The 57,076-nt window shown below is 74.0% G+C and carries 51 protein-coding genes and 1 pseudogene (1 of these 52 running past the window's edge); 24 read left to right on the forward strand and 28 right to left on the reverse strand.

The genetic code is table 11. From position 1 onward, the window contains the following. Nucleotides 1-7 precede the first annotated feature (7 nt). The 3 genes from ABZS80_RS01150 (at nt 8) to ABZS80_RS01160 (ending at nt 2,107) form a co-directional block, all read left to right on the forward strand. Entirely contained in the window at nt 8-850 is an 843-nt protein-coding gene (locus tag ABZS80_RS01150; RefSeq protein WP_355053851.1) for a Bax inhibitor-1/YccA family protein, read from the forward strand. Nucleotides 851-976: 126 nt separating this feature from the next. Continuing rightward, complete coding sequence (locus tag ABZS80_RS01155; protein WP_355053852.1) at nt 977-1,735, forward strand: Bax inhibitor-1/YccA family protein; 759 nt, start codon at nt 977-979, stop codon at nt 1,733-1,735. A 51-nt stretch (nt 1,736-1,786) separates the two neighbouring features. Further along, entirely contained in the window at nt 1,787-2,107 is a 321-nt protein-coding gene (locus ABZS80_RS01160) for a hypothetical protein (protein WP_355053853.1), read from the forward strand. 7 nt (nt 2,108-2,114) lie between these two features. Here the strand turns inward: ABZS80_RS01160 and ABZS80_RS01165 are convergent, their stop codons facing one another. The 4 genes from ABZS80_RS01165 to ABZS80_RS01180 form a co-directional block, all read right to left on the reverse strand. Next, entirely contained in the window at nt 2,115-3,578 is a 1,464-nt protein-coding gene (locus ABZS80_RS01165) for a CYTH and CHAD domain-containing protein (RefSeq protein ID WP_355053854.1), read from the reverse strand. Between the two features lie 40 nt (nt 3,579-3,618). Next, nucleotides 3,619-4,881: an acetyl-CoA C-acetyltransferase gene (locus ABZS80_RS01170; protein ID WP_355053855.1), complete on the reverse strand. Its 1,263-nt coding sequence runs from the start codon at nt 4,879-4,881 to the stop codon at nt 3,619-3,621. Nucleotides 4,882-4,954: 73 nt separating this feature from the next. Next, on the reverse strand, nt 4,955-5,755 hold the full coding sequence (locus tag ABZS80_RS01175) for an SGNH/GDSL hydrolase family protein (protein ID WP_151461271.1): 801 nt from the start codon (nt 5,753-5,755) through the stop codon (nt 4,955-4,957). Between the two features lie 111 nt (nt 5,756-5,866). Beyond that, nucleotides 5,867-6,913, reverse strand: coding sequence for an SGNH/GDSL hydrolase family protein (locus tag ABZS80_RS01180; RefSeq protein WP_355053856.1), 1,047 nt, complete (start codon nt 6,911-6,913; stop codon nt 5,867-5,869). A 141-nt stretch (nt 6,914-7,054) separates the two neighbouring features. Here ABZS80_RS01180 and ABZS80_RS01185 point away from each other — a divergent pair, with 141 nt between their 5' ends. Both ABZS80_RS01185 and ABZS80_RS01190 read left to right on the forward strand, forming a co-directional pair. Then, complete coding sequence (locus ABZS80_RS01185; RefSeq protein ID WP_355053857.1) at nt 7,055-7,411, forward strand: YkvA family protein; 357 nt, start codon at nt 7,055-7,057, stop codon at nt 7,409-7,411. Nucleotides 7,412-7,487: 76 nt separating this feature from the next. Next, on the forward strand, nt 7,488-8,858 hold the full coding sequence (locus ABZS80_RS01190) for a cystathionine beta-synthase (RefSeq protein WP_151461273.1): 1,371 nt from the start codon (nt 7,488-7,490) through the stop codon (nt 8,856-8,858). A 49-nt stretch (nt 8,859-8,907) separates the two neighbouring features. Here the strand turns inward: ABZS80_RS01190 and ABZS80_RS01195 are convergent, their stop codons facing one another. The 7 genes and pseudogenes from ABZS80_RS01195 to ABZS80_RS01225 form a co-directional block, all read right to left on the reverse strand. Further along, on the reverse strand, nt 8,908-9,036 hold the full coding sequence (locus tag ABZS80_RS01195; RefSeq protein WP_355053858.1) for a hypothetical protein: 129 nt from the start codon (nt 9,034-9,036) through the stop codon (nt 8,908-8,910). Between the two features lie 82 nt (nt 9,037-9,118). Further along, complete coding sequence (locus ABZS80_RS01200) at nt 9,119-9,628, reverse strand: GNAT family N-acetyltransferase (protein WP_355053859.1); 510 nt, start codon at nt 9,626-9,628, stop codon at nt 9,119-9,121. Then, nucleotides 9,625-10,551: a ribonuclease Z gene (locus tag ABZS80_RS01205; protein ID WP_355053860.1), complete on the reverse strand. Its 927-nt coding sequence runs from the start codon at nt 10,549-10,551 to the stop codon at nt 9,625-9,627. The genes ABZS80_RS01200 and ABZS80_RS01205 overlap by 4 nt, the downstream gene beginning before the upstream one ends. Nucleotides 10,552-11,144: 593 nt before the next feature. Continuing rightward, nucleotides 11,145-12,320 carry an osmoprotectant NAGGN system M42 family peptidase gene (locus tag ABZS80_RS01210; RefSeq protein WP_355053861.1) on the reverse strand — a complete coding sequence of 392 codons (1,176 nt, stop codon included), beginning with the start codon at nt 12,318-12,320 and terminating at the stop codon, nt 11,145-11,147. Beyond that, nucleotides 12,317-14,143, reverse strand: coding sequence for an N-acetylglutaminylglutamine synthetase (gene ngg / locus ABZS80_RS01215; RefSeq protein ID WP_355053862.1), 1,827 nt, complete (start codon nt 14,141-14,143; stop codon nt 12,317-12,319). The genes ABZS80_RS01210 and ngg overlap by 4 nt, the downstream gene beginning before the upstream one ends. Before the next feature lie 2 nt (nt 14,144-14,145). After that, complete coding sequence (locus tag ABZS80_RS01220; RefSeq protein WP_355053863.1) at nt 14,146-15,930, reverse strand: N-acetylglutaminylglutamine amidotransferase; 1,785 nt, start codon at nt 15,928-15,930, stop codon at nt 14,146-14,148. A gap of 204 nt (nt 15,931-16,134) precedes the next feature. Continuing rightward, nucleotides 16,135-16,215: pseudogene (locus ABZS80_RS01225) on the reverse strand (peptide-methionine (S)-S-oxide reductase); the annotation flags it as partial. A 31-nt stretch (nt 16,216-16,246) separates the two neighbouring features. Between ABZS80_RS01225 and ABZS80_RS01230 the strand changes: the two are divergent. After that, nucleotides 16,247-17,887 carry a recombinase family protein gene (locus ABZS80_RS01230; protein WP_355053864.1) on the forward strand — a complete coding sequence of 547 codons (1,641 nt, stop codon included), beginning with the start codon at nt 16,247-16,249 and terminating at the stop codon, nt 17,885-17,887. Between the two features lie 832 nt (nt 17,888-18,719). Here ABZS80_RS01230 and ABZS80_RS01235 read toward each other — a convergent pair. The 7 genes from ABZS80_RS01235 to ABZS80_RS01265 all read right to left on the reverse strand — a co-directional run bounded on the left by ABZS80_RS01235 (nt 18,720) and on the right by ABZS80_RS01265 (nt 22,799). Beyond that, on the reverse strand, nt 18,720-19,289 hold the full coding sequence (locus tag ABZS80_RS01235; protein WP_355053865.1) for a TIGR03086 family metal-binding protein: 570 nt from the start codon (nt 19,287-19,289) through the stop codon (nt 18,720-18,722). Next, complete coding sequence (locus ABZS80_RS01240; protein ID WP_355053866.1) at nt 19,276-19,758, reverse strand: SRPBCC family protein; 483 nt, start codon at nt 19,756-19,758, stop codon at nt 19,276-19,278. Before ABZS80_RS01240 ends, ABZS80_RS01235 begins: the two co-directional genes overlap by 14 nt. Then, nucleotides 19,755-20,117 (reverse strand): metalloregulator ArsR/SmtB family transcription factor, encoded by a 363-nt coding sequence (locus ABZS80_RS01245; protein WP_355054185.1) that lies wholly within the window; start codon nt 20,115-20,117, stop codon nt 19,755-19,757. The genes ABZS80_RS01240 and ABZS80_RS01245 overlap by 4 nt, the downstream gene beginning before the upstream one ends. 825 nt (nt 20,118-20,942) lie before the next feature. Then, nucleotides 20,943-21,605: a peptide-methionine (S)-S-oxide reductase MsrA gene (gene msrA / locus ABZS80_RS01250; protein WP_355053867.1), complete on the reverse strand. Its 663-nt coding sequence runs from the start codon at nt 21,603-21,605 to the stop codon at nt 20,943-20,945. 73 nt (nt 21,606-21,678) lie between these two features. Further along, on the reverse strand, nt 21,679-22,092 hold the full coding sequence (locus ABZS80_RS01255; protein WP_355053868.1) for an HIT family protein: 414 nt from the start codon (nt 22,090-22,092) through the stop codon (nt 21,679-21,681). A gap of 78 nt (nt 22,093-22,170) precedes the next feature. Then, nucleotides 22,171-22,470: a nucleotidyl transferase AbiEii/AbiGii toxin family protein gene (locus tag ABZS80_RS01260; RefSeq protein WP_355053869.1), complete on the reverse strand. Its 300-nt coding sequence runs from the start codon at nt 22,468-22,470 to the stop codon at nt 22,171-22,173. A gap of 2 nt (nt 22,471-22,472) precedes the next feature. Further along, nucleotides 22,473-22,799 (reverse strand): hypothetical protein, encoded by a 327-nt coding sequence (locus ABZS80_RS01265; protein WP_355053870.1) that lies wholly within the window; start codon nt 22,797-22,799, stop codon nt 22,473-22,475. A gap of 92 nt (nt 22,800-22,891) precedes the next feature. Here ABZS80_RS01265 and ABZS80_RS01270 point away from each other — a divergent pair, with 92 nt between their 5' ends. Genes ABZS80_RS01270 through ilvA form a run of 4 tightly spaced genes read left to right on the forward strand, consistent with a single transcriptional unit; the run spans nt 22,892 to nt 27,668 of the window. Continuing rightward, nucleotides 22,892-24,034 carry a cystathionine gamma-synthase gene (locus ABZS80_RS01270; RefSeq protein WP_355053871.1) on the forward strand — a complete coding sequence of 381 codons (1,143 nt, stop codon included), beginning with the start codon at nt 22,892-22,894 and terminating at the stop codon, nt 24,032-24,034. Nucleotides 24,035-24,050: 16 nt separating this feature from the next. After that, nucleotides 24,051-25,463, forward strand: a complete 1,413-nt coding sequence (locus ABZS80_RS01275; RefSeq protein WP_355053872.1) for an amidase family protein — start codon at nt 24,051-24,053, stop codon at nt 25,461-25,463. Nucleotides 25,464-25,515: 52 nt separating this feature from the next. Then, nucleotides 25,516-26,451 (forward strand): DUF4328 domain-containing protein, encoded by a 936-nt coding sequence (locus ABZS80_RS01280; protein ID WP_355053873.1) that lies wholly within the window; start codon nt 25,516-25,518, stop codon nt 26,449-26,451. Further along, nucleotides 26,448-27,668 carry a threonine ammonia-lyase gene (ilvA, locus tag ABZS80_RS01285; protein WP_151461285.1) on the forward strand — a complete coding sequence of 407 codons (1,221 nt, stop codon included), beginning with the start codon at nt 26,448-26,450 and terminating at the stop codon, nt 27,666-27,668. Before ABZS80_RS01280 ends, ilvA begins: the two co-directional genes overlap by 4 nt. A 130-nt stretch (nt 27,669-27,798) precedes the next feature. Here the strand turns inward: ilvA and greA are convergent, their stop codons facing one another. Together greA and ABZS80_RS01295 are read right to left on the reverse strand one after the other, a co-directional pair. Next, nucleotides 27,799-28,299, reverse strand: a complete 501-nt coding sequence (greA, locus tag ABZS80_RS01290; protein WP_154230043.1) for a transcription elongation factor GreA — start codon at nt 28,297-28,299, stop codon at nt 27,799-27,801. A 147-nt stretch (nt 28,300-28,446) separates the two neighbouring features. Further along, nucleotides 28,447-28,881, reverse strand: coding sequence for a DUF4307 domain-containing protein (locus ABZS80_RS01295; protein WP_355053874.1), 435 nt, complete (start codon nt 28,879-28,881; stop codon nt 28,447-28,449). A 213-nt stretch (nt 28,882-29,094) separates the two neighbouring features. Here ABZS80_RS01295 and mca point away from each other — a divergent pair, with 213 nt between their 5' ends. From mca to ABZS80_RS01310, 3 genes are all read left to right on the forward strand, one after another. Next, nucleotides 29,095-29,976 (forward strand): mycothiol conjugate amidase Mca, encoded by an 882-nt coding sequence (mca, locus tag ABZS80_RS01300; RefSeq protein ID WP_355053875.1) that lies wholly within the window; start codon nt 29,095-29,097, stop codon nt 29,974-29,976. Nucleotides 29,977-30,024: 48 nt separating this feature from the next. Then, a complete protein-coding gene (locus ABZS80_RS01305) occupies nt 30,025-30,318 on the forward strand; it encodes a hypothetical protein (protein WP_355053876.1) in 294 nt (97 codons plus the stop codon). Between the two features lie 216 nt (nt 30,319-30,534). Beyond that, a complete protein-coding gene (locus tag ABZS80_RS01310; protein WP_355054186.1) occupies nt 30,535-33,030 on the forward strand; it encodes a bifunctional diguanylate cyclase/phosphodiesterase in 2,496 nt (831 codons plus the stop codon). A 57-nt stretch (nt 33,031-33,087) separates the two neighbouring features. On the opposite strand, the gene ABZS80_RS01315 is transcribed toward ABZS80_RS01310, so the two are convergent. Beyond that, entirely contained in the window at nt 33,088-34,119 is a 1,032-nt protein-coding gene (locus ABZS80_RS01315) for a phosphatidylinositol-specific phospholipase C domain-containing protein (protein ID WP_355053877.1), read from the reverse strand. 351 nt (nt 34,120-34,470) lie between these two features. Here ABZS80_RS01315 and ABZS80_RS01320 point away from each other — a divergent pair, with 351 nt between their 5' ends. Together ABZS80_RS01320 and ABZS80_RS01325 are read left to right on the forward strand one after the other, a co-directional pair. After that, a complete protein-coding gene (locus tag ABZS80_RS01320) occupies nt 34,471-35,343 on the forward strand; it encodes a hypothetical protein (RefSeq protein ID WP_355053878.1) in 873 nt (290 codons plus the stop codon). A gap of 85 nt (nt 35,344-35,428) precedes the next feature. Further along, a complete protein-coding gene (locus ABZS80_RS01325) occupies nt 35,429-37,465 on the forward strand; it encodes a thioredoxin domain-containing protein (protein WP_355053879.1) in 2,037 nt (678 codons plus the stop codon). Here ABZS80_RS01325 and ABZS80_RS01330 read toward each other — a convergent pair. Further along, the gene (locus tag ABZS80_RS01330) at nt 37,458-38,018 is read right to left on the reverse strand and encodes a helix-turn-helix transcriptional regulator (RefSeq protein ID WP_355053880.1); all 561 of its coding nucleotides are present in this window, start codon (nt 38,016-38,018) and stop codon (nt 37,458-37,460) included. The two genes, ABZS80_RS01325 and ABZS80_RS01330, sit on opposite strands and share 8 nt — an antisense overlap. 102 nt (nt 38,019-38,120) lie before the next feature. On the opposite strand from ABZS80_RS01330, the gene ABZS80_RS01335 reads away from it, so the two are divergent. Then, entirely contained in the window at nt 38,121-38,597 is a 477-nt protein-coding gene (locus ABZS80_RS01335; RefSeq protein ID WP_355053881.1) for a hypothetical protein, read from the forward strand. Between the two features lie 33 nt (nt 38,598-38,630). Here the strand turns inward: ABZS80_RS01335 and ABZS80_RS01340 are convergent, their stop codons facing one another. After that, a complete protein-coding gene (locus ABZS80_RS01340) occupies nt 38,631-39,281 on the reverse strand; it encodes a pyridoxal 5'-phosphate synthase (RefSeq protein ID WP_355053882.1) in 651 nt (216 codons plus the stop codon). Nucleotides 39,282-39,383: 102 nt separating this feature from the next. On the opposite strand from ABZS80_RS01340, the gene ABZS80_RS01345 reads away from it, so the two are divergent. Beyond that, nucleotides 39,384-40,544, forward strand: coding sequence for a 5-(carboxyamino)imidazole ribonucleotide synthase (locus tag ABZS80_RS01345; protein WP_355053883.1), 1,161 nt, complete (start codon nt 39,384-39,386; stop codon nt 40,542-40,544). A 52-nt stretch (nt 40,545-40,596) separates the two neighbouring features. Next, nucleotides 40,597-41,088, forward strand: coding sequence for a 5-(carboxyamino)imidazole ribonucleotide mutase (purE, locus tag ABZS80_RS01350; protein ID WP_355053884.1), 492 nt, complete (start codon nt 40,597-40,599; stop codon nt 41,086-41,088). A 73-nt stretch (nt 41,089-41,161) separates the two neighbouring features. Here the strand turns inward: purE and ABZS80_RS01355 are convergent, their stop codons facing one another. Both ABZS80_RS01355 and ABZS80_RS01360 read right to left on the reverse strand, forming a co-directional pair. After that, complete coding sequence (locus ABZS80_RS01355; RefSeq protein WP_355053885.1) at nt 41,162-46,072, reverse strand: permease; 4,911 nt, start codon at nt 46,070-46,072, stop codon at nt 41,162-41,164. A 161-nt stretch (nt 46,073-46,233) separates the two neighbouring features. Next, nucleotides 46,234-47,661 carry a UDP-glucose/GDP-mannose dehydrogenase family protein gene (locus ABZS80_RS01360; protein ID WP_355053886.1) on the reverse strand — a complete coding sequence of 476 codons (1,428 nt, stop codon included), beginning with the start codon at nt 47,659-47,661 and terminating at the stop codon, nt 46,234-46,236. A gap of 251 nt (nt 47,662-47,912) precedes the next feature. Here ABZS80_RS01360 and ABZS80_RS01365 point away from each other — a divergent pair, with 251 nt between their 5' ends. Then, nucleotides 47,913-49,076: an acyl-CoA dehydrogenase family protein gene (locus tag ABZS80_RS01365; protein WP_151465745.1), complete on the forward strand. Its 1,164-nt coding sequence runs from the start codon at nt 47,913-47,915 to the stop codon at nt 49,074-49,076. A 55-nt stretch (nt 49,077-49,131) separates the two neighbouring features. Here the strand turns inward: ABZS80_RS01365 and ABZS80_RS01370 are convergent, their stop codons facing one another. Continuing rightward, a complete protein-coding gene (locus ABZS80_RS01370; protein WP_355053887.1) occupies nt 49,132-49,800 on the reverse strand; it encodes a hypothetical protein in 669 nt (222 codons plus the stop codon). A gap of 23 nt (nt 49,801-49,823) precedes the next feature. Here ABZS80_RS01370 and ABZS80_RS01375 point away from each other — a divergent pair, with 23 nt between their 5' ends. Both ABZS80_RS01375 and ABZS80_RS01380 read left to right on the forward strand, forming a co-directional pair. Beyond that, entirely contained in the window at nt 49,824-50,339 is a 516-nt protein-coding gene (locus ABZS80_RS01375) for an acyl-CoA thioesterase (protein WP_355053888.1), read from the forward strand. Nucleotides 50,340-50,492: 153 nt separating this feature from the next. Next, nucleotides 50,493-52,481, forward strand: coding sequence for an acetoacetate--CoA ligase (locus ABZS80_RS01380; protein WP_355053889.1), 1,989 nt, complete (start codon nt 50,493-50,495; stop codon nt 52,479-52,481). A 6-nt stretch (nt 52,482-52,487) separates the two neighbouring features. On the opposite strand, the gene ABZS80_RS01385 is transcribed toward ABZS80_RS01380, so the two are convergent. Further along, a complete protein-coding gene (locus ABZS80_RS01385; RefSeq protein WP_355053890.1) occupies nt 52,488-53,177 on the reverse strand; it encodes a TIGR03089 family protein in 690 nt (229 codons plus the stop codon). A gap of 151 nt (nt 53,178-53,328) precedes the next feature. On the opposite strand from ABZS80_RS01385, the gene ABZS80_RS01390 reads away from it, so the two are divergent. Both ABZS80_RS01390 and ABZS80_RS01395 read left to right on the forward strand, forming a co-directional pair. Continuing rightward, nucleotides 53,329-54,474, forward strand: a complete 1,146-nt coding sequence (locus tag ABZS80_RS01390) for a glycosyltransferase family 1 protein (protein ID WP_355053891.1) — start codon at nt 53,329-53,331, stop codon at nt 54,472-54,474. Between the two features lie 63 nt (nt 54,475-54,537). Next, entirely contained in the window at nt 54,538-55,629 is a 1,092-nt protein-coding gene (locus ABZS80_RS01395; RefSeq protein ID WP_355053892.1) for a sugar phosphate nucleotidyltransferase, read from the forward strand. Nucleotides 55,630-55,641: 12 nt separating this feature from the next. Here ABZS80_RS01395 and ABZS80_RS01400 read toward each other — a convergent pair whose 3' ends face one another. Then, nucleotides 55,642-56,214: an NUDIX domain-containing protein gene (locus ABZS80_RS01400; protein WP_355053893.1), complete on the reverse strand. Its 573-nt coding sequence runs from the start codon at nt 56,212-56,214 to the stop codon at nt 55,642-55,644. 39 nt (nt 56,215-56,253) lie between these two features. Between ABZS80_RS01400 and ABZS80_RS01405 the strand changes: the two genes are divergently transcribed. After that, nucleotides 56,254-57,076: the 5' portion of a hypothetical protein gene (locus ABZS80_RS01405; RefSeq protein ID WP_355053894.1), read on the forward strand. It continues 239 nt past the right edge of the window; only the first 823 of its 1,062 coding nucleotides appear in the window; its start codon is at nt 56,254-56,256; its stop codon lies beyond the right edge, outside the window.

Here is a 57,076-nt window from a genome sequence, read left to right on the forward strand (position 1 = left end):
GAGAGAAGTGAAGACCTCGAACCCGGTGCTCGCCCGGCTCGGCCAGGCGGCTGAGCGGGAGCGGGCGGCCGGGTACGCCCAGCCCGGGCCGTACGGTCAGCCCGGATACCCCCAGCAGTACCCGCAGTACCCGCCGCAGCAGCCGTACCCGAGCGGTCACGGCTACCCGGCGGCCCCGCCCACCGTGACCCCGATGACCCTCGACGACGTGGTCGTCAAGACGGTGCTGATGCTCGGCATCCTCGGCGCCTCGGCCGCCGCGGCCTGGGTGCTCGTGCCGGACGCCCTGACCGGCGTCGCCTGGATCGGCGCCGCGGTGGTCGGCCTCGTCCTCGGCCTGGTCATCTCGTTCTCGCGGATGGCCAACCCGGCGCTCGTGGTGGCGTACTCGATCGTCGAGGGCGTCTTCGTCGGCATGGTCAGCAAGACGTTCGACAGGCTCTACGACGGCATCGTGCTCCAGGCCGTGGTCGCCACCTTCGGCGTCTTCTTCCTGATGGCGATGATCTACAAGGCGCGGATCATCCGGGCCACCCCGAAGTTCGCCCGGATCATGGTGGCGATCATCGCGGGTCTCTTCGGCGTCATGCTGATCAACCTGGTGCTGGCGCTCTTCGGCGTCAACACCCACCTCCGCGACGGCAGCCCGCTGGCCATCGGGTTCAGCCTGGTCTGCATCGTGGTCGCCTCGCTGAGCTTCGTGCTCAACTTCGCGGAGATCGAGGAGGGCGTGCGGATGGGTCTTCCGCAGCGCTACTCCTGGACGGCCGCGTTCGGCATCGTGGTCGGCCTGGTCTGGCTCTACCTGGAGATCCTCCGGCTGCTCAGCTACTTCCAGGGCGACGACTGACCAACCCGCCCGACCTGCGACGCCCGCCTGCCGCGCCCGCGGCGGCGGGCGTCGTCGTTTGCCCGCCGCCGCCGGGCGGCCCGGGGCAGAGTGGGAGCCGGGGTACGTCGGCGCGAGGAGGTCGCGGTGCGCAGTGCCAACCCGGTTCTCGACCGGCTGGACGACGTGGGCCGGACCGAGCGGCAGGTGCTCGGCGCGGGGGCCGCCGACGCGATGACGGTGGCCGACGTGGTCAGCCGGACGGTCGGGCTGCTGCTGCTCACCGGCGTCACCGCGGCGGTGGCCTGGGCGCTCGTGCCGCCGGCCGGGTGGATCTCCGCGGCGCTGGCCGGCAGCGCCCTGGCCAGCCTGGCGCTCGTGCTGGTCATCACGCTGAAACAGGTCACCAACCCGCCGCTGATCGCCGGGTACGCGGTGCTCCAGGGACTGCTGCTCGGCGTGGCCAGCCGGGCCTTCGAACTCGTCTACCCGGGCATCGTGGCGCAGGCGGTGGTCGGCACCTTCGGGGTCTTCCTCGGCATGGCGCTGCTCTACCGGGCCCGGCTCATCCGGGCCACCCCGCGGCTGGCCCGCCTGGTCGTGGGCACGCTCATCGGCATCGTGGCGATCGGCCTGGTCAACCTGGTCACCTACCTGTTCACCGGCAAGCAGGGCGTCGAGGTCTACAGCCTCTCCGCGCGGGTCGGCTGGCTGCCATACCTCTTCTCGGTGGTCGCGATCATCGCCGGGGCCCTCAGCTTCGTGCTCGACTTCGACCTGGTCGAGCGGTCCGCCCGCAACGGCCTGCCCCGCCGGTACGCCTGGTTCTGCGCCTTCGGCCTGCTGGTCGGGCTGATCTTCCTGTACTGGCAGATCCTGCGCCTGCTCAGCTACGTCCGCCGCTGACCGTACGACAACGCGGGTCGGCGACCTGGAGCCGTCGTAGACTCGGCCGCGATGAGCGCAGCGGAACTGGACCGGGTGGTGGCGCTGCTGGTCCGACAGGTCGGGCACTGGGAGCAGCCGCGCTGGTCGGCGGCGGCCGAGGGCGGCAACGTGTCCCGCGCCGACCTGGTGCACAAGCTGGTCCAGGAGATCGCCAACCTGGCGGCCGACGCCGAGGGGGAGCCGCGCCGCGAGGTGCCCCGGCTCGCCAGCGACCTGGCCCTGCCCGATCAGCTCCGGGTGGTCGCCGCCGACCTGCTGGCGGCCGGCGCGCCGGAGCCCGTGCTGGCCGGGGCGGCCACCGCGGTCGCCCGGACCCGTTCCGCGCTCTGACCGCCGGTCAGCCCGTCAGCCAGCGCCGCGCCTTCCGGCGGCGGGCCCGGTCGCGCGCCCTCGCGAGCGCCCGCCCGGCCCGGTCGGCCAGCGCGGCCTGCCGGGCGTGCAGCAGGCCGTAGGTGAAGGTGTTCTCGCCGTCGGCGTACGCCCGCAGCGCCTGCTCGCGCAGCACCTCGCGGGTCACCACCGAGTCCTGGTGCGCGCCGAGCGCGTCCTGGAGGTCCTTGAACCGGTCCACCAGCTTCGCGCCGGGCCGGCGTACCTCGACGGCGTACCTGGCCCGCTTACCCGCCTTGCGGGCCTCGTGCAGGGCGGCGTCGTCCCCGCCCGCGAGCGCCTCGTCCAGCCGGTCGTCGAAGCGGCTCACCGCCCGGCGCACCCGCCGGGTCACCCAGCGGCGCCGTACGCCGCCCGCGGTCGGCCCCTCCACCAGCGCGTCCAGGCGGCGCAGCAGGTCGGTGTAGCGGTCGGAGCCGAGCGCGGCGCGCAGCCCGTCGAGGGCGGTGGCCAGGTCGGCGGCGAACCGCTCGGCGAACCGGGCCGGCACCGGGCCGAGCACCAGTTCCGCGGGTTCGGCGTGGACGGCGTCGGCGAGCCGGGCGGCCATCACCTGGACGTCCCGGACCGGCCCGAGCTGCGCGCCCAGCCAGCGCAGCTCCGCCCGCACCTGCTCGCTCTCCGCCCGGTCCCACAGCCCCCGGAAGGTCCGCAGCGTGGAGCGGAGCCGGCGGACGGCCACCCGCATGTCGTGCACGGCGTCCTCGTCACCGCCGAGCGCGCCCGCGTGGTGGCCGACCAGCGTGTCGCGCTGGGCGGTGAGGTAGTCGACCACGGGCGCGGCCGCCGGGCCGGCGGGCCCCGGCCCGATGGCGGCCAGCCGGCCGCCCAGCGCGCGGTGCGACTTCGAGACCGGCACCGTCCGGGCGCCCGCCGCGCGCAGCCGCTCGTCCACCGCGTCGAGCAGCGACTCGTCGCCCTCGACCAGCTCGACCTCCAGCTCGTGCCACGCCTGCCGCTCGCCGCTCACCAGGTCCTCGGCGTGGACGTCGTCCTCGGCCACCTCGGCCAGCGGGCGGCCCGCGGCGTCGAGCAGGCGGCGTTCCCGGCGGTGCGTGACGACCCGCGCGGCCGGGGCGACCGGCCGGCCTCGGGACGCGCCGCGGAAGAGCGCCACCAGCTCGGGCGGCGGCTCGGCGTCCTCCGGCCCGGCCGGGAACTGGTGCTCGGTGCGCGCGCCGCCGACCGCCCCCACCTTGAGGTGCCAGCCCGCGTCGTGCCCGCCGGTCCGCCGCCGCAGCGCGTAGCCGCTGCGGGCCAGCCGGAGGTCGGCGGTGTCCCAGTAGACCGCGTCCAGGTCGAGGGCGGTGGCGTCGGACGTCGTCGCGACGCCACCGCACCCGGTCAGGTCGGGCAGCCGGAATCCCTCGTCGCCGGAGTACTTGCGTTCGCGTTCCACGACGGTCGCCATGGCGCCTCCCGTACCCGGCCCCGGCTGCGGGGAACCGGCCTCAGTTCAGGCGTTCGAGCACCATGGCCATGCCCTGGCCACCGCCGACGCACATGGTCTCCAGACCGATGGTCCGGTCGTGCCACTCCAGCGCGTTGAGCAGGGTGCCGGTGATCCGGGCGCCGGTCATGCCGAACGGGTGGCCGACGGCGATCGCCCCGCCCATCACGTTCAGCTTCTCCTCGGGGATGCCGAGCTGCCGGTACGACGGGATCACCTGGGCGGCGAACGCCTCGTTGATCTCGACCAGGTCGACGTCGTCGATGGTCATGCCGGCCCGCTTCAGCGCCTGCTTGGACGCCTCGACCGGGCCCAGGCCCATGATCTCCGGCGAGAGCGCGGTGACGCCGGTGGAGACGATCCGGGCCAGCGGGGTGAGCCCCAGCTCCTGAGCCCGCTGCGCGCTCATGATCACCACGGCGGCCGCGCCGTCGTTGAGCGGGCAGCAGTTGCCGGCGGTGATCCGGCCGTCCGGGCGGAAGACCGGCTTCAGGCCGGCCACGGACTCCAGGGTCACCCCGGGCCGCGGGCCGTCGTCGGTGCTCACCACCGTGCCGTCCGGCGTGGTGACCGGGGTGATCTCGCGGGCCCAGAACCCGTCCGTGATCGCCTTCTCGGCGAGGTTCTGGCTGCGGACGCCGAACGCGTCCATGTCCTCGCGGGTGACGTCGTGGACCTGGGCGAGGTTCTCCGCGGTCTGCCCCATGGTCAGGTAGATGTCGGGGAGCTGGCCGGCCTCACGCGGGTCGGTCCACACCTCGGCGCCGCCCTTGGCCCGGGCCGCCGAGCGCTCACGCGCCGCCGCGAAGCGCGGGTTCTCCCAGCCGCCGCCGACCAGCGCCTGCGCCTCCGGCGGGAGGGCGTCCGAGTTGCCCCGCGCATACCGGGAGACGGTCTCGACGCCGGCGGAGATGAAGACGTCGCCCTCGCCCGCCCGGATCGCGTGCATGGCCATCCGGGTGGTCTGCAGCGAGGAGGCGCAGTAGCGGGTCAGCGTGGCACCGGGCAGGCCGTCCAGGCCCAGCAGGGTGGCGACCACCCGGGCCATGTTGAAGCCCTGCTCGCCGCCGGGCAGGCCGCAGCCCAGGTAGAGGTCGTCGATGGTGGTGGGATCGAGCGCCGGGACCTTGTCGAGGGCGGCCTGGACGATCGTGGCGGCGAGGTCGTCCGGGCGGACCTCCCGCAGGGAACCCTTGAACGCGCGGCCGATGGGGGACCGGGCGGTGGCGACGATGACGGCGTCGCGGGGCGACTCAATCGGCATGAACCAACGTTAACCCGCCGGTAACTTGTGGCGGAAGCCGCGCGGCGGGCGGGAAATGTCACCCCGCCGGGGCTCAGTGGTGGTGCCGGTAGGCGACCGCGGCGGCCGCCTCGACCGCCGGGAGCAGGGCGTGCGCCCAGACCCGGTAGCCGTCGGCGGAGGGGTGGAAGCCGTCGTGGCACAGGGTGCCCGCGTCCGCCCGGAACACCGGGCCGGTCTCGGTGCCCAGGTCGACGACGCTGCCCCCGGCGTCGAGCACGGCGGTCGTCTGGGCGCGGGCCATCCGCCGCCCCGCCCAGCCGAGCACCTGCCGCAGCGGGGACGCGACGGCGCGGACCGCGCCGAGGTCGGGGCAGGTGCCCACGACCACCTCGACGTGCGCCTCGCGCAGCCGGCGCACCGCCGAGCCGAGGTAGGCCGCCGCGTCGGCCGGGCGGGCCAGCCCGGTGGTGTCGTTCGCCCCGATGAGGATCACCGCCACGTCGGGCCGCTCGCCGAGCAGCGCCCGGGCCACCTGGGTGGCCAGGTCGGTGGAGCGGGAGCCGGACACCCCGACGCTGGACAGGTGTACCCGCCGGCCGCCGGGTGCCTCGCTCAGCAGCTGGGCGAGCCGGCCGCCGATGGTCTCCTCGAAGCGTTCGACGCCGACGCCGAGCGCCGACGAGTCGCCGAGCAGCACCAGCCGCAGCGGCGGGGCGTCCGCCCGGCCGACCGTGGCGCGCAGCGCGAGGCCCAGCTCGGGCTGGGCGTATTCCCGGCTCCGGGCGGCGATGGCCTGGCCGGCGAGGACCACGGCCCCGCCCACCGTGCCGGCGAGCAGGGAGAGCGCGGCGGCCCGACCAAGCCGGACCACAACCTCGTTACGCTCGGTCACGACGACACCTCCCCAGCTCGGATGACCCGCGGGCGGGTCTGCTCGTGGCGAACGGCGTCGACATGAGCATGGCACACGTTGTGCCTGCTGATGATGCCTCCGCCGGCCCGCTCATGCCAGCCCCTCCACCTGCGCCGGGTCGGCGGCGGCACCCGGCTGCGGCACCGCGCCGACGCCGAAGAACGCCCGCCGCCGGAGCTGCGCCCAGCGCCCGCCGGGCCCGCGCTCGCGGCCCCGGACCTGGGCGCCGCTGACCTCGGTGCCGGCGTGCCGGGCCGCCTCCTGGGCCGCCTCCGGCAGCGACCGCACGGCTTCCGCGCCGGCGAGCGGAGGCCGGCGTTCCTGGCCGGCGCCCAACGCCGAGAGCACGGTCGGCAGCAGCGCCGCCGCGGCGACCGCGTACCCCTCCGCGGACGGGTGGAACCGGTCCCAGGCGAACATCCGGGTCGGCTCGGCGGCGAACCGCGGGCCGAGCAGGTCGCCGAGGGAGACCGTCCAGCCGCCCGCCTCGACCACCGCCATCGTCTGGGCGGCCGCGAGCTGGCGACTCCAGCGCCGGGCCAGCCAGCGCAGCGGCGGCTGGATCGGCCGGATCGCACCCAGGTCGGGGCAGGTGCCGACGACCACCTCGCAGCCGGCCGCGCGCAGCGTGCGGACCGCGTCGACCAGGTAGCGCACGGCCACCGAGAGCGGGGTGCGGTTGGTGACGTCGTTGCCGCCGACCAGGATGACCGCGATGTCCGGTTCGACCTCCAGCGCCGATTCGACCTGCGGCCGCAGCCCGGTCGACAGGGCGCCCACCACGGCGAACCGGTGCACCCGGACCGGACGGTGGAGCCGGCGGGAGAGCCCGGTGGCGAGCAGCGAGCCCGGGGTCTCGCGGCGGCGGTGCACACCGTAGCCGGCGGCCGAGGAGTCACCCAGGATCACCATGGTGACCGGCGGGCCGGGGAGCTTCGCGCCGTAGACGCCGTCGCAGCGCGGCGGGGGGGCCTCGGCCATGGGGATGGTGCGCCGGGCCTGGCGGGCCTGACCGAGCAGCACCCCGCCCGTGACGACGGTGGCCGCCACCGTGGCGCCCGTGCCGATCGCCGTCACGCGGGCGATCCGCCGGGCGCGCTGCCAGCCGCCATGCGCGACGGAACCAGCGTCCCCCATGCACCGACATTATCGCGCCGCCACGACACCCGCTCTCCCCGTGATCGTCACGGCTGGGACGGGACCGTTCCGGGTACCGGTAGGGGCGGGGGCGGGCTTGCGCCGGGACCGCACCCTGGTCGGACGGAGAGGGGCGAGGACATGGGGAAGACGTTGAAACGGAGCGCGGCCTTCACCGCGCTGGCCCGGGCGCTGGCCTCCGGAGCCCGGGGTGGCCCGTCGCTGGGCGCCCGGCTGGCGGCGATGCCCCGGATGATCCGGGCCACCGCCCGCGGCGAGTACGACGGCGGCCTGCGGCTGGCCCTGATGGCCGGGGCCACGGCGTACATCGTGTCGCCGATCGATTTGCTGCCGGAGATCCCGCTGGCGATCTTCGGCCTGGCCGACGACGCCGTGATGGTCACCTGGCTGGCCGGCAGCGTGCTCGCCGAGACCGAGCGCTTCCTGGAGTGGGAGGCACGTCGCAGGTCCGTCATCCCGGGGCATGTGGTGCCCTGACGGCACGTACCCTGGGCGACGAACTGACGACTTTCCGGCCGCCCCACGACGGCGGCGCAACGAAGGGCACAACGAGGTGCAGTACTACGACAACGTGGTCGAGCTGATCGGCAACACCCCGCTGGTACGCCTGCGCAACGTCACCGAGGGCATCCAGGCGACCGTGCTGGCGAAGGTGGAATACGTCAACCCGGGCGGTTCGGTCAAGGACCGGATCGCGCTGCGGATGGTCGAGGACGCCGAGAAGGCCGGCCTGCTCCAGCCGGGCGGCACGATCGTCGAGCCGACCAGCGGCAACACCGGCGTCGGGCTGGCCCTCGTCGCCCAGCTCAAGGGCTACAAGTGCGTCTTCGTCTGCCCCGACAAGGTCAGCCAGGACAAGCAGGACGTGCTGCGGGCGTACGGCGCCGAGGTCGTGGTCTGCCCGACCGCCGTGGCCCCGGAGGACCCGCGCTCCTACTACAACGTTTCCGACCGGCTGGCCCGGGAGATCCCCGGCGCGTGGAAGCCCAACCAGTACAGCAACCCGGCCAACCCGCGCTCGCACTACGAGACCACCGGGCCGGAGATCTGGCAGCAGACCGAGGGGCGGCTCACCCACTTCGTGGCGGGCGTCGGCACCGGCGGCACCATCTCCGGCATCGGCCGCTACCTGAAGGAGGCGTCCGAGGGGCGGGTCCGGGTGGTCGGCGCGGACCCGGAGGGTTCGGTCTACTCCGGCGGCACCGGCCGGCCCTACCTGGTCGAGGGCGTCGGCGAGGACTTCTGGCCGGAGACCTACGACCGGGGCGTGGCCGACGAGATCGTCGAGGTGTCGGACAAGCAGTCCTTCGAGATGACCCGGCGGCTGGCCCGCGAGGAGGGCCTGCTGGTCGGCGGCTCCTGCGGCATGGCCGTGGTGGCGGCCCTGGAGGTGGCCCGCAAGGCCGGCCCGGACGACGTGGTCGTGGTGCTGCTGCCGGACAGCGGCAAGGGCTACCTGTCCAAGATCTTCAACGACACCTGGATGGCCCGCTACGGCTTCCTCGACAACTCGGGCACCGAGCCGACCGTGGCCGACGCGCTCGCCGGCAAGCCGGGCGGCCTGCCCGAGCTGGTGCACGTCCACCCGACCGAGACGGTCCGCGACGCGATCGACTACATGCGGGAATACGGCGTCTCCCAGCTCCCGGTGCTCAAGGCCGAGCCGCCCGTGGTGACCGGCGAGGTGGCCGGCTCGATCGCCGAGAAGGACCTGCTCGACGCGCTCTTCACCGGCCAGGCCCACCTGCACGACACGATCGAGCGGCACATGGCCGACCCGCTGCCCATGATCGGTGGCGGCCAGCCGGTGAGCGAGGCCGTCGGGCTGCTGGAGAAGGCCGACGCCGCCCTGGTGCTGGTCGACGGCAAGCCCAAGGGTGTGCTGACCCGGCAGGACCTGCTCGCCCACCTCGGCGCCCGCTGACCGACCGGACACGAGGGCCGCACCCCGGCGGGGTGCGGCCCTCGTCGCGTCAGTGGCCCAGCTCGGTGGGCACGGCGATGACGTCGACGAAGGCCCCGCGACGCAGCACGGTGACCGGCAGGCGGGCGCCGATCGCCGGGCCGAGCATCAGTCGTTGCAGGCCCTGGCCGTCCTGCACGGGCCGGCCGCCGGCCGCCGGCCGCCACGATCACGTCACCGAGGTAGAGCCCCGCCGTTCCGGCCGGGCTGCCCGGCACCGCTCAGAGCGAACGGGCGTAGCGGAGCTGGGGGACCAGGACGGTGCCGATGACGTCGTCGCGCTGCTCGCCGGTGGCCGTCCAGCCGCCCCGCTCGTAGAAGCGGCGGGCGGTCGCGTTGTCCCGGAGCACCCAGAGCACCGCACGGGACCACCCCCGGGCCCGCATGGCGTCCAGGGCGTCCACCATGAGCGCCCGCCCGGTGCCCCGGCCCCGCTCGGCCGGCTCCAGGTGGATGGCGTTGAGCAGGCCGGTGGCCGGGTCGCCCTCGTCGTCCGGCCCCAGATAGCTGAAGCCGGCGATCCGGCCGTCCCGCTCGGCCACGGTCATCCTGTGGTCCGCGCCCTCCCAGGTCATCCGCTCGGTCCAGTACCGGCCCATCGCCTCCGGGGTCGGATCCGCCAGCGCCTCCGCGGGCAGGAACGACGAGTACGTCGCGACCCGGGACCGCTGGTGCAGGGCGCCGACAGCCATGAGGTCGGCGGCGGTGGCGGGGCGCAGGGAGACCGTCACCCGGCCGAGGCTACCCGGCGGGGCGGCACCTGAATCGTCATCAGGTCCTCGGCGATCACCAGCTCCCCGGCGAACGCGGAGGCCTCGTCGGCGAAGCGGCGCGGGTCCGCGTACCGCTGGGAGAAGTGGGTGAGCACGAGCGTGCGTACCCCCGACTCGGCCGCCACCCGCGCGGCCTGGCCGGCGGTGAGGTGGCCGACCTCGGCGGCGAGGGCGGCCTCCGACTCCAGGAAGGTCGACTCGATGACCAGCAGGTCGGCGTGCTCGGCCAGGGCCCACACGCCGTCGCAGAGCCCCGTGTCCATGACGAAGGCGAACCGCTGCCCCGGTCGGGTCACGCTCACCTCGTCCCGGGTGACGCGGCGCCCGTCCAGGTCCAGGTGGCCGTCGCGGAGGAGGTGCCCGACCGCCGGGCCGGCGATGCCGTACGCGGACAGCTTCTCCGGCAGGACCCGGCAGCCGTCGGGCTCGACGAGCCGGTAACCGTACGTCTCGATGGGGTGTCGCAGCCGGCGGGCCTCCAGCGTGCCGATGCCCAGCGTGATCCGCTGCCCGTCCGCCTCGATCGGCTCGACGGCCAGCTCGGCGGTCTCGTAGAAGCTCGACGCGTGCCGCAGCCGGGCGAAGTACTCGGCGCCCCCGGCGGGGAAGTGCACGGCCACCGGGTGCGGGACCCGGTCCAGCGAGAGCCGCTGGATCATGCCGGGCAGGCCCAGGCAGTGGTCGCCGTGGAAGTGGGTGACGCAGATCCGGGTCAGGTCGGTGGCGGAGATCCCGCTGTGCAGCATCTGCCGCTGGCTGCCCTCGCCCGGGTCGAAGAGGAGCACCTCGTCGTCCCAGCGCAGCAGGTAGCCGTTGTGGTTGCGCTGCCGGGTGGGCGCCTGGCTGGCCGTACCGAGGATCACCAGCTCGCGCATCGACACGCTGACTCTCCGGATATGAAGCGACCCCCGGGGCTTCCGCGCTCGCGCGCGGGCCGGCTGGACTGGGCCGGCACCCCGGGGGTCGGGTGGCTGTCGTGGTTTCGCCGCACCGCTGCCACACGGTCTCGACGATGGTGCCTGGTGCCCGCCTCGCGGCGGACGGGATTTCACTGTCGAGGACAGCGGCTAGCGGACAGCCACCTCACGAGTCCGATTGCTATACAAGTCTGGACCACCTCCTTTCCCGTGTACCGCCACGCTATCGACTTCCCGTCGGGCTCGGCAACGGATTTGGATCACAGGCCGGACCGGGAATCGTCGGCGGGGGTGTGGTAGCCCGACCCACTTTCCCGCCATCCGCCGGTCGGTCTGTTCCACCCAGGTGCCGGAAGGCGCTCTGCTGCTCGCCGCCTTTCGAGCTGATGTCTCAGGCGACTCAGGGGCGGGGCCTACCGCCGCGGCCGGCCGGGGAACGGACGGTCATCGGTGCCCGGCGGGTCCGGGGCAGGGCCGTGGTGTGCGGCGGACCGACGAGTCGTTCGTGACATCAGCTCGAAAGGCGGCGACGACCTGTCCCCGCCCGCCGCCGCACGTCACTCCACGCCGATCGGGCCCTCGCGGGGGCCCTCCTCGGAGGCGGGCTGGACGGCCAGCGACGGGAAGTCGGCCAGGTCGCCCTCGGGTTCGGCGTCCCACTCGGGGAAGACCAGCGGCTTCTGCAGGTAGAGGCAGAGCAGTTGGGCCAGGTGCCGCAGCCCGTCCAGGTGGGTGCGCTCGTGCCCGTGGGTGGCGTCCACGCCGAAGCCGAGCAGCGCCACCCGGGCGTGCGCGCCCGCCTCGACCGCCGCCGCCACGTCCGAGCGGTAGTAGTCGAAGACGTCCCGGACCAGGTCGACGCCGTGCTCACGGGCGATGGCGGCGAGGTGCCGGGTGAGGTGGTAGTCGAACGGGCCCACCCCGTCGCCCATGGCCAGGGTGGCGGCGTCCTCCCGGGACTGCTGGCCGGGCGCGACCACCGCGGCGTCCACCGAGACGATCTCCGCGACGTCGGGGTCGAGGCCGTGGCTTGCCCCGTGCCCGATCTCCTCGGTGACCGTGACCAGCAGGTGCGCGGTGACCGCCGGGGTGACGCCCGCGTCGACCAGCGCCTTGAACGCGGTCAGCACGGCGGCCACCCCGGCCTTGTCGTCCAGGTGCCGGGACTTGACGTACCCGCTCGGGGTGATCGTCGGGTTGGCGAGCAGCGCGACGAAGTCCCCGGCGTCGACGCCGAGCGCCCGGAGCCCGGCCTCGTCGGTGACCGGCTCGTCGACCCGGACCTCGACCAGCTCCCAGCCGACGCCCTGGAGGTCGACGCCCTCGTTGTAGCGGTGGCCGCTGGCCTTCAGCGGCAGCACCTGGCCGGTGATCACCCGGTCCAGGTCGTCGGTGAAGATCCGCACGTGGGCGCCCTCGGCGAAGCGGGCGCTGTGCGTGCCGATCGGGTTCACCTCCAGCCGGCCGTTCTCCTTCAGCCGCTTCACCATGCCGCCGATGGTGTCGGTGTGCACCACGATCGCCCGGTCGGCGCCGGTCGACCGGGGCCCGGGCAGGGACGCGCTGAGCGCCCCGCGCCGGGTCAGCGTCGAGGGGATGCCGAGGGCGGAGAGCCGCTCGCCCACGTACTGCTGCACGTGGTCGGTACGCCCCGACGGGCTGGGGATCTCCAGCAGCTCGACGAGCACCTGGCGCAGGTAGTCGAGGTCGAGTTCCAGCGGCTTCGGGCTCACGCGGCCCCTCCCGTGCCGGCCGGCGACCAGAGGCGCCGCGGCGCCCGGGTGCCGGGGAAGAGCAGGTCGACGAAGCGTTCGGCGGTCGGCTGCGGCTCGTGGTTGGCCAGGCCGGGCCGCTCGTTCGCCTCGATGAACACGTGCTCCGGCCGGTCGGCGGCGGGGACCAGCAGGTCCAGCCCGGTGACCGGGATGTCCAGCGCCCGGCTGGCCGTCACGCACGCCTCGGCGATGGCCGGGTGCAGCTCGGCGGTCACGTCGTGGATGGTGCCGCCGGTGTGCAGGTTCGCGGTCCGGCGGACCGCCAGCACCTGCCCCTCGGGGAGCACGTCGTGCATCCGGTGACCGGCCTCGGCCACCACCTCGCGGGTCATGTCGTCGATCGGGATCCGGGACTCGCCGCCGGTGGCGGCCGCGCGGCGGCGGCTCTGCCGCTCGATCAGCTCGGTGACGTCGTGCACCCCGTCCCCGGTGATCTGCGCGGGCCGGCGGACCGCCGCGGCCACCACCTCGTGGTCGATGACGATCACCCGCAGGTCCTCGCCCGCCCGCAGTTCCTCGATCAGCACGTCCGGGCAGAACCGGCGGGCCAGGTCGACGGCGGAATTCAGCGCCTCCGGCGTGCGGACCCCGACCGTGATCCCGTTGCCCTGCTCGCCCCGGGCCGGCTTCACCACCACGGGGCCGACGTCGGCCAGGAACGCCAGGTCGTCGGCGTCGCCGGTGGCCGTCCGGCCGCGCGGCACCGACAGGCCCGCCTCGGTGAGGATGCGGCGGGTGACCCGCTTGTCGTCGCAGCGGCTCATCGCCACGGCCGAGGTCAGCTCGGAGAGCGACTCCCGGGTGTGGACCGTCCGGCCGCCGATGCTCAGCCGCAGCTCGCCCCAGCGCGGATCGGTCACCTCCACCCGGATGCCGCGCCGCATCGCCTCGTCCGCGACGATCTTCGCGTACGGGTTGAGCTCGTCGTAGCCGGCCGGCATGGCGGGCAGGAACAGCCGCTCGTTGATCGGGTTCTTCCGCTTCACGCACAGCGTCCCGGTGCGGTGGAAGCCGAGGCGCTCGTAGAGCCGGATCGCCCCCGAATTCTCGGCCAGCACCGACAGGTCCACGTACGCCCGGCCCCGCGCGTCGAGCCGGTCGGCCAGCGCGGTGAGCAGCGCCTGCCCGGTGCCGGGCGGGGCCGTGTTGAAGTCCACGGTCAGGCACCAGAGGCTGGCGCCGTTCTCCGGGTCGCCGAAGACCGCGACGTGGTCCACGCCCGTGATGGTGCCGACCACCTCGCCGGTGGCGTCCTCGGCGACCAGGTGCAGGAACCGGTCGGTGCCGGCGTTGTCGACCAGCACCTCCACCGGCGCCGTGACCATGCCGTTGCGGGCGTAGATCCGGTTCACCGCGTCCGCGTCGTCGGCGTCGCGCAGCGGCCGGACGGCCAGCCCGGGAATGTCGCCGCTCTCGGTGGCGGCCGGCCGCCGCTCGCCCAGCGGCAGCCGGTAGGTCAGCGACGGGTCGATGAACAGCTCGTCGGGGAGGCGGGAGACCAGCACGTGCGGGTCGCGCAGGTAGATGCAGATGTCGCGGGCGCCGACGGCCTCGGAGCGCAGCACGTCGGCGACCTCGACCTGCTCGGCGAAGGTCTGCCCGAAGACCAGCCGGCCCCAGCCGCAGTCGAGCACCACGCCGGACCCGTCGCCGGGCTCCCGGCGCGGCTCCGGGGTGCCGGGCGCCACCGGGTCGCCGCCCGGGCCGACCCGCTCCCGGCGCCGGCCCAGCATCCGCTCCCGGTCGGTCCGCGCGGTCCCGGTCGCGAGGGTGTCGGTCACGGTCAGTCGATTCCGTGGCTCTGGAGCCACATCTCGAGAAGTCCCAGCTGCCACAGCTTGTTTCCGTTCAACGGGGTCAGTTCGGCGTTCGGGTCGGCGAGCAGCGCGTCGACGTAGTCGGCGCGGAACAGGTCGCGGCGGCGTGCCTCGGGCGCGGTGAGCGCGTCGCGTACCCGGTCGAGGAGCTTGTCCTCCAGGTGGGTGAGGCCCGGGACCGGGAAGTAGCCCTTCGGCCGGTCGATGACCTCGTGCGGCAGGACCCGCCGGCCGATCTCCTTGAGCACGCCCTTGCCGCCCTGGGCCAACTTCAGCTCCGGCGGGCAGCTCGCGGCCAGCTCGACGAACTCGTGGTCGAGGAATGGCACGCGGGCCTCCAGCCCGTGCGCCATGGTCATGTTGTCGACCCGCTTGACCGGGTCGTCGGTGAGCATGACCTGGGTGTCGATGCGCAGGCCGGCGTCCACGGCGGTCTGCGCCCCGGGCCGGCCGAGGTGCGCGGCCACGAACTCCCGCGCCGGGTCGCCGTCGGCCAGCCACGCCGGGTTGAGCACCCGGGCCAGGCCGGCCGCGTCGCGGTCGAAGAACGCCTTCGCGTACGTCTCCAGCGCCCGCTCCCGGTCGACGCCGGCGAGCGGCGGGTACCAGTGGTAGCCGCCCAGGATCTCGTCCGCGCCCTGACCCGACTGGACCACCTTGACGTGCCGGGCGACCTCCTGGCTGAGCAGCCAGAACGCGACGCAGTCGTGGCTGACCATCGGTTCGCTCATGGCCGCGACGGCGGCCTCCAGCGGCGGCAGCAGGTCGCCGGTGGGCACCCGGATCTGGTGGTGGTCGGTGCCGAAGGTCTTCGCGACCAGGTCGGAGTAGACGAACTCGTCGCCCTCCCGGCCGCCCACCGCGTCGAAGCCGATGGAGAAGGTGGACAACCCCGACTGCCCCTCGCCGGCCAGCAGCGCGACCACCAGGCTGGAGTCGAGCCCGCCGGAGAGCAGCACGCCCACCGGCACGTCGGCCACCATCCGGCGGCGTACCGCGGTGGTCAGCGACTCCAGCAGCGCGTCCTGCCAGTCCCGCTCGGACCAGCCGGCCCGCTCGCTCGCACGGGTGAAGGCCGGGTCCCAGTAGACCCGGTCGTGGGCGGTGCCGTCCGGCTCGTACACCCGGATCGTCGCCGGGGGGAGCTTGGCGACGCCGCGCAGGATGGTCCGCGGCGGCGGCACGATGCTGTGGAAGCTCAGGTAGTGGGCGAGCGCCACCGGGTCGATGCCGGTGTCGACGCCGCCGCCGGCCAGCAGGGCCGGCAGGGTCGAGGCGAAGCGCACCACGCCGGGGCTCTCGGCCAGGTAGAGCGGTTTGATGCCGAGCCGGTCCCGGGCCAGCACGAGGCGGCCGGTGTCGCGCTCGCTGATCGCCACCGCGAACATGCCGACGAGGTGGTCGACGAAGTCCAGCCCCCACTCGGCGTACGCCTTGACGACGACCTCGCTGTCGCCGGCCGAGAAGAAGCGGTGCCCCCGGGCCTGCAACTCCTCGCGCAGCTCACGGTAGTTGTAGATGCAGCCGTTGAAGACGCCGGTGAGCCCGGCGGCGGGGTCAACGAGGGGCTGACCGCTGGCGGCCGAGAGGTCGATGATCTTCAGGCGGCGGTGGCCGAGGGCCACCGGCCCCTGGGACCAGACCCCGCTGTCGTCCGGGCCCCGGTCGCTCATGGTGGCCGCCATCCGCTCCACCGCCGCGACGTCGGCCCGCGATCCGTCCCGTCGGAACTCTCCTGCCAGTCCGCACATGCCCGGCAATGCTGCCAGACGCTGTTGCAGTTCGCCTGTTGAGCTGATGTCGGGGGAGTTACGTCTTTGCTAGGATGCGCGCCCACGTCGAGCCGACGGCTGGCCTGCGCGAAGATCCGGTGGTCGGGCGGGCCGGGTGCCCGAATCGGACCGGGCCCGCGGTGTGACAAACACCGCAGGCCCGGGAAACGCCCGTCGGGTCGGTCAGCCGGCGGTGCGCGCCACGCCCACCGGGCAGCTCAGCCCGTTGGGGCCGTGGTTGCAGTACCCGTTCGGGTTCTTCGATCCTGGCGAACGATGTACTACTCTGAACGCCATGATCACCGCTCGCCCCGCCGCGTACGTCCGCCAGTCGTCCGCCCGCGCGAACAAGTCCGAGGCATCCCCGGCCACCCAACGCACCGCGACCGCAGAGCGTGCCCAACACGACCATCCGGGGGCCACCCTCCGCACCTTCGAGGACATCGACCGATCCGGATTCCAAGCCGGCGTTGTCCGCGAGGCGTACGACCAGATGGTAGCGGCGATCAAGGCCGGCGAGATCACACATCTGTATGTCTTCTACGTCTCCCGCCTGACGCGCCAGGACCCGCGCATTGCGCTTGCCGAATGGCTGCCGCTGCTCGCCGGTGGTCTGACGATTGTCAGTATTACAGAGGGCACATTCGGCCCGGACAACACGATGGATCTGATCCATCTCCTTTTGCGCATGGACGCAGCGCACAACGAATCCAAGAACAAGTCGGCCGCTGTGAAAGCCGCAAAGGCACTCGCCCGCGCGGCCGGTGGTCACGTCGGCCACGCGCCGTACGGCTTCACTACCGTCGAGCGGATGGCTCGGACCCCCGATGGTGACCCGGTGGCCGTGCGCGCCCTGGTGGTCGACCCTGCCGAGGCCCGCGCGTTGCGGGTGGCAACCCGCGCCGTCCTGCTCGGCCACGCCGTGCATGCCGTGGCCCGTCACTTTGACAGGCGAGGCATCCGCACGCGCGGCGCAAAGGTGGGCCGCTCCCGCGCGTCGGCCGCCTGGTCGGACCGCAACCTGACGCAACGGCTGCGAGACCCCCGCATTGCCGGCCTGCCGGCCGTCGCCGTGCTCGACGCTCGGGGCAACACGATCAGCTATCGAACGGCGTACGACCTCGAAGACGCCCGCATGCTCCCGCCGCCCGACGCGCCGATCATCACGACCGACGAGTTCTGGCGTCTACAGGCGACTCTGAACGCTCGCGCTCGGTCGCCGTACCATTCCGCCGACGAGCCCGCCCTACTCTCGGCGCTGGGCATCCTGTGGTGTGAGTGCGGGTGCCCGATGAAAGCGCGTCGGTTCGTCGCAAACGCCAGCCTGGCGAATCGAGACGCCTACATGTGCACCGCCCCCGCCGGCCGGCACTCCAACACGATCAGCCTGACCGCGCTCGATGGCTGGGTCCGCATACGGATCGACCGCCTTATCGGCTCGATCGACCCGGCCGACGAGGACGACACCACCGCCTCGATCCTGGCCGAGGCCACCCGCCGCTACGGTGCCGCGACGGCGACGCCGGAGACCGCCGTACAGCGGGCCGCAGTGTCCGCCGAGCTGGCCGACGCATCCGCCGCCCTCGATCAGCAATCCGAGGCCCTGGGGACCGCCTCGGGTGCCGCCGCCGCAGCGCTTACCCGCGCCGTCACGGCGACCGGTGCCCGCGTCGATGCCCTGTCCGCCCGGCTGGCCGAGCTGGACGAGCAAGCCACCGCCTTGCTCCCGCTCGACCTCTGGACATCCAGCGCCTACGGCGACGAACAAACGTGGTGGGACACCGCCACGGTGGCGGAACGGCGCGACTTCATAACCCTGTTCGTTGACCGGATCACGGTCCGCCGTGCGGCGTCGAAGGGTGGCCGGCCGACGAAGGCCGACCCGTGGGGCACCGTGAACGCCCGCGTAACGCTGGATTGGGCCGGCACTACATAGGTCGCACGCCCCGTCCCCGCCCAGCGTCAACAAGTGGCCCGCTACGTGTCCCGTAGCGGGCCGCTGTGCGTCCGGGGCCCGATGCCACCGGGACAGCCTGCACGGCCCGCAGCGACCCGCACAGCCCGTTGCCGATGCCGTGCCGCCGCAGCGCCTCGGACCGTCCCGCCGGCCGACCGCGACCCGCCAACCGCGCTACTAGGTAGCGTCAACCTTGGTTGACGGGGGACCCCCGGCCGCCGGCCGGCAGCAACAAGTGCCTATTGGACCGGTCAAGTGACCGCCCCGACGCCGGCCGCCCGGCACTGCCCCGGCTGTGATCGGACGCTGCCGCCGGCCGCGTTCGGCCGCGACGGACGCACGGCGGACGGATGGCACCGCTCATGCAAGACATGCCGCCGGCTGCCCGCCCGGCAAGCCCGCATCCGGCACAGCTGCGCCCGGCCGAGCTAGGGAGGCGCCCGCCGACCCGCCCCGCACGGTCAGCGGAATCCGTCGACCGTCCCGCCGTCACGCGCGCACCGCCGCGCCCCGCCATCGTGGCCGAGATGATGACCGCCATTCGCGCGCTGCCGGCCGCCGAGTTGGCCCGGGTCCCGGAGACGTACACCGCTGGCGCGTGCGCGTGCGCGGGTGGCGCGGTCGACCCCGACGACGCCGGGCACTGTGCATTCTGCCGCTGCCGCGTGCCGAGGCCGGACCACGGCCGGTCTGCTAGGCCCGGCGGACCACGCACTCATCTGGCCGATGAGTGGAAGCTTTAGCCTGGCATCCGGAATTTGGGCCGGCTGTTCCTGGAGCCCGGTCGGCGCGTCCGACCGGGCTCCACATGTCAGGCGGTCCACTCCGGATCGCGGCCGATAAAGCCCAGCAGTCTGGTTTGCGGGTCGGCGTGTTCCTTCACCGGCACGCGGGGGCCGTATTCCCCGGACGAGCGGATGATCTCCTCCATCGTCTCCATCCCGGCCAGCAGTTGCGCACAGAAGTCCTGGTCGAGGCGTTCGTCCTGGCCGGTGGCCCGGGCCAGGTCCCAGGTGTGCATGAACACGTCGGCTGTGTAGAACTGGTCGATCGCGCGGTCCAGCGGCAGCTCGCCGACATGCGGATGCGACAGGAGGCGGCCGGCCGTGGCCGGGTCATCGAGCAGGGACTGCACCGCGTCGCAGTGTGTCTGCCACGCGGCGGCCGGGTCGTCATCGACCGATGGCACAGCTGGCAGTCGGATACCGGAGCCGGTGGCCAAAAACGGCGGTAACCATTCCGTCAGGTGGCGTACAACGTCGCGGGCGGTCCACCCGGCGACCGGCGCGGGCGCATCCCACGACCGGGCGCCCCGGACCCGATCGGTGAACCCGCGGCTGACCTGTCGGTGCCGCTCGGCGGACCGCTTAGACAGTGCCATCGGCGAGCATCTCCTCGAGCTTGGCGTAGCCCTCGTTGACCCCGACCTCCATGCCGCTGGCGAGCCATGCGTCGCGGACCTCAAAACTATCCACAAGGGATTGTGTGCGCAGAAGCGTGCGGCCGCCGTCGAGGTTCTCGAACCATAGCGTCACCAGCGCCACACCGTCGGGTTGCCCCTCGAAGGTGAACGTCTGGACGATCCGGTCCAGCCGCACGTCGTGGAAGCAGCCACGAAACGCGTACTGCTGCCCGTCACGGGTGGACACGTAGCGCCAGCTGCCGCCTGAGCGCGCGTCCCACTCCTCGATGCGGGTGTGCATCCCGTTCGGACCGACCCACTGCGCGAACAGGCGCGGATCGGTGTGCGCCCGGAACAGTTGCTCGGGCGCGGCATTGAACTCCCTGCGCATCCGGATGATCGGCACCTTCGGGTCGGCCTCGATCGCGGTCTCGGCGATGATGCTCATGCCGCGCTTCCCTCCTCCGTCTGGTCGGTCGTCGTGTCGTGGTTCATCTGCGCCAGTACAGCGTCGAGACGGCGGTACCGCTCCTCGGTCTGGCGCCGGTAGCGCTCGATCCACTTGTCCATCAGGTCGAAGACCTCCGCCTCCAGCCGTACCGGCCGAGGCTGCGGCCCCGCCGGCCGGCTCACCACCCCCGCGTCCTCCAGCACCTTGAGGTGCTTGTAGACCGCCTGGAGCGTCATCCGGTAAGGCTCGGCGAGCTGGTTCACGGTCGCGTCGCCCGCCGCGAGCCGAGCCACCATGTCGCGCCTGGTCGGATCCGCGAGTGCCGCGAAGACCCGCGACAGCGTGTCTGCTGCCATCGGCACCTCTCCCAACTTTCAACCCTCTAGTTGAAAGTCGAACCTACATTCGATGACTGACCGGTGTCAACCGACAAGTTGAAACCGCAGATAAGCGCACTTGCTAGACCTCGATCCGAGCGACCCCGGGCGGCGGGCTGGGTCGATCAGACAAAGTCCATCGGACCGGACCGGGCGTAGCTGCCAGCTCTTCGCTGGCGCTCGTAGAATCCCCGGCCGTGATTCTTGGGACCAAGATCAGGTGCGCACTCATGGCCGCGATGCGCGCTCATGGCGGAGTTGAGCGCGCTACCCCGTCGGCCCGGCCGCCTCGCTCGCCGCGATGGCTCGCCCCGCTTGGCCCCCGCTAGCGACCGGCACGGCCGAGACGCGAGGGTGACGGCGGTAGACCACGGCAGGCGACCGGCGTACCCATGTGGGCAGTTGACGGGTATTGAGGAAGCCCCGTCGCCTCCGCACATGGGCCACGAGCAGCTCCGATGACCTGCGGACCAGGAAAGAACGAGATCATGAGCACCGCCGTCACGAGGCCCGGCCGCCGCGACACCGCCGAGCCGACGCAGGACGCCGCCGCCGTCACGCTTTACCTCTTCCTGTCTGCTTGACCGCAGACACACGAAACCCCCGGCGCCCTCATGGGTGCCGGGGGTTTCGTCGTTTCAGGCGAAGACGCGACAGGCCAACGTGTGCTCACGCAAGGCATCGGCCAGCTCGGACAGCCCGGTCAACCGCTCGACCGGCAGCGCGTCGCCCCACTCCCGCATTCGACTCGGTCGGCCCGCACCCGGGCCTGCCGCCCCTCGCAGCGGAGATCGGGGATCGCTCTCACCCGCCGGTCCGCGCGACCCCTACCGGGCATGACATCCCGTTCGGGCCAATACCACACCATCCGTTAGGGTTCTTCGTCGGAGCCAGGTACTGCTGGTGGTAGTCCTCCGCGAAGTAGTAGTCGCCGAGCCGGGCGATCTCCGTGGTGATCTCACCCTTGCCGGCCCGCGCCACGATCGGCGCGAAGGCGTCCCGCGAGGCCTGCGCGGTGGCCAACTGCTCGTCGGTGGTCACGTAGATGGCCGACCGGTACTGCGTGCCCACGTCGTTGCCCTGGCGCATGCCCTGGGTCGGGTCGTGGTTCTCCCAGAAGACCTTGAGCAGGTCCTCGTAGCTGATCTGCGACGGGTCGTAGAGCACCTGGACCACCTCGGCGTGCCCGGTCATCCCCGAGCAGACCTCCTCGTACGTCGGGTTCGTGGTGTAGCCACCCGCGTAACCGGCCGACGTGGTGATGACGCCGGGGAGGGTCCAGAACAGCCGCTCGGCACCCCAGAAACAGCCCATCCCGAAGACGGCGACCTGCGCGCCCTCGGGGAAGGGACCCTTCAGCGAGGACGGCAGCACCTCGTGCCGGTCGGCGATCGGCATGGCGATGGGGCGACCCGGCAGGGCCCGGTCGGGGGAGATCATCTCGGCCTTCATGCGGCGAAGGAACACAGTGGGACTCCTCTCTAGGCTTTCCCAGCGTGTGCAACAGCGCCGGTCCCCGGTTCCTTACCCGGTCCCGGCCTCAGGCGAGCGCGCCGGCGATCCGCTCCGCGAAGTCCTCGGCCTCGGCGTCGTCGGCGTAGCGGGTCCGCGGCCAGAAGAAGCCGCGCAACCCGTCCCCCTTCGTTCGGGGCACGACATGGGTGTGCAGGTGGGGCACCGACTGGGACACGTTGTTGTTCATGGCCACGAACGTCCCACCGGACCCCAGGCCGGCCTCCACGGCCACGGCGAGCCGCTGCACCAGCCGGAAGTAGCCGGGCAGCGCGTCGGCCGGCAGGTCGGTCAGGGTGACCAGGTGGGTGCGCGGCACTACGAGCACGTGCCCCTTGAACACCGGCCGGGTGTCCAGGAAGGCCACCCCGTCCGCCTCGTCGGCGACCCGGAACGCCGGCACCTCGCCCGCCACGATCCCGCAGAACACGCACCCGCTCACCCCGCCAGGCTAGGCGCTGCCCCGCGATCTTGCCGGTTCCCCGCGCCGATCTTGGCGACCTGCCGTTCGCCTCGAACGTCAACTCTCCAAGAGCAGATCCACCTCGCACTCCACCGCTGCGCCCGACACCAGCAGGCGCGCCATCCGGTTTCCTGCCTCGACGATCCGGCAACCGAACCCCTCGGCCACGTAGGCATCAGCCAGCCGAGCCGCGACGATCGGCAGGGGCACTGCGGTGGCGGTGGCGAAGTCGATGTCCCGTGACGGCCGGCTCAGCAGGTTGTGTGCCGACAGCGCGTACCCGCCCGCGAGTGCCAGCCCGAGATCGTCACCGGCGGCGAAGCCGACGCGTAGGAGCCGCCGGTGCAGCTCGTCCATGATCAGGCGACGAGTTCCGGAAGGCGGCGCTCCCACAGCGCGATCACCCGTCGAGCGGTCAGGCGCCGGATTCGTGGCCAGTCGCGGCGCAGGAGGGTCGCGTTGACGTAGCGGACGATGTCGTCGCGTTGCCCGCAGTCCATCAGCGTCCGGTAGAGCGTCAGCCGCTGGCGGGCGTCGCTGACGTCGTATTCCGTCGGGCCGGACCAGGCGAGGCGGACCGGAAGACTGACCCGGCCCTGGTCGGGGCCGGCCAGGTGCCCCAGCGAGGCGGGAATCCGGTCGACCACGCCGAGCAGGCGGGACGGCAGCGCTTCGGTCGAGGTCACCGAGCCATGGCCGACCGGTCGGACAACCTTCCGGTTGTGACGCGGGGCGGGTTCCGGGCGGTGGGGCGGGCGGGCGGACTAACGTCTCGGGAATGAGTCACGGCTTCGAGACGCTCGCCATCCACGCCGGTCAGGACCCGGAGGCCCGCACCGGCGCGGTGATCCCGCCGATCTATCAGACCAGCACCTACGCCCAGGACGCCGTCGGCGCGCCCCGGGAGGGCTACGAGTACAGCCGCTCCGGCAACCCGACCCGGGACGCGCTCCAGGAGTGCCTGGCGGCGCTGGAGGGCGGGCCGGTGGGCCTGGCCTTCGCCAGCGGCCTGGCCGCCGAGGACGCCCTGCTGCGGACCGTCTGCAAGCCGGGCGACCACGTGGTGATCCCGGACGACGCGTACGGCGGCACCTACCGGCTGTTCGCCAAGGTGGCGGAGCGCTGGGGGCTGGAGTACACCCCGGCCCGGGTCTCCGATCCGGACGCGGTGCGGGCCGCCATCCGCCCCGGCGCCACCCGGATCATCTGGGTGGAGACGCCGACCAACCCGCTGCTCGGCATCGCCGACATCGCCGCGCTGGCCGCCGTCGCGCACGACGCCGGCGCGCTCCTGGTGGTCGACAACACCTTCGCCTCGCCCTACCTCCAGCAGCCGATCGCGTTCGGCGCGGACGTGGTGGTGCACTCCACCACCAAGTACATCGGCGGACACTCCGACGTGGTCGGTGGCGCCCTCGTCGCGGCCGACCGCACGCTGGGCGAGGAACTGCGCTACCACCAGAACGCGATGGGCGCGATCAACGGTCCGTTCGACGCCTGGCTCACCCTGCGGGGCATCAAGACCCTCGGGGTACGCATGGACCGGCACTGCGACAACGCCGAGCGGATCGCCGCCTACCTGGACGGTCACGCCAAGGTCGCGCAGGTCATCTACCCGGGCCTGCCCGCGCACCCGGGTCACGAGGTGGCCGCCAAGCAGATGCGTCGGTTCGGCGGGATGATCTCCTTCCGGGCGGCGGGCGGCGAGGAGCACGCCGTGGACATCTGCAACCGGGCGAAGCTCTTCGTGCTCGCCGAGTCGCTCGGCGGGGTCGAATCCCTGATCGAGCACCCGGGCCGGATGACACACGCGAGCGCTGCCGGCTCGCCGCTTGAAGTTCCCGGCGATCTCGTGCGACTGTCTGTCGGCATCGAGACGGTCGACGACCTGCTCGCCGATCTGGAGCAGGCGCTGGGCTGACCGCTGGCTGGGGAGGATGGCCGTGCAGGACATCATGCCGACGACCTGGGTGGGGGCGACCGCCAAACAGATCGCCCGGGGCGTACGCCGGGGTGACGTCTCCGCCACCCAGGTCGTGGCCGACCACCTCGACCACATCGCCCGGGCCGACGCCGAGCTGGCCGCGTTCCGCTCGGTGCGCGGCGGCGAGGCGATCACCGAGGCGGAGAAGGTCGACGAGCAGGAGGACCTGGCCAACCTCCCCCTGGCCGGCGTGCCGGTCGCGGTCAAGGAGAACACCGCGGTGGCCGGCCTGCCGACGTGGAACGGGTCCGCCGCGATGCGTACCCCGGTGGCGGAGGCCGACCACGAGGTGGTCCGCCGGCTGCGCGGCGCGGGCGCGGTGATCCTCGGCGTGACCCGGATGCCCGAACTGGGCCTCTGGGCCCTCACCGACGACGAGACCGGGGTCACCCGCAACCCCTGGGACCCGGCGCGGACCCCCGGCGGCTCCTCCGGCGGCGCGGCCGCCGCGGTGGCCGCCGGGCTGGTGCCGATGGCGCACGGCAACGACGGCCTCGGCTCCATCCGCATCCCCGCCGCCTGCTGCGGCCTCGTGGGGCTCAAGCCCGGCCGGGGCGTGGTGCCCTGCCAGCTCGGCGCGGACGACTGGTTCGGCCTCACCGAGCACGGCATGCTGACCGGCACGGTGGCCGACGCGGTGGTCGGCTTCTCGGTGCTGGCCGGGCGCCGCCCGGACAAGCTGGTCCCGCCGCCGCGGCTGCGGGTCGGCGTCTCGCTGCGCTCCCCGGTGCGCGGCGTCTCGCCGGACGCGCCGAACCGCGACGCGGTCGCCGCCGCCGGCCGGCTGCTCGCCGCCGCCGGGCACGACACCGTTCCCGCCGACCCCGTCTACCCGACCCGGCTCGGCCTGCAGGGCATCGCCACCTGGTTCGCCGCGGCCGCCACCGAGGTGCAGGCCGCGGGCGTGGAGCGGCGCGGCCTCCAGCGGCGCAGCCGCCGGCACGTCGCGCTCGGCGAGTGGGCGCAGCGCCGGGGGTACGTGCGCGAGGCCGACCGGGCCGCCTGGCGCGACCGGTCGGTGAACTTCTTCGCCGACCACTCGGTCGACCTGCTGCTCACCCCGGCGCTGGCCGGACCGCCCCCGGAGGCCGCCGGCTGGTCCGGCCGGTCCTGGATCGCGAACATGAAGGCCAACATCCGGTACGCCCCGTACGCGGCGCCCTGGAACATCGCCGGGCTGCCGGCGATCGTGGTGCCGGTCGGCCGCCGCCCGGACGGCCTGCCGGTCGCCGTGCAGTTCGTCGGCCCACCCGGCTCGGAGCTGCTGCTGCTGGGCGTCGCCGGCCAGTTCGAGATGCAGGCGCCGTGGCAGCGGCACGCCCCCGGCTATCCCCGGGTCGGGACGGGGTCGCCGGCCCACGCATGATCGTCTAGCGTGTGCGCACCTCTTCCCGCGCACACCCTCCGGACGGTCACCGATGCACTGCCAGACCTGCGGGGACGCCCTGTCCCCGGCCGACAACGAGTGCCCGCGTTGCGGCACGCTCCCCGGTCAGCCCGCGGTGCTGCCCGGCGTGTCCACGTACCCCGTCCGGGGCCTCGGCACGGCGGCCGCCGTCGCGGTCGGCGCGGCGACCGTGCTGTACCTGCCGGGCGCGCTGTTCCCTCTGGTGGGAGTGCGGGTCGCCCGCGCGGCCGCCGAGCAGGTCGACCGCGACCTGCTGATCGGCGCAGCGGTGGGCGAGGGGCTGCTGGTCCTGCCCTACCTGGTGGCGCTGCTGGTGGCGGCCGTCCTGGTCATCGTCTGGACCTGGCGGGCGCGGAAGAACATCGAGGCGTTCCCGGGCGCCCAGCCGGCGCTGGGTCCCGGTTGGGCGATCGCCGGCTGGCTGGTGCCGATCGCCAACTTCGTCGTGCCCGCCCGGGTGGTGGCGAACGTGGCCCGCAACAGCCTGTGGCGGCGGAACACGACGGTGCTGGTCGGCGTCTGGTGGGCGGCCTGGCTGGTGTTCACCATCGGCGACCGCATCGTCAGCCAACGCGAGGAGCAGCGGTACGCCCAGCTGACCGAGTGGCCCCGCAACGACGTGGAGTTCGGCACGTACGTCCGCTTCTACCAGGACGCGCTGGGTCCGCGGCTGCTCCCCGTCGTCGCCGTGCTGGTGGCGGGGCTCTCCTTCGTGCTGCTGATCCGGCGGATCTCCGCCGCCCAGCAGGACCGCATCGCCCGGGCGGTGCCGGCCTGGCCGGTCCACCCCGGCTGGCCGCTGCCCGGTGCCGTCCTCCCGGCGCCCGCCGCCGCCCCCGGCTACCCGGCGCAGCCCGTCACCGGCGTGTCGCCCCAGGTGGCGTCAGCTCCGTCGGTGACGTCGCCGCAGGTTCCACCGGTCCCGGGTGGCACGATCGGGGCATGACGGAACTGGTCGGTCTCGCCGACGTACAGGCCGCGCGGGAACTGCTCGCCGGCGTCACCCGCACCACCCCGCTGGAGCCGTCCCGGCCGCTCAGCGCCGCGCTCGGCGGGCCGACCTGGCTGAAGTGCGAGAACGTGCAGCGCGCCGGGTCGTACAAGGTGCGCGGCGCGTACGTGCGGATCTCCCGGCTCTCGGCCGAGGAGCGGCAACGCGGGGTGGTGGCGGCGAGCGCCGGCAACCACGCCCAGGGGGTCGCGCTCGCCGCCGGCCTGGTCGGCACGCACGCCACCGTCTTCATGCCGGTCAACGCGCCGCTGCCGAAGGTGGCCGCCACCAAGGGGTACGGGGCCCAGGTCGAGCTGGTCGGCAACACGGTGGACGAGTCGCTGGTGGCGGCGCAGACGTTCGCCGAGCGGACCGGGGCGGTGTTCATCCACCCGTTCGACCACCGGGACGTCATCGCCGGTCAGGGCACGGTGGCCCTGGAGATCCTCGAACAGTGCCCGGACGTGAAGACCATCGTGACCGGGGTGGGCGGCGGCGGGCTGATCTCCGGCCTGGCGGTGGTCGCCAAGGCGCTGCGCCCCGACGTCCGCGTCATCGGGGTGCAGGCGGCGAGCGCCGCTGCCTTCCCGCCCTCGCTGAAGGCCGGCGAGCCGGTCCGGCTGCCCTTCTTCTCGACGATCGCCGACGGTATCGCGGTCGGCCGCCCCGGCGAGCTGACCTTCACCCACGTCCGCAAGCTGGTCGACGAGATCGTCACGGTCTCCGAGGAGGACATCTCCCGGGCGCTGCTGATGCTGCTGGAGCGCGGTAAGCAGGTGGTGGAGCCGGCCGGGGCGGTCGGCGTGGCGGCGCTGCTGGCCGGGGTGGTGGAGGTCCAGGCGCCGGTGGTGGCCGTGCTGTCCGGCGGCAACATCGACCCGCTGCTCATGCTGCGGGTGATCGAGCACGGCCTGGCGGCGGCCGGCCGCTACCTGCGGGTCACCGTCCGCTGCACGGACCGGCCGGGTCAGCTCGCCTCCCTGCTCAGTGAGATCGCCGAGCACCGGGCCAACGTGGTCGACGTGGTGCACCAGCGGGCCAACCCGCATCTGCGGCTCGGCGAGGTGGAGGTGGCGCTGTCGGTGGAGACCCGCGGTGTCGAGCACTCGGACACCCTGATCAGCGCCCTGCGGGCCAGCGGCTACCAGGTGGTCTTCGCCGGCGAGGGGTGAGCCCTGAGACGCGACCGCCCCGGCCGGACGGTGCCGGTCGGGGCGGTCGGGTGTTCCGGCTCGGGTCCGAGGAGCCTGTCAGCCTCGGTCGGGTCGGACCCGAGCCATCCGGCGCGGGTCCGGTTGGTGGCTAGCCGGAGAACGGCTCGAACTTGACGACCGTCACCTTGATGTCGGCCCCGCTCGGGGCCGTGTAGGTGCAGGTCTGGCCCGCCTTGCCGCCCAGGATCGCCTTGCCGAGCGCCGACTCGGGGCTGTAGACGGTGAGGTCGGTCGTGGAGGCGATCTCGCGGGAGCCGAGCAGGAAGGTCTCCGTGTCGTCGGCGTCGTCGTCGAAGTAGATCGTCACGACCATGCCGGGCGACACCGCGTCGGCGGTCGGGGCCTCGCCGACCTTGGCCGTGCGGAGCAGCTCCTTCAGGTAGAGGATGCGGCCCTCCGCCTTGCCCTGCTCCTCGCGCGCGGCGTGGTAGCCGCCGTTCTCCCGCAGGTCGCCCTCCTCGCGCCGGGCGTTGATCTCGGCGGCGATGACCGGCCGGTTGGCGATGTGCTCGTCGAGCTCGGCCTGCAGGCGGTCGTACGCGTCCTGGGACAGCCAGGTGGCGGGCGCCTCGTTGTCATTGGTGGACACAGGCGATCTCCTCGGTTGGTGCGGACTGGCTGACAGGTGAACAACCAATTTACCAGTGCGGGCCACGCCGGGGTGTCGCCGATCACCCCGGGTGCCGGCCGTGGGACCCGGGGTGCGTGTGTCCCGGCGACGCGCCGGGCGCCCGGCTCAGCCGGCCGGTCGGCAGCGCAGCACCTCGCCGATGAAGGGCCGGGCCGTGGTGGGCACCTCCTGGCGGGCCCGGACGTGGCGCTCGCCGGGCGGGGCGGTCACCGTGGCCTCGACGTGGCCCACCTCGGCGCCGTCGTGGGAGCGGGCCCGCAGCAGGCAGGTCGCCGAGCCGCCCTCCGGCACCGTCACCCGGAAGTCGACCACCACCCGGGAGTCGGTGATCCCGGTGTAGGTGATCATCTCGGCCCGGTAGTCGGGATCGCCGTACTGGCTGTAGAGCCGGGCGGCGACCAGCCCGAGGAGCGCCAGCAGGACGGCCCCCACCAGCACGAGCAGGAGGGGACGACGGCGCCCCGGCTCCCGGCGGCGGCCGTAGCGGCCGGGCGGGAAGACCGGCGCTTCCGGGGGGACTGTGGCGTGCGTCTCGCTCACCGGCGGGTATCTCCTGGCGTTGTTGTCGGCGGCATCGGCAAGAATGGCAAAGTCCATCTTCCCAGCCCGGCGCTGAGTCAAGAATGGCAGGTCGGCCCCGCCGCCGATCGGCCAGCACGGGGGCTTTCGCGGGCGCGGGGGGAGATTCCGGCAGGTCAGCCGGGCGGGCCCGGGCGGGCCGGGCCCGGTGGGCACAGACGAGGAGCGCCGAAGGTGGCAGAACAGCTGCGGCTCATGGCGGTGCACGCCCATCCCGACGACGAGTCGAGCAAGGGCGCCGCCACCATGGCGAAATACGTCGCCGAGGGGGTGGATGTCCTGGTCGTCACCTGCACGGGTGGCGAGCGGGGCAGCGTGCTCAACCCCAAGATGGACCGGCCCGACGTGTGGGCCAACATCGGCGACATCCGCCGGGCCGAGATGGACGCGGCGCGCGCCATCCTGGGCATCGAGCAGGCCTGGCTCGGCTTCGTGGACTCCGGGCTGCCCGAGGGCGACCCGCTGCCGCCGCTGCCGGAGGGCTGCTTCGCCCTGGAGGAGGTCGAGGTCGCGGCCGCGCCGCTGGTGCGGCTCATGCGCCAGTTCCGCCCGCACGTCGTCACCACGTACGACGAGGAGGGCGGCTACCCGCACCCCGACCACATCATGACCCACAAGGTGACGGTGGCCGCCTTCGAGGCCGCCGGTGACCCGGACCGCCACCCGGAGCTGGGCGAGCCGTGGCAGCCGCTCAAGCTCTACTACGACGTGGGCTTCTCCCGGGCCAAGATCATGGCCCTGCACGAGGCGATGCTCGCCGCCGGCCTGGAGTCGCCCTACGGGGAGTGGATGAAGCGCTGGGAGGACCGTGCCGACAAGGGTGAGCGCATCACCACCCGGGTCGACTGCGCCCAATACTTCCCGGTCCGCGACGACGCGCTGCGCGCCCACGCCACCCAGATCGACCCGGACGGCTTCTGGTTCCAGGTGCCCATGGACCTGCAGCAGCGCGCCTGGCCGACCGAGGACTTCCAGCTCGCGCGCTCGTTGGTGGACAGCCCGCCGCCCGAGTCCGACCTCTTCGCCGGGGTGCGCGAGACGTGCCATGCCCGTTGATTCCCCGGCGGGCTACGCTGGTGGTCAGCCGCACATCGGAGGAACACCATGCTGACCACCGCCCAGGTGCTCGCGGAGAACAACTTCGGTGACACCCGCACGGGTGGTCTGGCCGGCCCGATGGGCCTCTTCCTCATCGTGCTGCTGGCCACCGCCACCGTCCTGCTGATCCGCAACATGAACGCCCGGCTGCGCCGGCTGCCCGACCGGTTCCCCCAGCAGGGCCCCCCGGCCGAGCCGGGCCGCACCGATGCGACAGTCGCCGATCCGACAGACGGGACCGCCCCGCAGGATTCACCGACAGACGCCCCCAACGGCTCCCAGCAGCGCCGGAACGGCTGAACAACGCGTGAATCACGCCGAAGCCGGTCGTCAACCCCTGTTGCGACCACCGGGTTTGGCTTAGCCTTCCGCCGGGGGGACCGAAAGGCCCTGAGCCGTGCGCGGAAGGGGGGCGCCGATGTCGATGGCAGCTACGGCCCCCGACCGTGCCCTGGGGCCGCCGCCTGACGGGGTGGGCCGGTGACCTCCGGCCGGGCCGGCGATCCCCCCGATCGGCTGGGCCTGCGCGGCACCCCGGTCGGAGTGCTGCTGCTGACCTCCGCCGTCGCGGTCACCGCCGTGGTGGCCGCCGTGGTCGGTGTCACCGTCCCCGCGCACCTGCCGCCGGACGATTCGCTGCCCGGATTCGTCCGGTTCGGCCTCGCCGTCGCGGCGTTCGCCGTCGCCCAGCTCGCCCGGCTGCGTTTCCGCACCGCCTCGGGCATGGTCAGCATCACCTGGGGCGAGGCGGCCCTCGTCGTCTGCCTCTACCTCGTGCCGGCCGGCTGGCTGCCGGCCGCCGCCCTGCTCGGCGCGGGTGCCGCGTGGACGACCATGTCCCTGGTCGCCGACCGCCGGCCCGCGCTGGAGCTGGTCCGGATCGCCGGCTCGCTCACCGCCGCCACCGCGCTCGCCGCCGCGGTCGCCAGCGCGCTCGGCCGGCCGCTGCTCGCCGCGATCACCCCCGAGCTGGCCCTCGCGCTGACCGCCGGCGCGGTGGTCTACCTGTTCACCACCGCCTGGCTGGGTGGCGCCAGCCTCGCCCTGCTGCACGGCGTCCCGATCGGGCCGCCGCTGCTCGCCGCGCTCCGCGGCAAGCTGCTCATGTTCGTCGGCAACGTGGCGGTCGGCCTCGTGGTCGTCACCCTGCTGGAGCTCGACGCGCGCTGGCTGCTGCTCCTGCCGCCGCCGCTCTGGCTGCTCCAGCAGACCTACCGGCACCGGCTCCGGGCCGACCAGGAGCGGCGGACCTGGCGGGCCTTCGCCGAGGCCACGGCCGCGCTCAACCAGCTCGACGAGCGGGGCGTGGCGACCGCCGCGGTGACCGGGGCGCTCACCCTGTTCGGCGCGGAACTGGTCGAGGTGGACGTGGCGCGGGGCGACGCCCGCTGGCGCCGCTACCGGGCCGACACCGGCGCGCAGGTACGCGACCGCGAGGTGGAGCCACCGTCGGCCACCGGGGCGGGCGAGCACGAGCTGGTCCGGCGGCTCACCGTCGGCAGCGCCGAGGTCGGCCAGCTGCGGGTCCGGTTCCCCCGGTCCGCCCCGCCCACCGCGCGGGAACGGGACGGCGTCGCGGCGTTCGGCGACGCGCTGGCCGCCGCCCTGCACGACGCCGCGACCCACCGCGAGCTGCGGCTGGTCACCGCCCGCTCGTCGTACGAGGCGGTGCACGACCAGCTCACCGGGCTGCTCAACCGGGCGGCCCTGCTGGCCAAGGGCGACCAGGCGTTGCGGCAGCGCGCCCACGACCACCCGGTGGCGCTGCTGCTGCTCGACATCAACCAGTTCAAAGAGGTCAACGACACGCTCGGGCACGCGGCCGGCGACCAGCTGCTGCGGCTGGCCGCGAGCCGGCTGACCACCATGGCCCGTCCGGGCGACCTGCTCGGGCGGCTCGGCGGCGACGAGTTCGCCCTGCTGCTCACCACGGTCCCGGTCGTCGACGACCGGGCCGCCCCGCTGGCGTACGCGCTGCGCCAGGCCCGGGAGATCGCCGAGCGGCTGGCCGCGCCGACCGAGGTGGCCGGGGTGCGCATGTCGGTCGAGGTGGCGGTCGGTGTGGTGGTCGCCGACGCGGGCACCGCCGACCTGACCGAGCTGCTGCGCCGGGCCGACATCGCCATGTACCAGGCGAAGGAGGGCGGCGGCAGCGTCGCCGCGTACGACAGCTCCCGGGACGCGGCGAGCACCGACCACCTGGCGCTGCTCGCGGAGCTGCGGGAGGCCCTGGCGGCCGACGACCAGCTGGTGCTGGCGTTGCAGCCGGCGGTGGACCTGGCCACCGGCGCACCGACCGGGGTGGAGGCGCTGATCCGTTGGCGGCACCCGCGCCGGGGCTGGCTGGGCCCGGCGGACTTCATCCGGCCGGTGGAGAACAGCGAGCAGCTCGGCAGCTTCACCCGCTACGTGCTGGACAAGGCCCTCGCGGTGGCGGCCGACTGGGCGCGCGAGGGGCTGGACATCCCCATCTCGGTGAACCTGTCGGCGCGCAGCCTGCTCGACCCGCGGCTGCCGGCCGAGATCGGCGAGGCGCTGCGCCGGCACCAGGTCCCGCCGCACCGGCTGGTCCTGGAAATCACCGAGACGGTGGTGATGAGCGAGCTGGAGGTCATCGACGAGGTGCTGGCCACCCTCCGCTCGATGGGCGTGCAGCTCGCCGTCGACGACTTCGGCACCGGCTTCTCCTCGCTGACCTTCCTGACCCGGATCGCGGTCGACGAGCTGAAGGTGGACCGCTCCTTCGTGATCCGGATGGCCGACTCGCCGGAGGCGGCCGCGATCGTGCGGACCACCGTCGGGCTCGCCCACGAGCTGGGGCTGCGGGTGGTGGCGGAGGGCGTCGAGACCGCCGAGCAGCGGACCGCCCTGGCCGAACTGGGCTGCACGGCCGCCCAGGGCTACCACTTCTTCAAGCCGATGCCGGCGGACAAGATCGGGGCCGTGCTCGGGTCGCTGGTGGACACGGCGCGCGGCAACGTCTTCCCACTGCGCGCCGACGGCGCCTCCTGACCGTCCCGCGCCGCCGGGGCCGCTCGCCCCGGCGGCGCGGACCGGTCGATCGCATGCTCAGCCGCGGGGCAGCACGTCGTCGAGCACGGTGGGCAGGGCCGCCCAGTCCGCGGAGGCGATGCTGGCGTGCGCGCGGGCCAGCTCGGCCACCCGGGCCGCCGCCGCGCCGGCGTCGCCGGCCCCCACGGCCGGCGGGACGTTCTGCGCGTCGGTCATCACCAGCAGGTAGTGGTTGGCGTCGTACCAGGCGGTGTCGACGCCCCCGGTGACGTACGCCGTGGCGTCGCCGTCGAAGAGCACGAACCACGGTCGCAGGCTCGCGTCGGCGTACCGGGCGCGGGGGTCGCCGGCCTGCGCCCGGTGCACGGCCGGGAAGGCGCGGGCCGTGCCCAGCGTGCCGGCCGCCGCGAGGCCGGCCAGGTGGCGGGCGTACTCGACGTCGGTCCAGAGGGTGTCGGTCGGGTTGCCCTCCTCGACGGTGCCGGGGATCAGCTCGACGATCACCCGGCCGGCGAGCTGCCCCCGGCCGGGCCAGGCGTCGGCGCGCGCGGCGGCGTCCAGGCTGATGTGGCCGCCGAGCAGGTCGGCCGGGCGGAACACCCGGTCGCCGAGCCGCGCGGCGAGCACGGCGTCGAGCTGGGCCGGCCCCTGCCCGGTACGCCCGCTGAAGCCGGTCTTCAGCTCCAGCTTGAGCACGAGCGGGCCGGCGTCGGGGTGGGCGCCCAGCCAGAGCCGGATGTCGTCCAGGCAGTGCTCGAGGTTCCGGTTCCGGGTGCCGGTGTAGAGCTGGGCGGCGCTCGTGGCGGCCACGCAGTTGTTGTCGTTGCCGAGCGGGTTGGAGTGGCTGACCCGCCACTGCCGGGTGAGCACGTCCGGCCAGACGTCCAGCTCGATCAGCCCGGGCCGGGCGTCGAGCGCCTGCGCCAGGTAGGGGTAGGTGCCGCGCTCGTACGCGTTGTGGGTGCCCACCACCGTGGTGGCGGAGAACCGCGTACCCGGGTCCACCGCGGCTGACGCGGGCCCGGCGCCGGACATCGTGGCGAGCACCGCGACGGACGTGAGTGCCGACAGGCCACGGGATCTCTGCATGCCTACCTCCTCGGAGGCCGGCGACGGTCACCGGCATGCACAGATATAAATCGACAAACATGAACACCGAAAGGCCCTCGCGTGCCCGGGTCCGGACGACCCGGCGGGAAATCGACCGGGCCGTGGTCCGGACCGGACAGTGCCCGTGACGGGACCACATGTGACCGCCCCACGGACCAGAGTCGACCGGCCAGGTCAGACGGGTCCGGCTGAAGAAGGTCTGACCGGGAGCCGGTCGGGTCGTCGGCAGAGCGCGGCGCGGGACAGCGGGGCAGGTTGCGAACCCCATATCCTCGGCTCGGGCGACGAATCGGCATCCGTCGCCGGGCAGTCCACTTCGGGGGAGGATGCATGCGTAGGTTCGGCCGACGTCCGCTGCTCGCGGCGGCCCTGTCTCTGATCGCCGGCGCGGCCGGCCTGACCATCTCCACGCCTGCCCAGGCGGAGCCCCGGGAGGTGCCCGCCACGGGCACCTTCACGGTCTCCGGCGAGGCGGGGGAGCCACTCACCGGCGGCAACTCGTACGCCTTCTCGACCGATGCGGGCGACGAGATGCGGTTGTGGGGGCACGATCAGGAGATCACCGTCAGGGTGTTCGGTGGCTGGCACCTCATCCTGGTTTCCGGCTCGGACCGGCCGCTCGCGCCGGGCACCTACACGGACGCGCTCGGCTACCCGTGGCCCGGGCCGAACCCCGGGCTGACCCTCGTGGGCCCCAACGGCCCGTGTGACGAGAGCGTCGGTTCGTTCACCATCACCGATGTGGTCTTCGCCCCGTACGGCTACATGGAGAAGCTGGACGCCAGCTTCGAGGTGTACTGCGACGGCGCGCCGGTGCCGGCCCGTGGAGAGGTCCACCTCACCAACCCGCCCGCCGCGCCGCTGCTGGACCCCCGGGCCACAGTGGCGGATACCGGCACCATCGCGCTGAGGTACGGTGCGGCCACCGTGCACGGGACGTTGACCTGCCGCCAGGCGGCAACCCTGAACATCAACGGCGCGGTCACCCAGGGGCGCGTGCGGATCTGGTTCGCGGCCACCGACCTGCAGTGTGCACCGGACCAGGTGGTGGAGTGGGCGGCGACGACCACCCCGGTGGACGGCCTCCGCTTCCGGCCGGGCGACGCGGAGGTGGCGGCGCAGGTCGAGGGCCGCGACCCCTTCTACGACGAGTACGTCCAGGTCGACGTCGGCCCGACGACCGTGCGCCTGACGCGGGCCTGATCCGGTCCCGGGCCCGGGTCACGTGACCCGGGCCGGGGAAGGGCGACCGGCGGCGGCGGAGGCCGGAGGTGGTTATGGTCGTCGGGTGAACCGACTCGCCGACGCCACCTCGCCCTACCTGCTCCAGCACGCCGACAACCCGGTCGACTGGTGGCCCTGGTGCGACGAGGCGTTCGCCGAGGCAAAGCGGCGCGACGTGCCGGTGCTCATCTCGGTCGGCTACGCGGCCTGCCACTGGTGCCACGTGATGGCGCACGAGTCGTTCGAGAACGAGGGCGTCGCCCAGCTCATGAACGACGACTTCGTCTGCGTCAAGGTCGACCGGGAGGAGCGGCCCGACGTCGACGCCGTCTACATGACGGCCACCCAGGCGATGACCGGCCAGGGCGGCTGGCCCATGACGGTCTTCGCGGCCCCGGACGGCACCCCGTTCTTCTGCGGCACCTACTTCCCGCGGGCGAACTTCGTCCGGCTGCTCGGCTCGGTCGCCGCCGCCTGGCGCGACCAGCGGGAGGCGGTGCTCCGGCAGGGTGCCGCCGTCGTCGAGGCGATCGGCGGCGCGCAGGCCGTGGGCGGCCTGACCGCGCCGCTCACCGCCGAACTGCTGGACGCCGCCGCCGACCAGCTCGCCTCCGAGTACGACGAGCGGAACGGCGGCTTCGGCGACGCGCCGAAGTTCCCGCCGCACATGAACCTGCTCTTCCTGCTCCGGCACCACCAGCGCACCGGCTCGCCCCGGAGCCTGGAGATCGTCCGGCACACCTGCGAGGCGATGGCCCGCGGCGGCCTGCACGACCAGCTCGCGGGCGGCTTCGCCCGCTACTCGGTGGACGGGCACTGGACGGTGCCGCACTTCGAGAAGATGCTCTACGACAACGCCCTGCTCCTGCGGGTCTACACCCAGCTCTGGCGGCTCACCGGGGACCGGCTGGCCCGGCGGGTGGCCCGCGACACGGCCCGGTTCCTCGCCGACGAGCTGCACCGGGCCGGCGAGGGCTTCGCCTCGGCGCTGGACGCCGACACCGAGGGCGTCGAGGGCCTCACCTACGTCTGGACCCCGGCCCAGCTGGTCGAGGTGCTGGGCGAGGAGGACGGCCGCTTCGCCGCCGACCTGTTCGAGGTGACCGAGCAGGGCACCTTCGAGCACGGCACCAGCGTGCTGAGGCTGGCCCGGGACATCGACGACGCCGACGCTTCGGTGCGCCGGCGCTGGCAGGAGGTGGTGGGCCGGCTGCTCGCGGCGCGGGACACCCGCCCCCAGCCGGCCCGGGACGACAAGGTGGTGGCCGCCTGGAACGGGCTGGCCATCACCGCCATCGCCGAGTTCCAGCAGGTCGCGGCGCTCTGCTCGGCCCCCGACGACGAGGACGCCAACCTCATGGAGGGCGTCACCATCGTGGCCGACGGCGCCATGCGGGACGCCGCCGAGCACCTGGCGGCCGTGCACGTGGTGGACGGGCGGCTGCGCCGGGTCTCCCGGGACAAGGTCGTCGGCGAGCCGGCCGGCGTGCTGGAGGACTACGGCTGCGTGGCCGAGGCGTTCTGCGCCATGCACCAGCTGACCGGGGAGGGGCGCTGGCTCGTCCTGGCCGGGCAGCTGCTCGACGTGGCGCTGGCACGGTTCGCCGCACCCGACGGCGGCTTCTACGACACCGCCGACGACGCCGAGCGCCTGATCGCCCGGCCGGCGGACCCGACCGACAACGCCACCCCGGCCGGCCGGTCGGCGATCGTCGCGGCGCTGGTCGCGTACGCGGCGTTGACGGGGGAGATCCGGTACCGGGAGGCGGCGGACGCCGCCCTGGCGACGGTCGCGCCGATCGTCGCCCGGCACGCCCGGTTCACCGGCTACGCGGCCACGGTCGGCGAGGCACTGCTGTCCGGGCCGTACGAGATCGCGGTGGTGACGGACGACCCGGTGGGCGACCCGCTGGTGGCCGCCGCGCTCCGGCACGCCCCGCCCGGTGCCGTGGTGGTGGCGGGCCGCGCCGACCAGCCCGGCGTGCCGTTGCTGGCCGACCGGCCGGCGCTGGGCGGTCAGCCCACGGCGTACGTCTGCCGGGGGTTCGTCTGCGACCGGCCGGTGACCGCGGTCGAGGACCTGGTCGCCCAGCTCACGTGACCGGCTCGTCGCCCCCGGCCGGCGGGCGCAGCGGCTCGGGCAGCGCGTCGAGCCATTCCAGCACCGCCCGCTCGTAGGCCAGCCCGAAGCGCAGCGTGGCTACCGCGTACGGTTCGACCTCGTCCGCCTCCGGGGGGAGTGCCGCCGCCGCGGCCTGGTAGTCGGCGAGTCGCGCGGCGTGGGCGGCCCGGTGCGCGCCGAGGTAGCCGGCGAGCCGCTCCGGCGGCAGGTGCCGGCCGAAGAGCACCGTCAGCAGCAGGGGGAACCGGATCGTCTCGTCCGCCGGGGGCCGGGCCGTCCACTCGGTGAACGCCCGGCGCCCCGCATCGGTGATCTCGTACGGCTGCCGGTCGCGTCGGCCCCGCTCACCGGCCCGGACCAGCCCGGCGGCCGCCATCGCGGTCAGCTCCCGGTAGACCTGGCTCTGGGTGAGCGACCAGAACGCCCCGATCCGCTGCTGGGCGACGGTGACCAGGTCCCAGCCGGTCATCGGGCCGTCGTGCAGGAAGCCCAGCAGCGAGGCGGCGGTGGCGTTCAGCGGCCGGTCCGGCATGGGTCGGTTCTCCTTCGCGAAATCTCCTTGACATCCCATTGTGTCAGGTCGGATGCTGGACCTGCCGACCTCCCACATAGGGATGTCGCGGGAGGGGGACCCGTGCACACCGTTCTCGTCGTGCTCCACGCCGCCAGCGGCATCACCGGGCTGCTGCTGGCGCTACCCGTGCTGCTCGCGCCGAAGCGGCGCGGCCGGCACACCCTGCTCGGCCGGGTCTACGCGGGGGCCGCCGTCGGCCTGAGCCTCAGCGCCTTCGGACTCTTCGCCTACGACCCGGGCCGCCTGTGGGGGCTGGCCGTGCTCGGCGCGCTCACCCTCGGCTGGCTGGTCGGCGGCCTCTGGATCGCCCGGCGCCGGCCGCGCGGGCTCGGTGCCCGGGGCTGGCGGATCTGGCACCTCAACCTCATGGGCAGCACGGTGATCGCCTTCGTCACGGGGTTCGCCGTGCAGATGACCGGCGGGCACCTGGTCGCCTGGTTCGCCCCGACCGTGATCGGTTCGCTGCTGATCGCCCGGACCACCGCCCGGGAGATCGCCCGAGCGCCCCGCCGCATCGCCGTGGCCACGACGAGCTGACCCTGGGCGCCGCGCGGCCGGCTCGGCTGACAGTCACGGCCAGAGCAGTTCGCGGCTCCACCCGTCGGTGGTCCGCCGGTACCGCAGCCGGACGTGCCGGCGCTCCCGGTCGGCCTGCCAGAACTCGACGCTCACCGGGGTCACCGAGTAGACCGTGTGCCCCTCGGCGACCAGCCCGGGATCGGCGGCCAGCCGGGCGCGCACCTCGGCCAGCTCCCGATCCAGCTCGGCGCGGTCGGCGAGGACGGCGCTCTGCCGGCCGGCCAGGGTCGCGATCCGGGAGCCCTCCGGCCGGGCGAGGAAGTCTCGGCGGGAGACGGCGGGGTCGGCGGGCCGGGCGGTGCCGCGTACCCGGACCTGCCGGCCCTGCTCCCGCCAGTGAAAGCCCAGCGCGACGCGGGGGTTGCCGGTGATCTGGGTCCCCTTGGCGCTCGTGGAGGTGGTGGCGAAGTGCCAGCCCTCGGCGTCCAGGTCCTTCAGAATCAGTACCCGCGCGTCGGGTGCGCCGTCGGCGTCGACCGTCGCGACCATCATGGCGTGCGGCTCGTCCACGCCGGCGGCGACCGCTTCGGCGAGCCAGTCGGCGAAGAGGGCGGTGGGCTCCGCCGGTACGTCGGTCGGGTCGAAGGACGGCATGTCGTGGGCCAGCACCGGCAGGGCGCGGAGCAGATCGCGGGTCGTCATGCGTTGATCTTGCCAGCTGCCCCGAGCGGTCCTCCCCGCGTTCGCCCGGCTCCCGGCCCTCGGGACCGGCGCCGGCCACCGCCCCGATAGGCTGGCGGCGCTATGGATTCCCGTACCGGACTGCCTGTCGTCGGCATGGTGGGCGGTGGCCAACTGGCCCGCATGACCCACCAGGCCGCCATCGCCCTCGGCCAGTCGCTGCGCGTGCTCGCGCTCGCCCCGGACGACGGCGCCGCCCTGGTAGCCGCCGACGTCCAGTACGGCGACCACACCGACCTCGCCGCCCTGCGCACGTTCGCCAAGGGGTGCGACGTGGTCACCTTCGACCACGAGCACGTGCCCAACGCGCACATCCGCACCCTGGCCGAGGAGGGCGTGAAGCTCTTCCCGCCGGCCGAGGCGCTGGTGCACGCGCAGGACAAGCGGGTGATGCGCGAGCGGCTCGGTGAGCTGGGCGCGCCGAACCCGGCCTGGCGGCCGGTCGAGACCCCGGCCGACCTGCTCGCGTTCGGCGCGGAGATCGGCTGGCCCGTGGTGCTCAAGGCCGCCCGCGGCGGCTACGACGGCCGGGGCGTCTGGATGGTGGACGACGCCACCCAGGCCGCCGAGCTGGCCACCACCCTGCTGGCCGGGGGCACCCCGCTGATCGTCGAGGAGCGGGTGGTGCTGCGCCGGGAGCTGGCCGTGCAGGTGGCCCGCTCGCCGTTCGGGCAGGTCGCCGCGTACCCGGTGGTGGAGACGGTGCAGCGGGACGGCATCTGCGTCGAGGTGCTCGCCCCGGCGCCCGACCTGCCGGAGGAGCGGGCCGTCGCGGCGCAGCAGCTCGCCATTGACCTGGCCACCGCGCTCGGTGTGGTCGGCCTGCTCGCCGTGGAGCTGTTCGAGACGCCCGCCGGGCTGGTCGTGAACGAGCTGGCCATGCGGCCGCACAACTCCGGGCACTGGACCATCGAGGGCGCCCGCACCTCGCAGTTCGAGCAGCACCTCCGGGCCGTGCTCGACTACCCGATGGGGGACACCTCGCTCACCGCGCCGGTCGTGGTGATGGCGAACGTGCTCGGCGGCGAGCCGGGCGGCATCTCCATCGACGAACGGCTGCACCACCTCTTCGCCGCCGAGCCCGGGGCCAAGGTCCACCTGTACGGCAAGCAGGTGCGCCCGGGCCGCAAGATCGGGCACGTCACCGTGCTCGGCAGCGACCTGGACGACACCCGGGCCCGGGCCGCGCGTGCGGCCCGCTGGCTGCGCGAGGGCCACGAGTGAGCGCGAGGCGTGAGTCGCGAGCCCCGCGGTCGCGAACGAAAGGCAGAGCAGCATGACCACCGTCGGGCTGATCATGGGCAGCGACTCGGACTGGCCGACCATGAGGGCCGCCGCCGAGGCCCTGGACGAGTTCGGCGTGCCCTACGAGGTCGGCGTGGTGTCGGCGCACCGCACCCCGATCAAGATGATCGAGTACGGTCGGGCCGCCGCGGACCGGGGCGTCAAGGTGATCATCGCCGGTGCGGGCGGCGCCGCGCACCTGCCCGGCATGGTCGCCTCGGTCACCCCGCTGCCGGTGATCGGCGTGCCGGTGCCGCTGAAGTACCTCGACGGCATGGACTCGCTGCTCTCCATCGTGCAGATGCCGGCCGGCGTGCCGGTGGCCACGGTGTCGATCGGCAACGCCCGCAACGCCGGGCTGCTCGCCGTGCGGATCCTGGGTGCCTCCGATCCGGCGCTGCGGGACCGGATGGCGGCCTACCAGGCGAGCCTGGAGGACCTGGTCGCCGAGAAGGAAGCCACCCTCCGCGCCTCGCTCACCTGAGCCCCCCAGGGACCTCCGGGCGGACCCGGCACCCGCTGCCCGCACCCGACGGCGAACGCCCACCCCTCCGGTTTCACCGCATGCCGCGGAGGGCCGTCTGGAGGCGTTCCTGGGCGCGGCGGCGCCGCTCGTTGCTCGCGCCGAGCACCAGCAGGATGAAGCCGACCGGGATCAGCACGAGCCACGGGCCGAGGCTGACCAGCGCGTGCACGGCGGCGATCGCGGTGACCGCGGCGCCCACGATCACCGGCGCCTGCTGCTGGCTCGTCGAACCGAAGATCAGCACGGCGACGGCACCGAGCAGCAGCAGCACCTGACGCAGCATGCTGGACTCGGTCGCCAGCACGATCGCGAGCGTCGGCAGGAACGCGGCGACCAGCGCCGGCCCGTACGCCACCCAGCTCGACAGGTCGGGCCGGTGCCGCAGTTGCACCACCCCGACCAGCAGGGCGAGCAGCGCGAACGGGAGGGTGTAGGCCTCGGGCAGCGCCACGTCGGCGGTCCGCATGAGGATCCACCAGGCGCTGATCTCGCAGATCACCACGCCCCAGATCAGCAGGTTCCGTTCCGCCGGCCGCCGGCCCGGGCGGCTGGCCGCCATCCCGAGGACGGCGCCCCAGGCGGCCAGCAGCGCGGCGATGTGCCGGGGCGAGTCGTACGCCAGGGCCAGCGCGATGAGCGCCGCGGCGTGGCCGCTCCACTCCACGGTGGCCGCCTCCCGGTACGCCTCCGGCCGGCGCAGCCGGGGCAGGGCGGCGGCGAAGACCTGGAGCGCCGCCCCGACGGCCAGCACCCCGAACGCGGACCAGACCGCGGCGAGCCCGGCCACCAGGCCGAGCGTGAGCACGAAGAGCTGGGCCATCAGCGAGGCGAAGAGCCAGCCGAGGATGCGGGCCCGCTGGGTGGTGCCGAAGAGGGCGGCGACCGTGCCCACGCCCACCGCCCCGCCCAGCGTGAACAGGGTCAGCTCCCGGGTGGCGAGGCTCCCGGAGAGCCCGGCGTTCCCGGCGGCCAGCCCGATGGCGAACACCAGCACCCGGGCGACCCGGATCGACCGGGCCGGCTCGGCCAGCGCGGGCGGCGGGGTGAGCGCCAGCCCCAGCATCGAGACGGTGAAGACGGCCAGCCCGGCCATCGCGGTGACGGGCCAGCCGCGGCCGAGCGCGACCGGGGTGATCAGCAATGTGAGCGCCGCCCCGGGCAGGACCACCGGCACGGCCCGGGACCGCCGGCCGCCGCTGAACCCGACCGCGGCGAGCGCCGCCGTCGCGGTGAGCAGGAGCGCGGTGAGCACGTGCGTCGGGTCCACCGCCTCGGGTGGCGGGGTGAGCAGCCCCGGCGGGGGGCCCTGCCAGACCCGGGACACCACCTGGAGGGGCTCGATCAGCGCCACCACCAGCGCCGGCGCCAGCGTGGCCAGGGCCAGGGCGGTGGGCAGCGCCGCCGCGGCGAGCGCACCGGCCGCCGGGCTCACCCGCCAGCGCCGCTCGGCCGGGTCGTCCGGCGCGCGGCGCAGCGCCCCGTTCAGCAGCACCGACCAGCGGCGGATCGGCTGGGCCGAGCCGACCGGCGGCACGGTGGCGGCCCGGATCAGCTCGGCGAGCACGCCGAGCAGCGCCGCCGCGGCGGCGTACACCCCGGCGGGAAGGTGGGTGATCACGGCGGCGGCCGCGCTGACCGTCGCGCCGCCCACCACGGCCACGCTCGCGTAGGGGAGGTACTGCGGGACCTGCCGGCGGACCGCGGCCACCGCGGCCAGGCCGATGCTGGACGCGGCCAGCGCGGCGGTGAGCACCACCTGCGGGGGCCGGCCGTACTCGGCGGCCAGGGCGGCCACCGCCCCGGGCAGCGCGAGCAGGGCGGCGCCGGCCGCCGCGCCGCCCACCTGCACCAGGTGTCCCGGCATCCCCTCCGTGCGGACGTCCTCCACGAGCGCCGGCGCGAGGGCCCGGGCCAGGGCGGCCACCGTGATCCCGATCAGCGCGATGCTGCCGAGTGCCAGCGCCGTGGTCCACGGGCGGACCAGGCCGGCGCCGGCGGCGTGCAGGGCGACGACCCCCGCCACCGTGGCCCGGGACAGCGCCGCGCGCGGATCGGCCGCGGCAACCGCCGCCATCCCGAAGACCGTGGCGACCATGGCGCCCACCACCACCGGCGACCACCAGGGCAGGTCGAACGCGGCCGGCGCGCCGATGGTGGCCAGCACGGCGGCCGCGCCGGAGACGTCGTACCTCCAGGGCGGCGGCAGCAGGATGCCGGCGGCCACGGCCAGCAGCGCCAGCGCGACCGGCGCCTGCCAGGTGGACCCGCCGGTCGGCGCGGCCGGCCAGCCGCTCAGGTCGCCGGCCCAGATCGGGCCCGGGGTGGCCAGCACCCCGACGCCACCGCGCAGCGCGCTCCACGCGGCGATCAGGCCGATCAGCGCGCCCCCGGCCGCGATGCCGAGGACGGGGCCGCGCCGCCACTCCTCCGGCAGGGCCCGTGCGGCGACGGCGACCACCGTCACGAGCGCGGCGGCCACCACGAGCTGGCCGCCGGGGGCCAGCACGGCCGCGATGCGCACCAGGGTGGCGATGAGCGCCACCGTGGTGGCGGCGAGGGCCAGGTCGGACCCGTCGAGCGACAGGTCGGCGCGGCGGCCGGCGTCGATCCGGGGGGCGAGCGCCAGCAACGCGGCGGCGACCAGCAGCAGCCCACCCAACCAGGCGTCGGCGGTGGTGGCGCCGGGAGCGCCGAACGCGGCCGCCGCGACCGCCACCGCGCCCAGCACGGTGCCGAGCGCGTGCGGCATGGTGAGATGCCGCTGGGCGACCTGGACGAGAGCGGCGTAGCCGAGCGTGACGCACACGCCGAGGAAGCTCGCCGCGAGGATCGGAACGGTGATCTCGCGCAGGTTCGCCGGAGTGGGGGCCGGCGGCGTCGGCACCGTGGCGGCGACGAACGCCGCCACCGCGCCGGGCAGCGCGAACGCCGCCCCGCCGGCCGCCCACGCGCAGACGGTGTCCGCGGCGGCCGCGGCGATCCGGACCCGGGGCGCCAGCGAAACCAGCGCGCCGGCCAGGAACAGCAGGGTCAGCGCGGCGGCGGTCAGCGCGGGCCGGGCCAGCGCGGCGCCAGCCCCGATCAGCCCCAGCCCGGCGGCGGTCACCGAGTGGGCCACCGCGGCGCGCTCGGTGCCGGCGGTGAGCCCGAGCACGCCGATGGCCACCGCGGTCAGCAGCATCGGCCAGCAGGCGGTCGCCCAGCCCAGCCCGAGCGAGGCCGGCACGGCGAGGGCGGTCAGCGCGGCGCCGACCACCGCGAACTCGCGCCGGATCTCCGCCGGCAGGGCCAGCACGGCGGCGACGGTGAGCAGCAGGGCGCTGGCGGCGAGCTGCCAGCCGGTCGGGCCGACCGCCGCCGCCAGCTCGGCGTGCCAGTCGCTCAGCTCCGCCGACCAGGCGGGCAGCGCGGCGCGGACCGGGGCCAGCCCGGCGCGCAGTGCGCCGCCGGCCACCACCAGGCCGCTGACCGTGAGCGCCACCGCCGAGGCGAGCTGCGGACCCCGCCGGGCCGCCTCCGGTACGCCCCGGACGGCGATCCCGGTGAGCGCGATGACCGCGGCGATGAGCAGCAGTGACCGGCCGGGGAAGGCGACCGAGGCGACCCGGCCCAGCGCGCCGATCACCGCGAGGGTGACGATGCCGGCGCCCACGTCCGGCAGCGGTGGCCGGCGCAGCACCAGCGTGCCGGCGAGCCCGACCAGCGCGGCGAGCAGCAGGACGACTCCCGCCCCGGCGGCGGCCGGCACGGTGGCGGCGCGCAGCAGGGCGGTGACCGCGTACGCCAGGGCGACGGCGACCGCCGCCCCGTGCAGCAGCCAGGTCAGCTCGCGCAGCCAGGGCACCGGACGGGCCGGCGGGACCGGCTCCGCGCCGGCGGGCGGCTCCCCGCCGAGCACCTCGCCGGCCTCCTCGGGGGCCGACTCGGGCCGGGCGTCGGCGGCGCGCTGCCGGGGTGCGGTGGGCTCCGGCGGTGGGGCCGGCAGGTCACGCCGGACGGGGCGTTCGAGCACCACCGCGGAGCGGGCCAGCGCGAGGTCGGCCACCGCCACCACGGTGAGCACCAGCGCCCAGCCGGCCGGCCCGGTGATCCGCTCGTACGCCAGCAGCGGCAGCACCGGCTGGGCGGCCAGCACGGTGGCGAAGCGGGGCGCCCGCAGCCCGGTCCAGTACGCGTACCCGAACGCGACCACGGTGGTGACCAGGAAGATCGACCCGGAGAAGGCGGGGCCGGAGGTGCCGCCGCCGACCCGGTCGACGGCCCACAGCGCGTACCCGGCCAGCGGCAGCAGCAGCAGGCCCACGGCGGCGATCGTCTCGGCGGTCGAGGTGAGCCCGCGCCGGGCCACCACCGGCGGGGCCAGCAGCATGAGCACCGTGGCGACCAGCAGCACGCCGAGCCGGGCCAGCGCGTCCATCGAGCTGGTGGCCACGGCGGCGAAGACCACCGCCGCGACGCCGAGCAGCAGCGCGCCGAGCCCGAGGGGGATGTTCTGCACCTCCCGCGAGGAAGCCTCCGGTGGGTGCTCCGGGTTGTCCGCGTCGAGCCACTGTGGGCGGCCGCGCGGCGGCGACGGGGGAAGGTCGTCCGGTCCGGTCGGCGGGGTGCCCTGGCGGGGCACGCGGGGCGGCGCGCCGGTGGTGGCGGTCGGCGGGCGGCGGCCGGGCCGGCGGCGCAGCACGCGGCGGGGCCGGGTCGCCTGCTTGGTCCGCTCCTCGCCGGCGTGCGCCAGGATGTCCCGCTGGAAGAGGGCGGCCTGCATCTTGGCGGCGATCTGCCGTTGCTCGCGGGCGATCTCGGCGTCGCGGGCCTTCATCTCGGCGATCGAGCGCTCGATCTCGGCCAGGTGCTCGGCCCACTGTGGCTGGTCGGCGCCGCAGTGCGGGCAGGCGACGGCGGGCTTGATCTCCCGCCCGCACGAGGCGCACCTGAAGGTCTGCACGACACTCTCCCGTCCGGTCGGCCCCCGCGCGGTGAACCTCCCAGTCGCAGCATGCCTTGACCGGGCCCGGATTTCGACCGTTGCCGGCGCGTTCCGGACAACAAAAAGAGCCGGCCGGCCGGGGAACGGATCCCCGGCCGGCCGGCCGACGGTTCATGGCGTCAGGGCCGGCCCATGCCCCGGTACTCCCAACCGGCCTGCGTCCACAGTGTGGAGTCCAGGCAGTTGCGGCCGTCGACCACCTTGCGGCCCTTGGCCAGCTCGCCCAGGGCGACCGGGTCGGCGTTGCGGAACTCGGCCCACTCGGTGAGGACGCAGACCAGGTCGGCGCCCTGGACGGCGTCGTTCATGGTCGCCTCGTAGGTCAGCTCGGGCACGGCCCGGCGGGCGTTCTCCACGCCCTGCGGGTCGAACACGTGCACGTCGGCGCCGGCCTTGCCGAGCAGCGCGGCGACCGCGAGGGCCGGGGCGTCCCGGACGTCGTCGGTGTTCGGCTTGAAGGTGGCGCCGAGCACGGCGATCCGGGTGCCGGAGAGGTCCGGGCCGGCCGGGCCGGAGCGGCGGCCGAGCAGGTCGGCGGCGAGCTGGATCACCCGGGTCCGCCGACGCAGGTTGATCAGGTCCACCTCGTGCAGGAAGCGCAGCGCCTCGCCGGCGCCGAGCTCCTGGGCGCGGGCCTGGAAGGCCCGGATGTCCTTGGGCAGGCAGGCGCCGCCGAAGCCGAGGCCGGCCTGGAGGAAGCGGTTGCCGATCCGGGGGTCGTAGCCGATCGAGCGGGCGAGCTGGGTGACGTCGCCGCCGGCGGCCTCGCAGACCTCGGCCATCGCGTTGATGAAGGAGATCTTGGTGGCCAGGAAGGCGTTCGCGGCGACCTTGACCAGCTCCGCGGTGGCGAAGTCGGTGACCACCAGCGGCACCTCGCGGTCCTCGGTGGCGGCCAGGTCGAAGACGCCCTTGTGGGCGGCGTAGAGCATGCCGTTGGCCCACTCGCTCTTGACCCCGACGACGATCCGGTTGGGCCGCAGCACGTCGTCGACGGCGAAGCCCTCCTGGAGGAACTCGGGGCTCCAGGCCACCTCGACGCCCAGGTCGGCCGGGGTGTGCTTGCCGACGAGCTGCTCCACCCACTCGGCGGTGCCCACCGGCACGGTGGACTTGCCGACGATCAGCGCCTTGCGGGAGAGGTGCTGGGCGAGGCTGGTCACCGACGCCTCGACGTACGACAGGTCGGCGCCCATCCCGTCGGCCCGCTGGGGGGTGCCGACGCAGATGAAGTGCACGTCGCCGAAGTCGGCGGTCTCCTGGATGTCGGTGCTGAAGCGGAGCCGGCCGGCCGCCAGGTTGCGGCGGAGCAGCTCGTCCAGGCCGGGCTCGTGGATCGGCACCTCGCCGGCGTTCAGCTTCGCGATCTTCTCCGCGTCGACGTCGAAGCCGAGCACCTCGTAGCCCAGCTCCGCGTAGCAGATGGCGTACGTGGCGCCGAGGTAGCCGGTGCCCAGGAAGGTCACCCGGGGTCGGGCCGCGCCGGAGGGCGGCGTCACCGCGGCGATGGCGGGCATCGGCTGGGTGTTCGGGTACGGGATCGTCACGCCTGTTTTCTCCGCTCGCACTGGCGGCGCTTCCTTGCGTCGCGTTCGGGCTGGGCGCCAGGGCCGGCACCGGGGGAATGCTGTCGTCTTGTGTGTAAGGGTAGTTGTGGCCCGTCGCCCTACCTCGTGCGCGAGCCTACCCGCCGGTAGGGTCCGGCTGAACCCTGGTGGCTATCCTTCAGTCTGCGGCAGTCGGCAGCCTTCCAGGCGCCACAGACTGCGCATGATAGCTGTGAAAGGGGAGGGCCGACATGCCCGCAGATCAGTCGTTCGACGTCTACCGGTTGCCGGAGGAGCACGAGGCCATCCGCGAGGCGGTCCGGGAGGTCTGTGCGGCGAAGGTCGCTCCGCACGCCGCTGAGGCGGATGAGACGGGTGAGTTCCCGAAGGCGTCCTACGACGCGCTGCGGGCCGCCGACTTCCACGCCCCGCACATCCCGGTCGAGTACGGCGGCGCCGGCGCGGACGCCCTGGCCACCGCCATCGTGATCGAGGAGGTGGCCCGGGCCTGCGCCTCGTCCTCCCTGATCCCGGCCGTGAACAAGCTGGGCACCATGCCGCTGATCCTGGCCGGCTCCGAGGAGCTGAAGCGGAAGTACCTGACGCCGGTGGCGGCCGGCGACGCGATGTTCTCCTACTGCCTCTCCGAGCCGGAGGCGGGCAGCGACGCCGCCTCGATGACCACCAGGGCGGTCCGGGACGGCGACCACTGGGTGCTCAACGGCGTGAAGCGGTGGATCACCAACGCGGGCGTCTCGGAGTTCTACACGGTCTTCGCTGTGACAGATCCCACAGCCCGCTCGAAGGGCATCTCGGCCTTCGTGGTGGAGAAGGCCGACGCCGGGGTGAGCTTCGGCGCGCCGGAGAAGAAGCTCGGCATCAAGGGCTCGCCGACCCGCGAGGTCTACCTCGACAACGTCCGGATCCCGGCGGACCGCATGATCGGCGCCGAGGGCACCGGCTTCGCCACCGCGATGCGGACCCTGGACCACACCCGGGTCACCATCGCCGCGCAGGCGGTCGGCATCGCGCAGGGCGCGCTGGACTACGCCAAGGGCTACATCCAGGAGCGCAAGCAGTTCGGCAAGCCGGTCGCCGACTTCCAGGGCATCCAGTTCATGGTCGCCGACATGGGCATGAAGCTGGAGGCGGCCCGGCAGCTCACCTACACGGCCGCCGGCAAGTCGGAGCGGGGCGACGCCGACCTGACCTACTTCGGCGCGGCGGCCAAGTGCTTCGCCTCGGACGCCGCCATGGAGATCACGACCGACGCGGTGCAGCTGCTCGGCGGCTACGGCTACACCCGGGACTACCCGGTCGAGCGGATGATGCGGGACGCGAAGATCACCCAGATCTACGAGGGCACCAACCAGGTGCAGCGCATCGTCATGGCGCGCCAGCTGCTCAAGGGCTGACCCGAACGGGTGACGATCGGGCGGGCGGGCCGGGTGACCGGCCCGCCCGCGGTCGTCAACGGATCTCGGTGGTGCCCTCCGGTCGGGTGGTCCCGCGCGGGGGCGCGGACCACGGCGACTCGCCGCCGGTGCGGCGGGGCAGGGGTTCGGTGGGGGTGTCGGGATAGGCCAGCGTGAGCGGGGCCGTGTCGCCGTCCTTCGTCGGGTCCTTCGTCGGGTCCCCCGGTGGCCAGTCGCCGAGCGAGGTGTTGTGCTCGACGGGCTTGCCGGCCGGGGTCAGCTCCGCCTCGGCCGGTCCGCCCGGCCGCTGCCGCCACCGCTGGCCGCTGAACACGGCCATCAGCAGCAGCACGCCGATGAGGAACAGCGTGCCGTTCTCCAGCGGCTGGCGCAGCGGCAGCGGGTCCCCGAGCATCTTCCAGTCCTCGGGGATCCGGTCCCGGACGGTGAAGGGCGCGACGAACAGCCCGAGGTACGGGACCACGAGCAGCAGCCCGGCCACGGCCGGGCCGAGCGGCGAGAAGCGCAGCGTGCCTAGCAGGCCGAGCAGGATGCCGGCGACGCCCAGGTACACGGCCGGCTCGATCAGGTTGGGCGTGCTGTACGTACCGATCTCCACCCAGCGGTGCACGGTGCGCCCAGATCCGTCCTGACCGAGCGTGACGAGCACCCAGGTGACGGGCGCCACCACCAACCCGGCGAGGAAGCTCCAGAGATGTCGCATCCGCGCACCGTACCGTTTCCGGCATGACAGATCACCCCGCCGCCCCTCCGGGCAAGCCGACCTCGTACTCGCGCGTCACGCTGAGTCGCATCATGACCGCTGTCGATGTCAATCTGTACGGGACCGTTCACGGTGGGGTACTGATGAAGTTCGTCGACGACGTGGCCGGTGCGGCGGCGGCCCGGCACAGCGGCGGCACCGCGGTGACCGCCTCGATCGACGAGATCGTCTTCTCCGAGCCGGTCCGGGTGGGTGATCTGGTGCACGCGCACGCCCAGGTCAACTGGACCGGCAACACCTCCATGGAGGTCGGGGTGAAGGTGGTCGCCGAGCGCTGGGACTCGGCCGAGGACGAGCCGGTCCGGGTCGCCACGGCGTACCTGGTCTTCGTGGGGGTGGACGTGGGCGGCGCGCCGCGGCCGGTCCGGCCGGTGCTGCCGGAGACGGCGGAGGACGAGCGGCGCTGCCGGGAGGCGGAGATCCGCCGGGCCCACCGGCTGGCCCGCCGCCGGGCGATCCAGGCCCACCGCGCCGGCTGAGGGACGCCGGCCCACACACCACAGGGCCCGGGCGTGTGGGCCGGCCACGCCCCGTGACCGGCACCCGGTGCGGAGAATGGCCTCGCGAGGTAGGGCAAGATGGCGCCACGGCCCATGCACAGTGTCGTGACGGGCCTCAGGGAGGGTGGAACAGTGGGTGACGTGCTGTGGACGCCGCCGGCCGACGTGCGTGAGCGGTCCCGGATCGGCGACTACCTGCGCTGGCTGGCCGAGCACCGGGGGCTGGAGTTCGCCGACTACGACGCGCTGTGGCAGTGGTCGGTGACCGACCTGGACGCCTTCTGGCGGTCGATCTGGGACTACTTCGAGGTGATCGCGCACACCCCGCCCACCGCCACGCTCACCGACCGGACCATGCCGGGCACCCGGTGGTTCCCCGGCGCCACCCTCAACTACGCCGAGAACGTGCTGCGGATGCCCGGCCGGGGCGACGACGACCCGGTGGTGATCGCGCACGGGCAGACCCGCGCGCCGGAGACGCTCACCGCCGCGCAGCTGCGTGAGCAGGTCCGCCGGGTGGCGGCCGGCCTGCGCCGGCTCGGCGTGGGGGAGGGCGACCGGGTGGCGGCGTACGCGCCGAACATCCCGGAGACCTACGTCCTGCTGCTCGCCACCGCCAGCCTGGGCGCGATCTTCTCCTCCTGCGCGCCCGAGTTCGGCACCCGCAGCGTCACCGACCGCTGGCAGCAGATCGAGCCGACGGTGCTCGTGGCGGTCGACGGCTACCGCTACGGCGACAAGCCGGTCGACCGGCGCGCCGAGGTGGCCGCGATCCGGGCCGCCCTGCCGTCCCTGCGGCACACCGTCGCCGTCCCGTACCTCGACGTGGCCGGCACGCCGCCGGAGGGCGCGCTCGCCTGGTCGGAGCTGGCGGCGGAGACCGACGAGCCGCTGGCCTTCACCCCGGTGCCCGTGGACCACCCGCTCTACGTGCTCTACTCCTCCGGCACCACCGGCCTGCCCAAGCCGATCGTGCACGGTCACGGCGGCATCCTGCTGGAGCACCTGAAGATGCTGGCCCTGCACCACGACCTGGGCCCGGCCGACCGGTTCTTCTGGTTCACCACCACCGGCTGGATGATGTGGAACTTCCTGGTCTCCGGGCCGGCGGTGGGCGCGACGATCGTGCTGTTCGACGGCAACCCGGGCCACCCCGACCTCGGCGCGCTCTGGCGGCTGGTGGCGGAGACCGGCACCACCTACTTCGGCACGTCGGCGCCGTTCCTGCTGGCCTGCCGCAAGGCCGGGCTGGTGCCGAAGGAGATCGCCGACCTGTCCGCGCTGCGCGGGGTCGGCTCGACCGGCGCCCCGCTGCCCGCCGAGGGCTTCACCTGGGTCTACGAGACCGTCGGCGACCGCCTCCAGCTCCAGTCGCTCTCCGGCGGCACGGACGTCTGCACCGGCTTCGTCGGCGGCGTGCCGCTGCTGCCGGTGCACGCCGGGGAGATCACCTGCCGGGCGCTCGGCGCGAAGGTGGAGGCCCGCTCGGCCGACGGCACGCCGGTGATCGGCCAGCTCGGCGAGCTGGTGATCACGGAGCCGATGCCGAGCATGCCGGTGGGCTTCTGGAACGACACCGACGGCTCCCGCTACCGGGAGGCGTACTTCGAGGTCTACCCGGGCGTCTGGCGGCACGGCGACTGGATCACCGTCAACGAGCGCGGCGGCTGCGTGATCACCGGCCGCTCCGACGCCACCCTCAACCGGGGCGGCGTCCGGCTCGGCACGGCCGAGTTCTACTCGGTGGTCGAGGGGCTCGACGAGGTGGTCGACTCGGTCGTGGTGCACCTGGAGGACGACGAGGGCGGGGCCGGCGAGCTGCTGCTCTTCGTGGTGCTCGCCGAGGGCCTGGAGCTGGACGACGCGCTGCGGAAGAAGGTCTGCCGGGAGCTGCGGACCGCGCTGTCGCCGCGGCACGTCCCCGACGAGATCCACCAGGTCCGGGCGGTGCCGCGCACCCTGTCGGCCAAGAAGCTGGAGGTGCCGGTCAAGAAGATCCTCACCGGCACCCCGGTGGACCACGCCGCGGCCAAGGGCGCCCTGGCCAACCCGGAGTCGCTGACCGCCTTCGCCGCCTTCGCCCAGCGCCGCGCGGGGTCGGACCACCCGACCCCGGCCTGACCCCGGTCAGGCGAGGGCCCGGGTGACCTTCTCCGTCGCGGTGCGGGAGTCCAGGCGGGCCGGGTCCAGGTTGGCGCAGGCCACCAGGGTGGCGCCGGCCGTGAGCGGCGCCAGCAGCCAGTCGACCGGGTCGGGGTGCCGGGTCACGTCTACCAGGAGCCGGTCGCCGGGGGTGAGGCAGAGTTCCGCGGCCCGGGCCTCCGCGCGGGCCAGCAGCGCCGCGTCCCCCTCGCCACTGTCGGGGTACGGGGTGAAGTGGTCCCCGTGCCCGCGTACCGCCGAGACGAAGTCGGCGAAGCCGGCCGGCACCTCCCGCATCGGCAGCGCGAACGGGTCCAGGGCCAGCGCGTAGCACTCGCCGGCCGGCCAGTCGCCCGCCTCGTCGACCCGGCCGGCGGCGGCGAAGAGCACGTCCACGTCGCCCGGGGCCTCGGCCACGGTCACCTTCGCCGACCAGCAGCCGAGCAGCACGGCGGCGGTCTGCCAGTGCGGCGGCAGCAGCACCGCGGCCGTGTCGCCGGGGGCGAGGGCGATCTCGTCGACGAGCAGGTTGGCCGTCTTGGCCACCCAGTTCGCCAGCGTCGCGCCGGAGAGTTCGGTGCGCTCCCCGGTGGCGTCGTCGTACCAGGTCAGCAGCGGGCGGGCGGGGTCGGTCGCGATCGCGTCGGCGAACACCCGGGCAATGTTGTCGGCCATCGGCGCGAACGATACGCGCCCGGTACGCGTACTCGATGACAACGGCAAGTCGGCGTACCGTCGGGTCGCAGTCAGCGTCGGGCACCCGGCCCGGCGTAGGCTTGCCGACAGTGTTGTTCCCCACAGACGCGCCAGCCTGAGGAGTCGCCCCGTGACCGCCGGTCGCCCGCCCCGCGTGCTCATCGACGCCACGAGTGTCCCCGCCGACCGTGGCGGCGTCGGTAGATACGTCGACGGCCTGCTCGGTGCCCTCGGCCGGGTCTGCGGCTCCGGCGTCGACCTGGCCGTGGTGAGCCTCCGCACCGATCTGGAGCGCTACAGCCGCATGCTGCCCGGCGCCGAGGTGATCCCCGCCCCGGCGGCCGTCGCCCACCGGCCGGCCCGGCTCGCCTGGGAGCAGACCGGCCTGCCGCTGCTGGCCCAGCAGGTGGGCGCCGAGGTGCTGCACTCGCCGTTCTACACGTGCCCGCTGCGGGCCGGCTGCCCGGTCACGGTCACCGTGCACGACGCGACCTTCTTCACCGAGCCGGAGCACTACGACAAGTCGCGCCGCACCTTCTTCCGCAGCGCGATCAAGACCTCGCTGCGCCGCGCCGACCGGGTGATCGTGCCGAGCAAGGCCACCCGCGACGAGCTGATCCGCCTGCTGGACGCCGACCCGACCCGGATCGACGTGGCCTACCACGGCGTCGACCAGGCCGCCTTCCACGCCCCGAGCGACGAGGAGAAGGCGCGGGTCCGGGCCCGCCTCGGCCTGGGCGGCAGCAGCTACGTGGCGTTCCTCGGCGCCAAGGAGCCGCGCAAGAACGTGCCCAACCTGATCCGCGGCTGGGCCCGCGCGGTGGCCGACCGGGAGGACCCGCCCGCGCTGGTCATCGCCGGCGGTCAGGGGCACGACGACGACATCGACCGCGCGGTGGCCGAGGTGCCGTCGCACCTGCGGCTGCTGCGCCCGGGCTACCTGCGCTACGGCGACCTGCCCGGCTTCCTCGGTGGCGCGCTGGTCGCCGCCTACCCGTCCTACGGGGAGGGTTTCGGCCTGCCGATCCTGGAGGCGATGGCGTGCGCCGCGCCGGTGCTCACCACCCCGCGGCTCTCCCTGCCCGAGGTGGGCGGCGACGCCGTGGCCTACACCAGCGAGGACCCGGATCAAATCGCCACCGATCTGACCGCCCTGCTCGACGACGAGCAGCGCCGGCTCTCCCTGGCCAAGGCCGGTTTCGACCGGGCCAAGGAGTTCACCTGGGAGTCCAGCGCGGAGGTGCACATCGCCGCGTGGAGCCGGGCGCGTTCCTGAGTGTCGCCTGCGGGTACGCCCGACCGGGGGCCCGTAGCACGGCGATTCGGGCATGATGTGCTGATGTTCTACGCCGTCATCCCGGCGGGTGGCAGTGGCACGAGGTTGTGGCCGCTGTCCCGTGCCGGCCACCCCAAGTTCCTCCACCCGCTGACCGGCACGCCGGCCTCGCTGCTCCAGGCGACGGTCGACCGGCTGTCGTCGCTGACCACGCCGGACCGCACGCTGGTGGTCACGGGCGCCGCGCACGTCGCGGCGGTGGCGCGGCAACTGGCGGGCGTGCCGGAGGAGAACATCCTGGTCGAGCCCTCGCCACGGGATTCCTGCGCCGCGATCGCGTTGGCCGCCGCGGTGATCGCCGAGCGTGACCCGGAGGCGGTGATGGGCTCCTTCGCCGCCGACCACCTCATCGGTGACCCGGCGCGCTGGGCCGAGGTGGTCCGGCAGGCGATCCGCGGCGCCGAGCAGGGTTCGCTCATGACGGTGGGCATCACCCCGACCCGGCCCGAGACGGGCTACGGCTACCTGGAGACCGGCGAGCCGGTGGGCGACGGCCCGCTGCGCCCGGTGATCGAGTTCAAGGAGAAGCCGGCCGCCGACGTGGCCGAGAGCTACGTGCGTTCCGGCCGGCACCTGTGGAACGCCAGCATGTTCGTCTGGCGGGTGGACGTCTTCCTGACCGAGCTGGCCCGGCAGCAGCCGGCCCTGCACGCGGGGATCACCGCGATCGCGGCGGCGTGGGGCACCCCGGAGCAGGACGACGTCCTCGGCACGGTCTGGCCGACCCTGCCGAAGATCTCCGTCGACTACGCGGTGATGGAGGGCGCGGCGACCGCCGGCCGGGTGGCGACCGTCCCGGGTGACTTCGGCTGGAACGACGTCGGCGACTTCCACACCCTCGGTGAGGTGCTCCCCGCGGACGCCGCCGGCAACGTGGTGCTGGGCGGCGACGCCAAGCCCGGCGTGCTGCTGCGGGACACCAGCGGCCTGGTCGTGGTGCCGCAGTCCGGCCGGCTGGTGGCCGCGATCGGCGTCCACGACCTGATCGTGGTGGACACCCCGGACGCCCTGCTGGTCTGCCCGCGCGACCGCGCGCAGGACGTGAAGAAGGTGGTCGACGAGCTCAAGGAGCGCGGCGAGGAGGGGCTGGTCTGACCGGGCGCCGGGTCAGCCGGCGGCCCGCCGGGCCAGCGCCGCCAGCCCCGGCGCCACCAGCTGGACGGTCCCGTCGGCCAGTGGCTCGGGCAGCCGGTCCGGCGGGAACCAGCCCAGCGCCTCGGACTCGGCGCTGACCTGCCCGGTCGCCCCGGCGGGCGCCAGCACGGCGAACCGGACGTCGTAGTGCAGCGAGCCGCCCTGGCAGGCCACGGGGTGGATGTCCACGTCGATCGGTTCCGGGTCGATCACCAGGCCGGCGATCCCGGACTCCTCGGTGGCCTCGCGCAGCGCGGCCGCCGCCAGGGTCCGGTCGCCGGGCTCGCAGTGCCCGCCGAGCTGCACCCACTTGCGGAACCTGCCATGCAGGCAGAGCAGCACCCGGGCGCCCGTCGCGTCCAGCACCAGCGCGCTGGCGGTGAGGTGCCCGGGCCGGTGCGCCCGGCTCATCGCCACCGGCCCGGCCGCCAGCAGCGCCAGCGTCCGGTCCCGGTTCGCGGCGGCCGCCGGGCTGGTCGCCGCCCAGCGGCTCAGCACGGCGGTGGCGTCGGCGTGCAGGTCGGCGTACGTCTCGGTGTCCGGCACCCCGCCACTGTACGGGCGCGCCCTCCGTACCCTGGCCCGGTGACCCTCCGACTCGTCGAGTTCGTGGTGGCCGGCAACGAGGCCAGCGACCTGCTGCCCGTCCGCTCCCCGGCGCTGCTACGCGCCCATGGCGCCCGCCGGGGCTTCTGGACCGTCCTCGACGAGGGACCGGTGGAACGGTGCCTGGCGCTGCTGCTCGAACGTGCCGACGGCGAGTGGGTGGCGCACCACGTGGCCGCCGACGCCGGCCGGGAGAACGGCCGCACCGAGGACGGCGAGGCGCTCGCCCACCACGACGGCTGGGTGTACGTCTTCGGTTCGCACTTCGGCTCGAAGGCCGGCCCGCTGCGCCCCCGCCGGGCGTTCGTGGCCCGGTTCCGGGAGGGCGACGCCGCCCGCGGGACGCTGCCGCTGCACGTGGTGCGCAACCGGTTCCGGCTGCACCGGGCGATCAACGACGCGCTCGCCGCCGCGCCGCTGACCCCGCTGCCGGCGGGGGAGCGGGTCCGGCAGCGGTTCATCGTGGAGACCCTGGACCGGGGCGCCGCCCGGGCCAAGAGCTGGGTGAGCCGGCTCGCCGAGGACGACCTGCCCGTCAACGTCGAGGGGGCGGCCTTCACCCCGGCCGGGACGGTGCTGCTCGGGCTGCGTTTCCCGGTGACCGCCGAGGGCGAGCCGATCCTCGTCGAGCTGGCCGGTGTGGCCGACATGTTCGCCGCCGGCGGTGGCGCCGAGCCCGCCCGGCCGGAGCGGTGGCCGCGCGCCGTCGGGGCGTACGCGCTGACCGGGGTGACCCCGGCGGGCGCGCTGACCGGCTTCCGGGCCGTCGCGCCGACGCCGGACGGCGGCTACGCGGCGGTGA

This window comes from Micromonospora sp. NPDC005305 (genome assembly GCF_040607315.1).
In the GTDB taxonomy this organism is placed as follows: domain Bacteria; phylum Actinomycetota; class Actinomycetes; order Mycobacteriales; family Micromonosporaceae; genus Micromonospora.

Bases quoted from the DNA above. Each gene is read 5' to 3' on its own strand.
- ABZS80_RS01160 (WP_355053853.1), top strand. From the start codon at position 1,787: ATGAGCGCAGCGGAACTGGACCGGGTGGTGGCGCTGCTGGTCCGACAG.
- ABZS80_RS01165 (WP_355053854.1), bottom strand. From the start codon at position 3,578: ATGGCGACCGTCGTGGAACGCGAACGCAAGTACTCCGGCGACGAGGGA.
- ABZS80_RS01170 (WP_355053855.1), bottom strand. From the start codon at position 4,881: ATGCCGATTGAGTCGCCCCGCGACGCCGTCATCGTCGCCACCGCCCGG.
- ABZS80_RS01180 (WP_355053856.1), bottom strand. From the start codon at position 6,913: ATGGGGGACGCTGGTTCCGTCGCGCATGGCGGCTGGCAGCGCGCCCGG.
- ABZS80_RS01185 (WP_355053857.1), top strand. From the start codon at position 7,055: ATGGGGAAGACGTTGAAACGGAGCGCGGCCTTCACCGCGCTGGCCCGG.
- ABZS80_RS01220 (WP_355053863.1), bottom strand. From the start codon at position 15,930: ATGTGCGGACTGGCAGGAGAGTTCCGACGGGACGGATCGCGGGCCGAC.
- ABZS80_RS01230 (WP_355053864.1), top strand. From the start codon at position 16,247: ATGATCACCGCTCGCCCCGCCGCGTACGTCCGCCAGTCGTCCGCCCGC.
- ABZS80_RS01235 (WP_355053865.1), bottom strand. From the start codon at position 19,289: ATGGCACTGTCTAAGCGGTCCGCCGAGCGGCACCGACAGGTCAGCCGC.
- ABZS80_RS01240 (WP_355053866.1), bottom strand. From the start codon at position 19,758: ATGAGCATCATCGCCGAGACCGCGATCGAGGCCGACCCGAAGGTGCCG.
- ABZS80_RS01245 (WP_355054185.1), bottom strand. From the start codon at position 20,117: ATGGCAGCAGACACGCTGTCGCGGGTCTTCGCGGCACTCGCGGATCCG.
- ABZS80_RS01260 (WP_355053869.1), bottom strand. From the start codon at position 22,470: ATGGACGAGCTGCACCGGCGGCTCCTACGCGTCGGCTTCGCCGCCGGT.
- ABZS80_RS01270 (WP_355053871.1), top strand. From the start codon at position 22,892: ATGAGTCACGGCTTCGAGACGCTCGCCATCCACGCCGGTCAGGACCCG.
- ABZS80_RS01275 (WP_355053872.1), top strand. From the start codon at position 24,051: ATGGCCGTGCAGGACATCATGCCGACGACCTGGGTGGGGGCGACCGCC.
- ABZS80_RS01280 (WP_355053873.1), top strand. From the start codon at position 25,516: ATGCACTGCCAGACCTGCGGGGACGCCCTGTCCCCGGCCGACAACGAG.
- ilvA (WP_151461285.1), top strand. From the start codon at position 26,448: ATGACGGAACTGGTCGGTCTCGCCGACGTACAGGCCGCGCGGGAACTG.
- ABZS80_RS01305 (WP_355053876.1), top strand. From the start codon at position 30,025: ATGCTGACCACCGCCCAGGTGCTCGCGGAGAACAACTTCGGTGACACC.
- ABZS80_RS01315 (WP_355053877.1), bottom strand. From the start codon at position 34,119: ATGCAGAGATCCCGTGGCCTGTCGGCACTCACGTCCGTCGCGGTGCTC.
- ABZS80_RS01320 (WP_355053878.1), top strand. From the start codon at position 34,471: ATGCGTAGGTTCGGCCGACGTCCGCTGCTCGCGGCGGCCCTGTCTCTG.
- ABZS80_RS01330 (WP_355053880.1), bottom strand. From the start codon at position 38,018: ATGCCGGACCGGCCGCTGAACGCCACCGCCGCCTCGCTGCTGGGCTTC.
- ABZS80_RS01340 (WP_355053882.1), bottom strand. From the start codon at position 39,281: ATGACGACCCGCGATCTGCTCCGCGCCCTGCCGGTGCTGGCCCACGAC.
- ABZS80_RS01345 (WP_355053883.1), top strand. From the start codon at position 39,384: ATGGATTCCCGTACCGGACTGCCTGTCGTCGGCATGGTGGGCGGTGGC.
- purE (WP_355053884.1), top strand. From the start codon at position 40,597: ATGACCACCGTCGGGCTGATCATGGGCAGCGACTCGGACTGGCCGACC.
- ABZS80_RS01365 (WP_151465745.1), top strand. From the start codon at position 47,913: ATGCCCGCAGATCAGTCGTTCGACGTCTACCGGTTGCCGGAGGAGCAC.
- ABZS80_RS01370 (WP_355053887.1), bottom strand. From the start codon at position 49,800: ATGCGACATCTCTGGAGCTTCCTCGCCGGGTTGGTGGTGGCGCCCGTC.
- ABZS80_RS01375 (WP_355053888.1), top strand. From the start codon at position 49,824: ATGACAGATCACCCCGCCGCCCCTCCGGGCAAGCCGACCTCGTACTCG.
- ABZS80_RS01385 (WP_355053890.1), bottom strand. From the start codon at position 53,177: ATGGCCGACAACATTGCCCGGGTGTTCGCCGACGCGATCGCGACCGAC.
- ABZS80_RS01395 (WP_355053892.1), top strand. From the start codon at position 54,538: ATGTTCTACGCCGTCATCCCGGCGGGTGGCAGTGGCACGAGGTTGTGG.